Annotated in this window: 57 protein-coding genes and 1 pseudogene (1 of these 58 cut by a window edge); 29 read left to right on the forward strand and 29 right to left on the reverse strand. The window is 58.1% G+C overall.

Features of this window, described 5'->3' with window-relative positions:
- Positions 1-187, forward strand: a pseudogene (locus tag ACXAIC_RS14650) (IS3 family transposase); the annotation flags it as partial.
- Between the two features lie 351 nt (positions 188-538).
- On the opposite strand, the gene ACXAIC_RS14655 reads toward ACXAIC_RS14650, so the two are convergent.
- The 3 genes from ACXAIC_RS14655 to nth form a co-directional block, all read right to left on the reverse strand.
- Positions 539-886 (reverse strand): FAD-dependent monooxygenase, encoded by a 348-nt coding sequence (locus ACXAIC_RS14655; RefSeq protein ID WP_475181078.1) that lies wholly within the window; start codon positions 884-886, stop codon positions 539-541.
- Between the two features lie 148 nt (positions 887-1,034).
- On the reverse strand, positions 1,035-1,580 hold the full coding sequence (locus ACXAIC_RS14660) for a GNAT family N-acetyltransferase (protein WP_475180576.1): 546 nt from the start codon (positions 1,578-1,580) through the stop codon (positions 1,035-1,037).
- Positions 1,577-2,392: an endonuclease III gene (gene nth / locus ACXAIC_RS14665; RefSeq protein ID WP_475180580.1), complete on the reverse strand. Its 816-nt coding sequence runs from the start codon at positions 2,390-2,392 to the stop codon at positions 1,577-1,579. Before nth ends, ACXAIC_RS14660 begins: the two co-directional genes overlap by 4 nt.
- Before the next feature lie 22 nt (positions 2,393-2,414).
- Here nth and ACXAIC_RS14670 point away from each other — a divergent pair, with 22 nt between their 5' ends.
- The gene (locus ACXAIC_RS14670) at positions 2,415-2,936 is read left to right on the forward strand and encodes a DUF2244 domain-containing protein (protein WP_475180585.1); all 522 of its coding nucleotides are present in this window, start codon (positions 2,415-2,417) and stop codon (positions 2,934-2,936) included.
- Between the two features lie 105 nt (positions 2,937-3,041).
- Here ACXAIC_RS14670 and ACXAIC_RS14675 read toward each other — a convergent pair whose 3' ends face one another.
- Complete coding sequence (locus ACXAIC_RS14675) at positions 3,042-4,238, reverse strand: MFS transporter (protein WP_475180588.1); 1,197 nt, start codon at positions 4,236-4,238, stop codon at positions 3,042-3,044.
- 509 nt (positions 4,239-4,747) lie between these two features.
- On the reverse strand, positions 4,748-5,245 hold the full coding sequence (locus ACXAIC_RS14680) for an SH3 domain-containing protein (RefSeq protein WP_475181081.1): 498 nt from the start codon (positions 5,243-5,245) through the stop codon (positions 4,748-4,750).
- Between the two features lie 289 nt (positions 5,246-5,534).
- On the opposite strand from ACXAIC_RS14680, the gene ACXAIC_RS14685 reads away from it, so the two are divergent.
- Both ACXAIC_RS14685 and ACXAIC_RS14690 read left to right on the forward strand, forming a co-directional pair.
- Positions 5,535-6,521: a 2-hydroxyacid dehydrogenase gene (locus ACXAIC_RS14685; protein WP_475180592.1), complete on the forward strand. Its 987-nt coding sequence runs from the start codon at positions 5,535-5,537 to the stop codon at positions 6,519-6,521.
- 41 nt (positions 6,522-6,562) lie between these two features.
- Positions 6,563-7,447 carry an aminoglycoside phosphotransferase family protein gene (locus ACXAIC_RS14690; RefSeq protein WP_475180596.1) on the forward strand — a complete coding sequence of 295 codons (885 nt, stop codon included), beginning with the start codon at positions 6,563-6,565 and terminating at the stop codon, positions 7,445-7,447.
- Positions 7,448-7,454: 7 nt separating this feature from the next.
- Here the strand turns inward: ACXAIC_RS14690 and ACXAIC_RS14695 are convergent, their stop codons facing one another.
- The 7 genes from ACXAIC_RS14695 to ACXAIC_RS14725 form a co-directional block, all read right to left on the reverse strand.
- A complete protein-coding gene (locus ACXAIC_RS14695) occupies positions 7,455-8,135 on the reverse strand; it encodes a DUF2161 domain-containing phosphodiesterase (RefSeq protein WP_475180598.1) in 681 nt (226 codons plus the stop codon).
- Between the two features lie 128 nt (positions 8,136-8,263).
- On the reverse strand, positions 8,264-8,857 hold the full coding sequence (locus ACXAIC_RS14700) for a class I SAM-dependent DNA methyltransferase (RefSeq protein ID WP_475180602.1): 594 nt from the start codon (positions 8,855-8,857) through the stop codon (positions 8,264-8,266).
- Positions 8,858-8,922: 65 nt separating this feature from the next.
- Positions 8,923-9,636 carry a DNA polymerase III subunit epsilon gene (gene dnaQ, locus ACXAIC_RS14705; protein WP_475180608.1) on the reverse strand — a complete coding sequence of 238 codons (714 nt, stop codon included), beginning with the start codon at positions 9,634-9,636 and terminating at the stop codon, positions 8,923-8,925.
- A gap of 93 nt (positions 9,637-9,729) precedes the next feature.
- Positions 9,730-10,317 (reverse strand): dephospho-CoA kinase, encoded by a 588-nt coding sequence (gene coaE / locus ACXAIC_RS14710; protein WP_475180613.1) that lies wholly within the window; start codon positions 10,315-10,317, stop codon positions 9,730-9,732.
- The gene (locus tag ACXAIC_RS14715) at positions 10,314-11,162 is read right to left on the reverse strand and encodes a shikimate dehydrogenase (RefSeq protein WP_475180618.1); all 849 of its coding nucleotides are present in this window, start codon (positions 11,160-11,162) and stop codon (positions 10,314-10,316) included. The genes coaE and ACXAIC_RS14715 overlap by 4 nt, the downstream gene beginning before the upstream one ends.
- Complete coding sequence (locus tag ACXAIC_RS14720; protein ID WP_475181085.1) at positions 11,159-11,758, reverse strand: Maf-like protein; 600 nt, start codon at positions 11,756-11,758, stop codon at positions 11,159-11,161. Before ACXAIC_RS14720 ends, ACXAIC_RS14715 begins: the two co-directional genes overlap by 4 nt.
- 34 nt (positions 11,759-11,792) lie before the next feature.
- Positions 11,793-12,644 carry a pyruvate, water dikinase regulatory protein gene (locus ACXAIC_RS14725; protein WP_475180624.1) on the reverse strand — a complete coding sequence of 284 codons (852 nt, stop codon included), beginning with the start codon at positions 12,642-12,644 and terminating at the stop codon, positions 11,793-11,795.
- A gap of 450 nt (positions 12,645-13,094) precedes the next feature.
- Between ACXAIC_RS14725 and hemE the strand changes: the two genes are divergently transcribed.
- The 9 genes from hemE to ACXAIC_RS14770 all read left to right on the forward strand — a co-directional run bounded on the left by hemE (position 13,095) and on the right by ACXAIC_RS14770 (position 23,535).
- The gene (gene hemE / locus ACXAIC_RS14730; RefSeq protein WP_475181088.1) at positions 13,095-14,099 is read left to right on the forward strand and encodes a uroporphyrinogen decarboxylase; all 1,005 of its coding nucleotides are present in this window, start codon (positions 13,095-13,097) and stop codon (positions 14,097-14,099) included.
- Between the two features lie 3 nt (positions 14,100-14,102).
- Positions 14,103-14,531 carry a protoporphyrinogen oxidase HemJ gene (gene hemJ, locus ACXAIC_RS14735; protein ID WP_475180628.1) on the forward strand — a complete coding sequence of 143 codons (429 nt, stop codon included), beginning with the start codon at positions 14,103-14,105 and terminating at the stop codon, positions 14,529-14,531.
- A gap of 292 nt (positions 14,532-14,823) precedes the next feature.
- Positions 14,824-16,089 (forward strand): transcription termination factor Rho, encoded by a 1,266-nt coding sequence (gene rho, locus ACXAIC_RS14740; RefSeq protein ID WP_475180633.1) that lies wholly within the window; start codon positions 14,824-14,826, stop codon positions 16,087-16,089.
- A gap of 165 nt (positions 16,090-16,254) precedes the next feature.
- Positions 16,255-16,827, forward strand: coding sequence for a GNAT family N-acetyltransferase (locus ACXAIC_RS14745; protein ID WP_475180637.1), 573 nt, complete (start codon positions 16,255-16,257; stop codon positions 16,825-16,827).
- A gap of 665 nt (positions 16,828-17,492) precedes the next feature.
- On the forward strand, positions 17,493-18,842 hold the full coding sequence (gene mnmE / locus ACXAIC_RS14750) for a tRNA uridine-5-carboxymethylaminomethyl(34) synthesis GTPase MnmE (protein WP_475180641.1): 1,350 nt from the start codon (positions 17,493-17,495) through the stop codon (positions 18,840-18,842).
- A gap of 294 nt (positions 18,843-19,136) precedes the next feature.
- Positions 19,137-21,023 carry a tRNA uridine-5-carboxymethylaminomethyl(34) synthesis enzyme MnmG gene (gene mnmG, locus ACXAIC_RS14755; protein ID WP_475180645.1) on the forward strand — a complete coding sequence of 629 codons (1,887 nt, stop codon included), beginning with the start codon at positions 19,137-19,139 and terminating at the stop codon, positions 21,021-21,023.
- Positions 21,023-21,679 (forward strand): 16S rRNA (guanine(527)-N(7))-methyltransferase RsmG, encoded by a 657-nt coding sequence (gene rsmG, locus ACXAIC_RS14760; protein WP_475180648.1) that lies wholly within the window; start codon positions 21,023-21,025, stop codon positions 21,677-21,679. The genes mnmG and rsmG overlap by 1 nt, the downstream gene beginning before the upstream one ends.
- 20 nt (positions 21,680-21,699) lie before the next feature.
- Positions 21,700-22,524, forward strand: coding sequence for a ParA family protein (locus tag ACXAIC_RS14765; protein WP_475180652.1), 825 nt, complete (start codon positions 21,700-21,702; stop codon positions 22,522-22,524).
- Between the two features lie 108 nt (positions 22,525-22,632).
- On the forward strand, positions 22,633-23,535 hold the full coding sequence (locus ACXAIC_RS14770) for a ParB/RepB/Spo0J family partition protein (RefSeq protein WP_475180658.1): 903 nt from the start codon (positions 22,633-22,635) through the stop codon (positions 23,533-23,535).
- 161 nt (positions 23,536-23,696) lie between these two features.
- Here ACXAIC_RS14770 and holA read toward each other — a convergent pair whose 3' ends face one another.
- The 4 genes from holA to ACXAIC_RS14790 all read right to left on the reverse strand — a co-directional run bounded on the left by holA (position 23,697) and on the right by ACXAIC_RS14790 (position 28,681).
- Positions 23,697-24,737, reverse strand: coding sequence for a DNA polymerase III subunit delta (holA, locus tag ACXAIC_RS14775; RefSeq protein WP_475180663.1), 1,041 nt, complete (start codon positions 24,735-24,737; stop codon positions 23,697-23,699).
- Positions 24,738-24,761: 24 nt separating this feature from the next.
- Positions 24,762-25,340 carry an LPS assembly lipoprotein LptE gene (gene lptE, locus ACXAIC_RS14780; RefSeq protein ID WP_475180668.1) on the reverse strand — a complete coding sequence of 193 codons (579 nt, stop codon included), beginning with the start codon at positions 25,338-25,340 and terminating at the stop codon, positions 24,762-24,764.
- On the reverse strand, positions 25,327-27,948 hold the full coding sequence (gene leuS / locus ACXAIC_RS14785) for a leucine--tRNA ligase (RefSeq protein ID WP_475180672.1): 2,622 nt from the start codon (positions 27,946-27,948) through the stop codon (positions 25,327-25,329). Before leuS ends, lptE begins: the two co-directional genes overlap by 14 nt.
- Before the next feature lie 154 nt (positions 27,949-28,102).
- Positions 28,103-28,681, reverse strand: coding sequence for a substrate-binding periplasmic protein (locus ACXAIC_RS14790; protein ID WP_475180677.1), 579 nt, complete (start codon positions 28,679-28,681; stop codon positions 28,103-28,105).
- Between the two features lie 552 nt (positions 28,682-29,233).
- On the opposite strand from ACXAIC_RS14790, the gene ACXAIC_RS14795 reads away from it, so the two are divergent.
- The 3 genes from ACXAIC_RS14795 to ACXAIC_RS14805 all read left to right on the forward strand — a co-directional run bounded on the left by ACXAIC_RS14795 (position 29,234) and on the right by ACXAIC_RS14805 (position 31,899).
- Positions 29,234-29,905: a YggS family pyridoxal phosphate-dependent enzyme gene (locus tag ACXAIC_RS14795; RefSeq protein ID WP_475180683.1), complete on the forward strand. Its 672-nt coding sequence runs from the start codon at positions 29,234-29,236 to the stop codon at positions 29,903-29,905.
- 359 nt (positions 29,906-30,264) lie between these two features.
- Positions 30,265-30,495, forward strand: a complete 231-nt coding sequence (locus ACXAIC_RS14800; protein ID WP_475180687.1) for a hypothetical protein — start codon at positions 30,265-30,267, stop codon at positions 30,493-30,495.
- Positions 30,496-31,479: 984 nt separating this feature from the next.
- Complete coding sequence (locus tag ACXAIC_RS14805; protein ID WP_475180690.1) at positions 31,480-31,899, forward strand: hypothetical protein; 420 nt, start codon at positions 31,480-31,482, stop codon at positions 31,897-31,899.
- Between the two features lie 253 nt (positions 31,900-32,152).
- On the opposite strand, the gene ACXAIC_RS14810 is transcribed toward ACXAIC_RS14805, so the two are convergent.
- Positions 32,153-33,592 carry a TrkH family potassium uptake protein gene (locus tag ACXAIC_RS14810; RefSeq protein WP_475180694.1) on the reverse strand — a complete coding sequence of 480 codons (1,440 nt, stop codon included), beginning with the start codon at positions 33,590-33,592 and terminating at the stop codon, positions 32,153-32,155.
- A 258-nt stretch (positions 33,593-33,850) separates the two neighbouring features.
- On the opposite strand from ACXAIC_RS14810, the gene ACXAIC_RS14815 reads away from it, so the two are divergent.
- The 8 genes from ACXAIC_RS14815 (at position 33,851) to rimM (ending at position 40,843) form a co-directional block, all read left to right on the forward strand.
- On the forward strand, positions 33,851-34,843 hold the full coding sequence (locus tag ACXAIC_RS14815; protein WP_475180699.1) for a TRAP transporter substrate-binding protein: 993 nt from the start codon (positions 33,851-33,853) through the stop codon (positions 34,841-34,843).
- A gap of 164 nt (positions 34,844-35,007) precedes the next feature.
- Complete coding sequence (locus tag ACXAIC_RS14820; protein WP_475180703.1) at positions 35,008-35,502, forward strand: TRAP transporter small permease; 495 nt, start codon at positions 35,008-35,010, stop codon at positions 35,500-35,502.
- Complete coding sequence (locus ACXAIC_RS14825; protein ID WP_475180706.1) at positions 35,499-36,773, forward strand: TRAP transporter large permease; 1,275 nt, start codon at positions 35,499-35,501, stop codon at positions 36,771-36,773. Before ACXAIC_RS14820 ends, ACXAIC_RS14825 begins: the two co-directional genes overlap by 4 nt.
- Positions 36,774-36,798: 25 nt before the next feature.
- Positions 36,799-37,674 carry an isocitrate lyase/PEP mutase family protein gene (locus ACXAIC_RS14830; protein WP_475180709.1) on the forward strand — a complete coding sequence of 292 codons (876 nt, stop codon included), beginning with the start codon at positions 36,799-36,801 and terminating at the stop codon, positions 37,672-37,674.
- Positions 37,675-37,953: 279 nt separating this feature from the next.
- On the forward strand, positions 37,954-39,501 hold the full coding sequence (ffh, locus tag ACXAIC_RS14835; RefSeq protein WP_475180712.1) for a signal recognition particle protein: 1,548 nt from the start codon (positions 37,954-37,956) through the stop codon (positions 39,499-39,501).
- Entirely contained in the window at positions 39,498-39,821 is a 324-nt protein-coding gene (locus tag ACXAIC_RS14840) for a chorismate mutase (RefSeq protein WP_475180715.1), read from the forward strand. The genes ffh and ACXAIC_RS14840 overlap by 4 nt, the downstream gene beginning before the upstream one ends.
- A gap of 17 nt (positions 39,822-39,838) precedes the next feature.
- The gene (gene rpsP / locus ACXAIC_RS14845) at positions 39,839-40,240 is read left to right on the forward strand and encodes a 30S ribosomal protein S16 (RefSeq protein WP_475180721.1); all 402 of its coding nucleotides are present in this window, start codon (positions 39,839-39,841) and stop codon (positions 40,238-40,240) included.
- A 45-nt stretch (positions 40,241-40,285) separates the two neighbouring features.
- The gene (gene rimM, locus ACXAIC_RS14850; protein ID WP_475180727.1) at positions 40,286-40,843 is read left to right on the forward strand and encodes a ribosome maturation factor RimM; all 558 of its coding nucleotides are present in this window, start codon (positions 40,286-40,288) and stop codon (positions 40,841-40,843) included.
- On the opposite strand, the gene ACXAIC_RS14855 is transcribed toward rimM, so the two are convergent.
- Entirely contained in the window at positions 40,789-41,310 is a 522-nt protein-coding gene (locus ACXAIC_RS14855) for a VanZ family protein (protein WP_475180731.1), read from the reverse strand. The genes rimM and ACXAIC_RS14855 overlap by 55 nt on opposite strands.
- A 229-nt stretch (positions 41,311-41,539) precedes the next feature.
- Between ACXAIC_RS14855 and trmD the strand changes: the two genes are divergently transcribed.
- Entirely contained in the window at positions 41,540-42,238 is a 699-nt protein-coding gene (gene trmD, locus ACXAIC_RS14860) for a tRNA (guanosine(37)-N1)-methyltransferase TrmD (protein ID WP_475180734.1), read from the forward strand.
- A gap of 98 nt (positions 42,239-42,336) precedes the next feature.
- Here the strand turns inward: trmD and ACXAIC_RS14865 are convergent, their stop codons facing one another.
- Entirely contained in the window at positions 42,337-43,485 is a 1,149-nt protein-coding gene (locus ACXAIC_RS14865; protein WP_475180737.1) for a helix-turn-helix transcriptional regulator, read from the reverse strand.
- 509 nt (positions 43,486-43,994) lie between these two features.
- Between ACXAIC_RS14865 and rplS the strand changes: the two genes are divergently transcribed.
- The 4 genes from rplS (at position 43,995) to ACXAIC_RS14885 (ending at position 48,736) form a co-directional block, all read left to right on the forward strand.
- Positions 43,995-44,465, forward strand: a complete 471-nt coding sequence (gene rplS / locus ACXAIC_RS14870) for a 50S ribosomal protein L19 (protein WP_475180740.1) — start codon at positions 43,995-43,997, stop codon at positions 44,463-44,465.
- Between the two features lie 367 nt (positions 44,466-44,832).
- Positions 44,833-46,245: a 3-isopropylmalate dehydratase large subunit gene (leuC, locus tag ACXAIC_RS14875; protein WP_475180743.1), complete on the forward strand. Its 1,413-nt coding sequence runs from the start codon at positions 44,833-44,835 to the stop codon at positions 46,243-46,245.
- A gap of 304 nt (positions 46,246-46,549) precedes the next feature.
- Positions 46,550-47,107: an HNH endonuclease gene (locus tag ACXAIC_RS14880; protein WP_475180747.1), complete on the forward strand. Its 558-nt coding sequence runs from the start codon at positions 46,550-46,552 to the stop codon at positions 47,105-47,107.
- 267 nt (positions 47,108-47,374) lie between these two features.
- Positions 47,375-48,736: a pilus assembly protein TadG-related protein gene (locus tag ACXAIC_RS14885; RefSeq protein ID WP_475180752.1), complete on the forward strand. Its 1,362-nt coding sequence runs from the start codon at positions 47,375-47,377 to the stop codon at positions 48,734-48,736.
- 111 nt (positions 48,737-48,847) lie between these two features.
- Here ACXAIC_RS14885 and acs read toward each other — a convergent pair whose 3' ends face one another.
- The 10 genes from acs to ACXAIC_RS14935 form a co-directional block, all read right to left on the reverse strand.
- Complete coding sequence (gene acs / locus ACXAIC_RS14890) at positions 48,848-50,785, reverse strand: acetate--CoA ligase (RefSeq protein WP_475180756.1); 1,938 nt, start codon at positions 50,783-50,785, stop codon at positions 48,848-48,850.
- Positions 50,786-50,961: 176 nt separating this feature from the next.
- A complete protein-coding gene (locus tag ACXAIC_RS14895) occupies positions 50,962-51,360 on the reverse strand; it encodes a DUF1761 domain-containing protein (protein ID WP_475180761.1) in 399 nt (132 codons plus the stop codon).
- 80 nt (positions 51,361-51,440) lie between these two features.
- Entirely contained in the window at positions 51,441-52,058 is a 618-nt protein-coding gene (ureG, locus tag ACXAIC_RS14900; RefSeq protein WP_475180764.1) for an urease accessory protein UreG, read from the reverse strand.
- Positions 52,055-52,831, reverse strand: coding sequence for an urease accessory protein UreF (locus ACXAIC_RS14905; protein ID WP_475180767.1), 777 nt, complete (start codon positions 52,829-52,831; stop codon positions 52,055-52,057). Before ACXAIC_RS14905 ends, ureG begins: the two co-directional genes overlap by 4 nt.
- Positions 52,764-53,282, reverse strand: a complete 519-nt coding sequence (locus ACXAIC_RS14910; protein WP_475180772.1) for an urease accessory protein UreE — start codon at positions 53,280-53,282, stop codon at positions 52,764-52,766. The genes ACXAIC_RS14905 and ACXAIC_RS14910 overlap by 68 nt, the downstream gene beginning before the upstream one ends.
- Positions 53,279-53,884, reverse strand: a complete 606-nt coding sequence (locus ACXAIC_RS14915; RefSeq protein ID WP_475180777.1) for a glutathione S-transferase family protein — start codon at positions 53,882-53,884, stop codon at positions 53,279-53,281. Before ACXAIC_RS14915 ends, ACXAIC_RS14910 begins: the two co-directional genes overlap by 4 nt.
- A 30-nt stretch (positions 53,885-53,914) precedes the next feature.
- Positions 53,915-55,627: an urease subunit alpha gene (gene ureC, locus ACXAIC_RS14920; RefSeq protein ID WP_475180781.1), complete on the reverse strand. Its 1,713-nt coding sequence runs from the start codon at positions 55,625-55,627 to the stop codon at positions 53,915-53,917.
- An 18-nt stretch (positions 55,628-55,645) separates the two neighbouring features.
- The gene (locus tag ACXAIC_RS14925) at positions 55,646-56,077 is read right to left on the reverse strand and encodes a lysozyme inhibitor LprI family protein (protein ID WP_475180787.1); all 432 of its coding nucleotides are present in this window, start codon (positions 56,075-56,077) and stop codon (positions 55,646-55,648) included.
- A complete protein-coding gene (locus ACXAIC_RS14930; protein WP_475180793.1) occupies positions 56,074-56,469 on the reverse strand; it encodes a lysozyme inhibitor LprI family protein in 396 nt (131 codons plus the stop codon). The genes ACXAIC_RS14925 and ACXAIC_RS14930 overlap by 4 nt, the downstream gene beginning before the upstream one ends.
- Before the next feature lie 17 nt (positions 56,470-56,486).
- Positions 56,487-56,599: the 3' portion of an urease subunit beta gene (locus ACXAIC_RS14935; protein WP_475180800.1), read on the reverse strand. 193 nt of this gene lie beyond the right edge of the window; only the last 113 of its 306 coding nucleotides appear in the window; its start codon lies beyond the right edge, outside the window; its stop codon occupies positions 56,487-56,489.

Here is a 56,599-nt window from a genome sequence, read left to right on the forward strand (position 1 = left end):
GCCTGCCGTGAAGCGCGAGGCGGTCGCGCACCTGGGGTCCCTGCTCGGGCTCTCGGAACGGCGGGCGTGCCGGATTGCCGGGGCGGATCGTGAAATGGTCCGCTACGAGGCGCAGCGTGCACCAGACACGGCGCTGCGTGGCCGCCTGCGCGAACTGGCCAATGAACGAAGGAACTCCAATTACAGGAGCGCTCTTTCAACAGCCAAATCTCAAGACGCGCTGAACACGACAATCTTCGCGGCTGGTCCCCTGGACCTGGCCCGGTCGGACGTGTCAATGAAATCGCGCCTCATGCGCTGGAAATTGACAGCGATCTGGACAGACCTGCCAGCAAAGAGGGCTTTCTGAAGGTGATTGAAACAGAAAAACGCGGCTGTTTCATCGAGCAGACCCTATCTGAAAAAACGTCATCAGGCTCCGGTTCCGGTCAGGCGATGACTGGACCGAGGCGTAACGAAGTGCCGAGCCCGTATTCTGGGCAGCGGCAACTAGGTTCCCTAGGGGCGGCGTCAGCATCCTCAGGCTTCTTTGAAGAGGTCAATACGGACTGGCGATGGCTTGGGTCGAAGCCTGCATCAATCCGCCTTGCTCTTCCAGCGGCGCTCCTTGCATTTCAAGCTCACCCAATTTGAGCGAGTTGCTGACGACCAGTTTGGCACGCTCCTGGCGTCGCTTCTGGAATGCTTCGAATGCGGTTGCAAGCGTTTCGTTGCGTTTTAGCTCCTGGACCAAAACGATGGCATCCTCTACAGCCAGACCGGCACCGGCTGCAAGGTGCGGTGTGGTTGCGTGAACAGCATCACCGATCAACACCGTCCGGTTCTTGTACCAAGGCCCTTCGACAAGAACGCTCTCGAACGATCTGCTGGCGGTGTTCTTTGGAATTGAAAAAGGTTATGAAGCCTGAAAGGCGCTCCCAGAACGGGAGAAAGCTGTCCGTCAGCGAAAGTTGCGGCAGGCCCTCTTTTCACGCCGGCTTCCTGCGCCATGGGTCCGCATCCTCTTGCGGGGTGCAAGACAGCCCCCGTCCGGTTTATGCAGAGGCCGGGTCCCGGGCCGCGTGCCAGAGGAAAAAATCAGCAACAGCGCCGATTTCTTTCAGATCCCGCTGACCTTCATGCTGGAACCCGAGCTTTTTCAGCGTATGGGCCGATCTGGTGTTTTCCGGGGCAGTGATGGCACACAAACGGTCGAGTTTCAGGTGCTGTTGCGCAAACTGCTGTACCGCGCGGCCCGCTTCGCTGGCCAGACCCTGACCGCGAAACGTCTCCAGAAGCGCATATCCCAGATCCGGGCAGGGCAGCTCCTCACGCACAACCAGACCGCAAATGCCGACAGGCACGCTGGTTTCCTTCAGCTCGATGATCCAGAGCCCGGCCCCGAAATCCTCAAAGCGCTTCAGAACCTTATCGCGGATATAGGCTTGCGCGTCCTCTTTCGTTTTAAGCCCGGCATCGGAAATGAAGCGGATGTAGTCCGCAGACTGCGTGAGCGATAGATAGAACGCCGTATCCGTGATCAGCGGCAGACGGAACCGCAGGCGGGCGCTATCTGGCAAAAAGCGGCTGTCAAATCTCAAGCCGTTTCCCCCCGCTGCGCCAAGGCCCGCGTCTTGACGGCGACTTCGGGCAGGGTATCGAACGGTTCCCTTTCCGGGCTCTTGCACAGATCATAAATGACACAGCGCCTGCACTCCGGCTTGCGGGCCTTGCAGATATAGCGGCCATGCAGGATCAGCCAGTGGTGGGCATGAAGGGAGAATTCCTGCGGCACCGCCTTTTCCATGGCCTTTTCCACGTCGAGAGGTGTCTTGCCAGGGGCGATGCCAAGGCGGTTGCCTAGCCGGAACAGATGGGTGTCCACCGCAATTGTCGGGTGGCCAAAGAAGATGTTCAGCACCACATTGGCGGTCTTGCGCCCGACACCGGGCAGCTTCTCCAGCGCTTCCCGGTCCTCCGGCACCTCGCCGCCATGATCCCTGAGGAGCTGCTCGGACAGGAGAATGACGTTTTTGGCCTTGGTTTTGAAAAGACCGATGGTGCGGATTTCCTCACGCACCTTGTCTTCGCCAAGCGCCACCATCTTTTCCGGCGTGTCCGCGATCTGGAAGAGATGCTTCGTCGCCCGGTTGACGCCAACATCGGTCGCCTGGGCGGACAGAACCACCGCAACAAGGAGCGTATAGGCATTCACATAGTCCAGCTCGCCTTCCGGTTCCGGATTGTCCGCATGGAAGCGCTGAAAAATCGCATAGGTCTCCGCCTTGGTGTAGCGGGACCGTTTCAGCACCTTGCCGGGATTGTCAACGGACGGGGCTTTTCTGGCGGGCTTTTTCGATTTCGCCGTGCGGGTCGCGGCCTTGGCGGTGGCTGGGCTCTTTGCTTGGGTCATGATCCCTCTATAATCAATCCGCATGAGCAAGAACACTCCGAAACCTGAGGAAAGCGCACAGCATGACGGGGCAGACACGCCCTTCTTTTCAGCTGTGCTGACCCCCTACCGGTCCCTGGGGCCGGATGGGTTCTTGATCCTGATGATCTGTTTTGGCGCGGTCAGTTTTGTGGCGGGCATTTTGTTCTGGCGCCTTGGCGCCTGGCCGGTTTTCGGCTTTTTCGGCCTGGACGTTGCTCTTCTATGGGCCGCCTTCCGGCTGAATTACCGCTCGGCCCGGATCTTTGAGGAGATTATTGTCTCCCGCAATGCGCTGACCGTGCGCAAGGTCGGGCCCGGCAAACGGTTTCAGGAATACAGGTTCAATCCGGTCTGGGTCCGCCTTTCGATAGAGCGGGTTGAGGATGAAGGGGTTGTGAAAATCCAGGTGACAAGCCGTGGAGAAACTGTGGATCTTGGTGCCTTCCTCAATCCGGACGACCGGACCAGTTTTGCCGGTGCCATGGTCAATGCACTCTCCGTAGCGCGGGCCGGTGGGGTTTAAGGCCTTATTTTGAGGGCCAGTCCTGGAAGCCTCTTGCTGAGGAAATTGACCGGGTAAGCGACGCGACGATGTCCGTTGGCCGGAAATGGGTCACCGGAGGCCGCACTAGGTATCTGCAGCAGGCTCTTCTTCCACAGGCGGCTGAACCTTGAGCGTTGCGATCAGAACCAAAAGGGCCACCACAGAGCTTGCCGCTGCCACATAGAGCACCGCTTTGAAATCCAACGCGCTTGCAATCAGGCCCATGGAGATACTGCCGATCATGCCTCCCAGAAACAGGCTGTTCATATAGACGGCCGTGCCCCGGCCAGGCCTGCTGGGAGCAAAGCTCTGCACGAAACTGATCGAGACCCCGGCAAAAAGACCATAATAGGTGCCTTCCAGCGCCGAAATGAAAATTACCTGCCAAATCTGCGTGACTTCCGAATATAACAGCATGCTCAGAACCGCGAGACCTGCCGCCACCAGCAGCACCTGCCGCAGACCGATCCGCTCCGCCAGCTTGACCGAGGCGAAAATCACAAACACTTCCAGAAGACATTTCACCGACAGCGCCAGCCCCGGTGCGTATCCGGGCAAGCCTGCCTCTTTGACAAAAAAGAGCGGCATCGCGCTGAGAAAGAGGGAATTGGTGACGACAAAGCCGAGACAGATGGCCCCCGCAACCAGCAAGCCCCAATTGACCGGATCCTTGTCTGTTCCACCGCCCCTGGGCCGGTTGGATCGGAAACCGTCCGGCACCAGTGTCCACCCAAGGGTCAGATAAACAAGACCGATGCCAAAGGCAGTCAAAAACGCGGCTGTAAAGCCAAACAGGTCCACCAGCAAATAAGCCAGAGCGGGCCCGATCATCCAGGCCAGTGACACGGTCATGCGCAGCCAGGAATTGATTTTTACACTGTCCAGCGCATTGCGCTCCGCATAAAGGCGGCAAAAAGTGAAGATGGTTCCTGTGCCGGTATTGGACAAGGCCATTAGCGGCGGAATGGTCAGCACCAGCATCAGAAGGCTGGAGATCTGCGTCAGCAGCGCGGTCAGCCCCAAAAAGGCACAGATGGAAATCAGCAGCAGACGTTTGACCGGAAACCCACCATCCAGGCGTTCCCCCGAAATCCGGTTGGCGGCGAGGGTGAGCGGCATCACCAGACCGGAGTAAAGCCCCACCTGCCACGGGGCAGAACCAAGGCCCTCCACGATGAAGAAGCTCATCAGCGGCACCAGAGACGAGACGCCGAGACTGTTCGTGAACTGCAACAGCAAGATGAGCACCACCTGACGCGGCAGGTGTGGCAAAGAGATCATGGACGGCCTGACGGGTTTGATAGCGGACTGAAGAGGCAACTCTATAGACCGGCGCGCCGAAAAGGTCACGCAAAAAGAAACCCCGCGTTTTTCCCGAAACCGGTTTTGGCGCAGGCCTTCCCTTTCCGCCCAAGAAAAACCGCCGGAAGCGAACATTCAGAGGTTTTTCTTCTCTTGTGCCCCTGTCTGCTGCACTCTTTCGATAAAAGGCAGAGCTTCGGGCACACACCTAGGAGACCCAGCCCACCGTTTCTGCGGGGTACTGGGTCCCGGATCTCCGCTGCGCTGCGCCCGGGATGGCAAAAGCGGCAGGGCCCGTTGAAAGGTTTGAATCAGCCAGAACTCCGATGCCGTCCCGGCCTCGAGCCGGGACCCTATTGGCCTTTGATGAGGTAAAATCCAGCGTTCGGCTTCACCGGCAGTGCTCCCGGCTCAGGGCCGGGAGCGCACAGCGAGGGATGCTCGCAAAGCCTCTCTGCCGACTTCCCGCAAAACCGGATGTGAAGTCCTTATTCGCCGATGACTTCGTCCGGATAGACACCAAAAAGACGGGTTTGGTCGAGCCAGCCGTCATACTCCTTGCCGCTGACGCGGCACCAGCCGCCGGCGCATTCGGAGACGGTGGTCAGCACAAAGGGCTCCAGTTCGGCAACAATATCGGCATCGGACCTTGAGCGGGCCCGCAGCGGGGTACGGCTGTCTTTTTCCCAAGGGGTGACCAGCGCAGTGCGGCGTCCGGACAGGAGGGAGTGGAACACCCAGCCGACTTTGCCCTCCCAATCGCGGATACGGCGCCAGTTCTCGAACTCCTGGATGATTTCCACCGGCAGGCCGGATTTCACGAAGGTCCAGGCAACCGCATGTTCCCGGGACGGCCCGACGCGCACATTGACCCGGTCGGATTTCAGGCTGACAAACCGGGGGATCGGCAACCCGGACGCCCCGGTCGTGGTTCCCTGCGCAAACGCCGCTCCCTCCGGCCAGCTGAAGGCACAGAGAAGGGCCATCATGCACAAAAGAAAACGGGCGGCTGGAATCGAACGGGTCATCGTGTCCGGTTGTCCAATTGTTTCGAGGCGTTGAGGTACGTCAAACCTGTACCGAAAAAAATGCGTGAAAACCACCATGCAAGCCCCGGCTCGTGGGGATTAAGCTGCGAATGACACCCATCACTTGTTTCTGCCGAACCATCTGGTAAGGAAAAGGGAGAGGTCTCGGGCGCTCGCGCAACGCGCAGCATCAAGTTGGAACCGTTTGGGTTAACAGAACCTCAACGAAGCGCGAAAGGCAGTAGGTATGGGGAAAAAGAAGCCTGTCGTTGTCGTCACCCGGAAACTTCCGGATGTGGTCGAGACCCGCATGCGCGAGCTTTTTGAAACGCGTCTGAATGAACATGACAGGCCTTTCAGCCAGGCCGAACTGGTTGAAGCGGTGCGCAGCGCCGATGTGCTGGTGCCCACGGTGACGGACCGGATCGATTCAGCGGTTCTTTCCCAGGCTGGGGAAAACCTGAAACTGATCGCCAATTTCGGAAATGGCGTCGACAATATCGATGTGGTCACGGCGAACAACCGGGGCATCAATGTCACCAACACGCCGGGCGTGCTCACCGAAGACACGGCCGACATGACCATGGCACTGATGCTGTCCGTGCCGCGCCGGCTGGCCAGCGGCATTCAGGCGATCGAAGCTGGCGACTGGGCCGGCTGGTCGCCCACCTGGATGCTGGGCCACCGGATCTGGGGCAAGCGCCTTGGCATCATCGGCATGGGCCGGATCGGGCAGGCCGTTGCCCGGCGGGCAAAAGCCTTCGGCATGTCGATCCATTATCATAACCGCCGCCGGGTCGCCGAAGAAATCGAGGAAGATCTGGAGGCCACCTATTGGGACAGCCTTGACCAGATGCTGGCGCGTATGGATGTGGTCTCCGTACATTGCCCGCATACTCCGGCAACCTTCCATCTTCTGTCCGCCCGCCGGTTGAAACTCCTGAAACAGGGGGCCTATGTGGTCAACACCGCCCGCGGGGAAGTTATTGATGAAAACGCCTTGATCCGGATGCTGGAAGCAGGAGATCTGGCTGGCGCCGGTCTCGATGTTTTTGAACACGAGCCTGCGGTCAATCCCAAGCTGGTCAAGCTTGAGAATGTGGTGCTGCTGCCGCATATGGGATCAGCCACCCTGGAAGGGCGGATTGAAATGGGCGAGAAAGTCATCATCAATATCAAGACCTTCATGGATGGTCACCGGCCGCCCGACCGGGTCCTGCCGTCCATGCTTTGAGGCGGATGTTCCCTTAATACGCACACTGCACTGGAGCCCGAGTGCCAGACCTGACCCCGCCCGTTTCCCCACCGGACAGTCTCACCTGGCTGGAAGGAAAAGCGGATGGGGCGTCCTGGCTAAAAGCCTTGCCACATCTGCTCAATCAGGCCCGGGACCGGTTTCAACTAGACAGCATCGGGGCGCCCTATTCCGGCGGCTGCGTGTCTTATGTGGTGCCCGCCCGCCGGGACGGCGGGGACGTTGTTTTGAAACTGCAATTCGTTGACCGCTCGACCCGCCATGAAGCGGACGCGCTGCGCCACTGGAACGGGCAAGGCGTAATCTGTCTGCTGGACCATGCCCCGGATCTCGGCGCCCTGCTGCTGGAACCCTGCAGACCGGGGCGGTTTCTGGCAGATGACCAAGCAGCGGATGCGATCGCCATCTTATCAGACCTGTTGTGGCAGTTGCTGGTTCCGGCCGCAGCGCCCTTCCTATCCCTGAAAGAAGAAGCCGCCCTTTGGCGGGCAAATCTTCAGAAGGACTGGCTGAGGGCGGGACAACCTTGCGGCACATATCTGGTGGATCTTGCTCTTGGGGCCTTGAAGGATCTTCAGGCTGAACCTTCTGAACAGGTGCTTTTGCATCAGGACCTTCATGGCCACAACATCCTGTCGGCGGAGCGGGCTCCCTGGCTGGCGATTGATCCAAAACCCCTGGTGGGCGATCCGGCTTTTGCGCTGAGCCCGATTGTCCGCAGTTTTGAATTCGGCCATTCGAAACAGGCCGCCCTTTACCGGCTGGACCGTCTGTCGGAAGAGCTGGATCTGGACCGGGAGCGGGCCCGGCTCTGGACCATTGGCCAAACCATGGCTTGGGCCTTTGATGGCTCAACCACGTATTCCAGCCGGCACCTGGAAACTGTCAGCTGGCTGGCGGACTGATCGTCTTCTACTTGGCTGTGTCCGCTGCGGTTTGCTCTTCGTGCTCCCTCTGGCCCTTGGGCGACAGGCCGTAAATCCCCCGCTCCACCCGTTCAAACCAGCCATAATGGTCATCGGCCATCATTCTGGTGGCGCGCTTCACACCGGTTGCCTTGGCCACTGCCGCGCCCCGGCTGGGACCCTTGGCGCCCAGATGCGCCAGACAGCGCATGGCATCCTGCCGGTAGGCGGTCACAAGCGCGACCCGTGTGGAGCCGCCGGTGTTCGGGTCACCCTCCCGGCGGGCAAATTCCCTCAGCAGGCGGTCCTTGCGGGGCTTTGATTTGCGCGGGGTGAAGGGCGCCGGATCGCAGTGCACCTCAACCAAATTGTCGGAAAGCCGCACGGTGATCAGGCCGAGCCCAAGCCGGCGGGCCAGCTTGAGATTGCTTTTCAGCGCAGCCAGAAACCGCCGTCCACTGCCTCGCGCCACCGCCACATAAACCGCATCGGTCACCGCCTGCCGATCAATCGCCTGATGAAACAGGGTGAGGGTGAATCCGGTTTTCAGCTCCACAATCACCGGGTCCTCATCGCCCCGGCAGGCCACAAGATCGGCGGCCCCGATTTCCGCCTTCACCTCATAGCCCTGGCCGGTGAGGAAGTCTTTGACGGGCTGATAAAGATCGGTTTCCAGAAGTCGAGTCATTTGGGAAAGCTACGCGGGCCGGCCCAAAGCGGCAATCGGGAAACCTCTGTTCTGGCCGGACGAGCGTGCTCTTTTGTCTTCGAGGATGCTGCGCCACAACTGGACCGGCCATTTCATCCAATTGCCGGTCACGGTTTTCGGGACAGGATCAACACAAAAGGTTCAATATTTCCGGCCAGTCCGGCTCCTTCGCCCTCATAATACTCGATCATCACAAACCCGGCTGTTTCCAAAAGCCGGATCAGTTCTTCGGTCTGGAAATAGGTGTAGTAGCGGCCAAACTTGTCGCGATGCGCGCCGGTCCCCCGCTTCATGCCAATGTGAAACAGGCCGCCCGGCGCAAGTGCGCCGAAAAGGCACTGCAAATGACCCGGCATGGCGTCGCGGGGGGCATGGAGCAGACTGAAATTCACCCAGGCGCCCTGATAGGCCTCATCAGGAAGGGGATCTTGAAATGTGCCCAGCCGGGCGGGCAGAGCAAACCGGTCCCGCGCAAGGGCAACCATTTCTGTAGATGCATCTACCGGATCGGGCACAAACCCGGCCGCTTTCATGTGGAAAGAAGCATCTCCCGGTCCGCAGCCCCAGTCCAGGACATGAGCCCCTTCCGGCAAGTACGACATGAATTTTTTCAGATGTCCGCTGGGGCCTTTGCCCGAAAAATTCCTGACATAATCCCCGGCCTTGGCGTCATAGACGCGAATGGTCTTTTTATCGGTCACGTTGATCGCGTTCCGGATCGTTCATCTGCGTCCGAAGGCGATGGTAGCAAAGGATCTTTAGAAGTTCATCCGCCGTATTTCCCCCAAAGAGCATTCTCTCCCATCCCTTCAATGAAGGCTTTGTGCGCCGCATATTCGTCCTGTGACAAACGGGAGGCAAGCGGGGTGGGGCGCGGGGCGGCATTGAAGGTGCCCAATTCGCCTGAGACCACAGACGCCCCGCCGGAGGTGGTTTCCTCCTCTTCCGGCATGAGGCCGAGGGCGGTCTGACGGCCGCCGATCATTTCCAGATAGACTTCAGCCAGAATTTCCGCGTCGAGCAAGGCCCCGTGCTTTACGCGTTTGGAATTGTCGATGCCGTAACGCGAACACAGGGCGTCGAGAGAATTCGGCCCGGTCGGGTGTTTGCGGCGAGCGATTTCCAGCGTGTCCAGAACCTGATCGTTGCCAATGGTCCGCCGCCCGGCGCGCTCCAGCTCCATATTGATGAAGCCCATGTCAAAGGCCGCGTTGTGGATGACCAGCGTGGCATCACCGACAAACTCCAGAAATTCATCCGCAACCTGCGCAAATAACGGCTTGTCAGACAGGAACTCTTCAGACAGCCCATGCACGCGGAAAGCTTCTTCAGGCATGTCCCGCTGAGGGTTGATATAGACGTGGTAGGAATTTCCCGTCGGAATATGGTTCCAGAGCTCAACCCCGCCGATTTCCACCAGCCGGTCCCCGCCCCGGGGGCTCAGACCTGTTGTTTCCGTATCGAAGGAGATCTCGCGCATTTTGCTCCACCTTTCCAATTTGCTCCCACTGTGCAGCCACATGACGCTCTGGCAAGCCTGAGCAAGGGTTTTCCCAAGGAGTTCTAAGAAGGGTCAAGCCTTTTGGGCGAGCGCTTCCAAAATTTCGTCCACCCGATCCTCCACCGCTGCCAGCCCCAGGCCGGTATCGATCAGAAAATCGGCCCGCTCGCGTTTTTTGGCATCCGGTACCTGTTTGGCCAGGATCGCCTGAAAACGCTCTTCGCTCATGCCGGGCCGGGCCAGCACCCGCTCCCGCTGGATTTCAGCTTTGGCGGTCACAACGACAATCACATCCACCCGGTCCTCCGCCCCTGTTTCAAACAAAAGCGGAATGTCCATCAGGACCACGGGCTGGCCATCAAGTCTGGCCAGTTCCAGAAAGGTCTGTTCTTCTTCCTGTACCAGGGGGTGAACGATCTCTTCCAGCCGCTTGAGAGCTGCCGGGTCGCCCAGCACCTTTTTGGACAAGAGAGCCCGATCGACCTTGCCATCGGCAACGGTTCCGGGGAAGGCCTCGGCGACAAGCGGCGCCGCCCGGCCTTCATAAAGCGCATGAACACAGGCATCGGCATCATGAACCGGCACGCCGCGGGCTGCGAACATCTTCGCGGTGGTCGATTTGCCCATGCCGATGGACCCGGTCAGCCCGATGCGGATCACGCGGTCCCCCCCAGGTCTTTCAACACGAGCGCGCGCAACTCTTCGGTTACCTCCGGCCGGATGCCGAACCAGCGTTCAAAGCCGGGCACAGCCTGATGCAAGAGCATGCCGATCCCGTCCACCTTGGGATTTCCCCGGCCGGCGGCCTGTTTCAAGAGATCCGTCTCCAGCGGTGCATAGACAATATCATTGACGAGAGCTGTTTCCGGCAAAGACGCAAGATCGATTTCAAGCGGCGGTTTGCCGGTCATGCCAAGGGACGTGGTGTTGACCAGAAGATCGGCTTCTTCAAGTACTGTCCCCAGCTTATCCCAGCCATGGGCAATCGTTTTGGTGCCAAATTCTTCAGCGAGTTGCCTGGCTTTTTCTTCCGTCCGGTTGACGATATGCACTTGTGTGAAATTCCGGGACAAAAGCGCCCATACGATCGCCCGCGCCGCGCCGCCCGCGCCCAGCACAACGGCTTTGCCGCCCGTCCTGTCCCAACCGGGAGCCCGCTGATCGAGATTTCCCAAAAAGCCCAGACCATCCGTATTGGCCCCGCAGAGCTTTCCGTCTTCGTCCAGCCAGAGCGTGTTGGCAGCCCCCATGGCCCTGGCCGCGGCGTCCAGCCAGTGACAGGCTTTGGCTGCAGTTTCCTTGTTCGGCACGGTGACATTGGCGCCGATGAGGCCGGAGGCGGCAAAGGAACGGTAAAAATCCACCGCTTCGTCTGCCGGGACATCAACCCGGCCATAATCGCCGGAAAGGCCGTGCGCTTTCAGCCAATAGCCATGGATGAGGGGAGAGCGGGAATGGCTGACCGGGTGGCCGGTGATGGCCGCTTTCTTCAAAGGACCGCTCATTCCTCAATTACCTTCAAGTTCCGCAATTCGCCCAGAAGGGGCAGAAGCGGCAGGCCCAAAATGGTGAAATAGTCGCCTTCAATCTTCTCAAACAGCTGAACTCCTAAACTTTCCAGCTGATAGGCTCCGACACTGGACAGAACCTTGTCGCCTGCATGGGCCAGATAGTGACCGATAAATTCCGGCGTCAGCGAGCGCATGGTCAGGCGGGCCGTGGACACATGCCGCCAGATGGCTTCGCCATTCCTGGAGATAACGACAGCCGAATGCAGCTCATGGGATTTGCCGGAAAACGCCAGAAGCTGGCGCCGGGCCGTCTCCATATCTTCAGGCTTTGTGCGGCGTTTGCCTTCAAAGGCCAGGATCTGGTCGGCTCCGACGACCAGATCTCCGCCGCGCCGGGCGCTGACATCATTGGCTTTTGCTTCCGCCAGAACGCTGGCCAGATCTTCCGGCGGAAATCCCGCCTCCAGAAGCGGGGCTTCCACGGCCCGTTCGTCAACATCTGACCGATCGACCGTGACCGTCAGACCCGCATTTGTCATCAGTTCCGCCCGGATTCTGCTTCCGCTCGCCAATACGAGTGCCATTCCTATCCTCTCTGCCGTCCCGGCCGTCTCACCAAGCGCGCTAAACGCCCGGGACCGGATGTTTTTTGTTTGATTTGTAATCCTTGAACAGGGTCAGAATTTCCGCCGCTGTTTCTTCCACCGACCGGCGTGTCACGTCAATCAGAGGCCAGCTGTTTTCCGAACAAAGACGCCGGGTCATGTTGATTTCCTGGGAAATTTCCTTTCGGTCGATATAGGTGTCGTTGTACCCGTCAGAATTCAGCGACAAGACCCGGTTGCGCCGGATCTGCTGGATGCGCTCCGCGGAGGCAATCAGACCGACGATCATCGGCTCCTTCAGGGTTTTCACGTGGTCCGGCAGGGGAATGCCCGGAACCAGCGGAACATTTGCAGCCTTGATACCCCGGTTGGCCAGATAAATGCAGGTTGGCGTCTTGGAGGTACGCGAAATTCCGATCAGCACGATATCGGCGGATTCCAGGTCCTCCCAGACCTGACCGTCATCATGCAGCATTGTGTAGTTGAGCGCTTCCATCCGCTGGAAATATTCCGCATCCAGTTCATGCTGCCCCCCGACCCGGTGGGTCTGCGTGACATTGAGATAAGACTGGAAGACGGCAAAAACGGGATCGAGAATGTTGACGAATGGAACGCCGAGTTCCCGGCATTTGTATTCCAGCCGGCTGGAAATCTCGTCATCGACCAATGTGTAGAGCACGATGCCCGGGGCATTCTCGATTTCCGAAATGACCCGGTCCAGCTGTTTCGACGAGCGCACCAGCGGATAGACATGCTCGATTTCCTGCACATTTTCATACTGAACCGTTGCCGCGCGGGCCACGGTCATCAAGGTCTCGCCGGTGGAGTCGGACACAAGATGCAAATGAAAATAGTGTCTCGACTTGTTCACGATATCATCCCCAGGGCTGTTGACGGATTGGGTGTAAGCGCACCAACCGGACATATGGCACGCAGTTTATGCCCGGTCGCCCGATTTTGTTAACAGGGCTTCAAGACGCGGAAACTGTTTCCGAAACGGTTGTGCATTGGTGTGGATTCACAGAGGGCCTGTGACATATCGACAAAGTTTCCACCTGCGCCTAAAGTGTTAACACTTGGTAAACAAACTTATAAATTTATGATTTTAAATAGGTTTTTCTTCTTATCGACTCCTGGGGAGGGATTCTGAATGAAATCAGCGCTGGTTTATCCCGGCAAGAAAATTGAGCCAACGCATTGTGGATGAAAAATGATCCCGGTAATCCACTCACAAATAGAAAAAACAGATAAAATTAAGAATCTTATTTGATCTGGAATGTGGGAAAGGCGCGACCTAATGAAGTCTCAGGACAGAACCGTGATGCGGGTACTCTCTGGAGAAAAAATCTGGCCACCTCCCATTTGGATGATGCGTCAGGCAGGACGCTACCTGCCGGAATACCGGAAAGTCCGGTCCCAGGCCTCTAACTTCCTGGAATTCTGCTATACTCCGGACCTGGCAACAGAGGTCACTCTCCAGCCGATCCGCCGGTATGGTTTTGATGCAAGCATTCTCTTTTCCGATATCTTTGTCGTTCCTGACGCAATCGGATATCCGGTCCGGTTTGAAGAAGGACGGGGTCCAGTTCTGGAACCACTATCTGCCGATCTTCTTGACCGTCTGGAACAGGATCGTGCGGAGGATCATCTCAAACCGGTCATAGAGACGGTTTCACGCCTTCGCTCTGAACTGCCTTCAGAAACAACGCTGCTGGGCTTCTGCGGCGCTCCCTGGACCGTTGCCTGCTATTCTGTGGCCGGACACACTACTCAGGATCAGGTGGCCGCCCGTGTGGGCGCCTACCGGGATCCGGATCTAATGCAGCAGTTCATTGATCAGCTTGTGACCGCGTCGATCCGTTATCTGGTCCGCCAGCTGGATGCGGGCGCAGATGCGGTCCAGATTTTTGACACCTGGGCAGGGGTTCTGGACGATGCCGGCTTCCGGCGCTGGTCGATCGGCCCAACCCGGCGGATTGTTGACGGGGTCAAGGCGGCGCGGCCAGCGGCAAAGATCATTGGTTTTCCCAAAGCCTCATCAGCACGGATTGCCGCCTATATCGAAGGAACCGGTGTGGATGCGGTCGGTTTTGACTGGACGGCGCCGGATCACTTGGCCCTGGAGATCCAGAAAAAGGTTCCGGTCCAGGGGAATCTTGATCCCATGCGGCTGGTCGCCGGGGGCAAGGCGCTGGAAGAGGGTGTCGCCCATATCCTGAACACCTTCGACAAGGGCCCGCTGATTTTCAATCTTGGCCACGGGGTGACTCCGGATGCAGATCCGGACAATGTGGCACGCATGGTCGATCAGGTGCGGAGGGGCTGAGGCGTGGACCTATATCTTTGGATCAAGTCCCTCCATGTGATTTCGATTATCGCGTGGATGGCCGGGATGCTCTATCTGCCGCGGCTCTTCGTTTACCATGTAGATGCGGAACCCGGGTCCCAGCAGTCGGAAACCTTCAAGGTCATGGAACGCCGCCTGCTGAAGGCGATCATGAATCCGGCAATGATTGCTTCCTGGATCTTCGGCCTGTGGCTGGCCTATGACCTTGCTGCCTGGCAGGACGGCTGGTTCCACGCCAAATTCACGCTTGTTTTCATCATGTCCGGCGTTCACGGATATTTGAGCAAATGTGTAAAGGCCTTTGCCCGGGACGAAAACACAAAGACGGCCCGTTTTTACCGGATCCTCAATGAGGTTCCGACCCTTCTCATGATCGTCATTGTGATCCTCGTGATCGGCAAACCATTCTGATCGAAGATGTTTTTGAACGGAGGAGCCGTCCGGCGGATGGCTCTTCCGGCAGAAGGTTTTCCAGCATTCGAAAGCTTGAAACCGTCAGATTTGCGCTCTTGCGATTCCGATCGAAACAACGTATGTTCCCGCCACTTCCATTCGGCGTGGGTTTGTTTCAACTCGATACGTTCCGCCGATCCATCTGAACACGTCTAAAAGTTTCTCAGATATCTTCTGACCGTCTCTCTGCTTATCCGGTTCAGATCGACCTTCCAAACCAAATCTCAATAACAATCCAAACCCCAACTCGATGCGGGAAATGAAACTCAAAGATCTAAAAGAAAAAACGCCGACAGAGCTGCTTCAGGTTGCTGAGGAGCTCGAAGTCGAAAATGCCAGCACCATGCGTAAGCAGGAGCTGATGTTCGCCATTCTCAAGAACCTGGCTGCTCAGGATGTTGAGATTATTGGCGAGGGTGTTGTCGAGGTTCTGCAGGATGGCTTCGGCTTCCTCAGATCCCCGGATGCGAACTACCTTCCCGGCCCGGATGACATTTATGTCTCCCCGTCCCAGATCCGGCGCTTTTCGCTGCGCACTGGAGACACGGTTGAAGGCCAGATCCGCAGCCCGAAGGAAGGCGAACGGTATTTCGCGCTTCTGAAGGTCAACACGATCAATTTTGAAGATCCGGAAAAGGCCAGGCACAAGGTCCATTTTGACAATCTGACGCCGCTTTATCCCGATGAACGGTTCCGGATGGAAATCGAAGATCCGACCATCAAGGATCTGTCCTCACGGGTGATCGATCTTGTGGCCCCGCTCGGCAAAGGCCAGCGGGCACTGATCACCGCACCGCCGCGCACGGGTAAAACGGTCTTTCTGCAGAACATTGCCAAGTCAATCACGAAGAACCATCCGGAATGCTATTTGATCGTTCTTCTGATTGATGAGCGACCGGAAGAAGTGACTGACATGCAGCGTACAGTGAACGGCGAAGTCGTTTCGTCCACATTCGACGAGCCGGCTTCGCGTCACGTTCAGGTCGCTGAGATGGTGATCGAAAAGGCCAAGCGTCTGACTGAACATGGACGTGACGTTGTCATCCTCCTGGATTCCATCACCCGCCTCGGCCGGGCCTACAACACGGTGGTGCCATCCTCGGGCAAGGTTCTGACCGGGGGTGTGGATGCCAACGCGCTGCAGCGTCCAAAGCGCTTCTTCGGTGCAGCCCGGAACATTGAGGAGGGCGGATCCCTGACGATCATCGCAACGGCGCTGATCGACACGGGCAGCCGCATGGACGAAGTCATCTTCGAAGAGTTCAAGGGAACGGGCAACTCGGAGATCATTCTCGACCGCAAAATTTCCGACAAGCGTGTTTATCCGGCCATCGACATTCAGCGCTCCGGAACCCGTAAGGAAGAACTGCTTGTGCCGCATGAACGGCTCAAGAAGACGTTTGTCCTGCGCCGTATTCTCAATCCGATGGGAACGGTCGATGCGGTGGAATTCCTGCTCGACAAGCTGAAGCAGACCAAGTCCAACGACGAGTTCTTCGACAGCATGAACACTTGATCTGGCACAGAATGCTGGTTTAGAGACAAAGGCGCGAACCTTCCGGTTCGCGTCTTTTCTTTTTTGAATCCCATTATGCTTCCTGATGTTCCTGCCCGCAGTAGCTCGCGTTACAGAGTTGATCGGGTGCAGGACACGTATGGGAGAGGTTCGGAGCCGAATGATATGACACGGACAGTTTTTCTTGAAACGGAACGGCTCACTCTCAGGGCGTGGGAGGCGGCGGATACGGATCCTTTTGCCGCCCTGTGTGCCGACCCGCAGGTCATGCGGTATTTTCCTGAACCGCTGACCCGGGAAAAATCCGAGCTGTTGATTTCCAGATGCATTGAAAAACAGGTCACGGATGGCTTTTCAATGGCGCCTGTCGAGGTGACGGCGACCGGAGAGTTTCTCGGATTTGTCGGTCTCAGCCGGCCAAGCTATGCGGCACCACTTCCTTTTGATCCGTGCGTGGAGATCGGCTGGCGGCTCAAACAATCTGCTTGGGGCAAGGGCTATGCAAGTGAGGCGGCAACGGCCTGGCTTCGATTCGGTTTTGAAACCATTGATCTTGAGGAGATTGTGGCCTTTACCATTCCGGACAATCTTCCCTCTCAGAAGGTGATGGAACGCATCGGCATGCGCCGCGATCCGGAGGGAGACTTTCTGCATCCCTCCCTTCCAGCCGATCATCCGGTTGCGCCGCATGTTCTTTACCGGTTGCGCAAGACGGAGTGGCAGGGCGCTGGCACCTGATGCAGTCCCGATCTCCCGGACAGGCGCAGTCTTTCAGATTCACGTGAAACAGAAGCCCATCCCATCGTTTCGGGTGAGGCCCGGTGAGGGCGGTGACATGGTCAAGATCCACATGTGTGCTGCATTCAAGGTGATCGCTGGCATTGGCGGTTTCATGTGGCTCCGCATTTTTTTGAATCGGTGCCGTGTTAAAGGGCTTCAAGGGTGTGTGCCAAAAGATCCCTTGGCAGAGGATCATCTATGCACATCTTTTCCAAAGTTGATTCACGTGAAACAGGGTTTGCCCGGAGCGGCACAATCGAGTCGTTTGCGCAACGATCCGGCTTACCGACCAGGCGCGCCGCGTTCATCCGGATTCAAACTGCTTTGTCTTTGGCATTGGCCTCTTTGGTGTCAGGCAAGGAAAGGCAAATGAGATGCCACGCGGTTTTGCGCCAGGCGGGAAATTGCGAAGATATCGACGGCAGGAAGGCTTCCGGTCTGGAAGACTTGCTGCTAGGAAGCTGCCCCTGGTCCCGGTGATCAGATCCAGCCGGGATGTGGTCATCCGGAGCCAAGTTTTCTCTCCTGCATTGAGATCCGTGAGGTCAGGCAGGGCGGCGAACTCTATAATGCGACATGGCTTGTTTCAAAAGCCAAAGCCCGAAGACAGTAAAAGAGGCCCCATGCGCGATACGATTTATGCCTTGTCCAGCGGTGCTGTTCCCTCGGGTGTTGCTGTTCTGCGGGTGTCCGGCAACAAGGCCGCAGAGATCGTGACCTCTCTGTGTGGCCGCTTGCCTGATCCCCGCAAAACAATGCTTAGCAAGTTGCGAGATCCCGGGACCGGCGATGTTCTGGATGAGGCTCTGGTGCTGTTCTTCAAAGGACCAAACAGCTTTACCGGTGAAGACGTCGCTGAATTCCAGTGCCATGGTGGCCGGGCTGTTGTCACGCGTATGCTCTCTGTTCTGGCAGCGTTTCAGACCTGCCGTCCTGCGGAGGCGGGGGAATTCACCCGCAGGGCCTTTGACCATGGCCGGATGGATCTGACCGAGGTTGAGGGCCTTGCGGATCTCATTGCAGCGGAGACCGAAAGCCAGCGCAAGCAGGCCCTGCGCCAGATGGGCGGCGCTCTGGGGGCGCTCTATGAAGGCTGGCGGAAAAGGCTCATACATATGCGGGCCATGATCGAAGCGGATTTCGATTTTGCCGATGAAGAAGATGTGCCCGGATCTGTTGCCGACGAGGTTTGGCGTGAAGCTGCGACCCTCCACGGGGAGATAGCGGATCACCTGGACCGCTCGCGCAGCGGGGAGAGGCTGCGCTCCGGTTTGCAGGTTGTTCTGATGGGTGCGCCGAATGCGGGCAAGTCCAGTCTCTTAAATGCCATTGCCGGGCGGGATGTGGCAATTGTCACCGAAGAGGCCGGGACGACGCGCGACGTGATTGAGGTTCACCTGGACCTGGGTGGCTATCCGGTGACGCTGGTCGATACAGCCGGATTGCGTAAGACGGATGGTGTCGTTGAGAAAGAGGGGATCCGCAGGGCCCAGGCGCGCGGGGAACAGGCAGATCTGATCTTGTGGGCGCAAGAGCCGGAGGGCATTCCTCATGATGCTCCGGGCAGTGGCCTGCCGGACAGTCTTAAGGGATCTGTGCCGCTGTGGGTGGTCCGTACTAAGAGCGATCTTGAGACTCTTCCGGAACAAGACTCTTCCGGAACGATTGTTGAAATCCCGACATCGAATGTCTTGCCCGAGGGTATGACCAGCCTGTTTGACAGCCTTACCCGTTTTGCGGAGGAAACAATTTCTCTCTGCGAAGCCCCACTTGCGACCCGTGAACGGCACCGGTTCTTTCTCGGAGAATGCTTAACTGGCCTCAGGACTGCCGTTGACGCGGTGCATCTGCCAGCCGAATTGCGGGCGGAGGACCTGCGGCGGGCGGCGGACGCGCTTGGCCGGATCACGGGGCGGATCGATGTGGAAGATCTACTCGATGTGATCTTCCGGGATTTTTGCATCGGTAAATGATGTTTCACGTGAATCATTGATGGTCCGCCTGGATCGGTTCTGGGCCGGAATATGTTTCACGTGAATCATTTTGCGGTCTTGATAGGGAGGTCTTGCAGTAGATCGGGTTGCCGGTCTGTCTGCTCTGGGGGATTCTGCTTTGACCAGGACAGGTTCTCGCCTTATAAGATCTCTCATGAAAGAGCCGGGTTTTCGGCTTATGATGATCCGGCGGGTGCCGGAAACCGATCCCGAAAATTGATCTGGATGAAGCCGGGCGCAGGAAGTCACAGCGTCCGTGTGAACGGTGAAACTATGAGCGACCAGGAATTGACTGTCGATGTCGTGGTAATTGGAGGTGGCCATGCGGGCTGTGAAGCCGCTGCCGCGTCTGCCCGGGCCGGTGCCCGCACGGCTTTGGTGACCCACAGGTTCGAGACGATTGGAGTGATGTCCTGCAATCCGGCAATTGGCGGTTTGGGAAAGGGGCATCTCGTCCGTGAGATTGATGCGCTGGATGGTCTGATGGGCAGGGTCGCAGATCAGGGCGGCATCCAGTTCCGGATGCTCAACCGGCGTAAGGGACCGGCCGTTCGTGGGCCCAGAGCTCAGGCAGATCGGAAGCTGTACCGCGAAGCGATGCAGAAAGAGATCGCCGCTGTTAAGGGTCTGCAGGTGGTGGAAGGGGAAGCCCATCAGATCCTGTTTGGGGAAGAGGCTGGCCAGCGGGTCGTGACAGGCCTGGTGCTGGCCGACGGCCGGGTGGTCTCTTGTGCAGCGATCGTGCTCACCAGTGGCACCTTCCTGCGTGGGCTGATCCATATAGGCGACAGGAAGATCCCGGCGGGACGTTCTGGCGAAGCACCTGCTCTGGGCCTGTCGGAGTCTTTGGAGGAGATCGGATTTGATCTGGGCCGGCTGAAGACCGGGACACCTGCGCGTCTCGATGGGCGGACGATCCATTGGGATCGGCTGGAAGAACAGCCGGGGGACGCGGAGCCGATCCCGTTTTCCACACTGACAGAGCGGATCAAGACGCCCCAAATCCCCTGCCATATCACACGGACCACCCCGGAGACCCATCGTATTATCCGGGAAAATCTCTCCCGGTCGGCGATGTATTCTGGCGAGATCAAGGGGCGGGGACCGCGCTATTGCCCCTCTATTGAAGACAAGATCGTTCGCTTTGGTGACCGGGATGGGCACCAGATCTTCCTGGAACCGGAAGGTCTTGATGACTACACGGTCTATCCGAATGGTATTTCCACCTCCTTGCCGGAGGATGCTCAGCTGGCTTTTCTGAAGACTATTCCGGGCCTGGAAGACGTGACAGTCATTCAACCGGGTTATGCGATTGAGTATGATCATGTAGACCCGCGGGAGCTGCGCCCAACACTGGAAGCCAAGCGGTGCGGCGGACTTTATCTGGCGGGCCAGATCAATGGGACCACAGGCTATGAAGAGGCCGGGGCGCAGGGTCTTGTGGCAGGGGCCAATGCGGCCTTCAAAGTGGCCGGGAAAGAGCCCTTCGTGATCGACCGGTCTGAAGGTTATATCGGCGTGATGATCGATGACCTGATCACCCGGGGGATTACCGAGCCCTACCGGATGTTCACCTCCCGCGCAGAGTATCGCCTGTCCTTGAGGGCAGATAATGCGGACCAGCGGCTGACGCCCCTGGGCATTGGGCGTGGCCTCGTTTCGGCGCTGCGCCAGGCCGCTTTTCAAGACAAGATGCGCCGGATTGCCGACGCGCGGGATCTGTTGAAGAGCTTGACGGTGACCCCGTCGGAGGCCCAGAAGAAAGGTCTGCCTGTCAACCAGGACGGCATCCGCCGGACCGCCTTTGACCTTCTGTCCTATCCCAATGTGACCTATGAAATCCTGACCCGGATCTGGCCGGAGCTTGAAGAGGTGGACCAGATGGTTGCCGAGCAGGTGGCGACCGATGCGCTTTACGCGGTGTATCTCGATCGGCAGCTTGCGGATATTGAAGCCTTGAAGCGGGATGAGGCCTTGCAGATCCCGGATGGTTTCGACTACGAAGCAATCACTGGCTTGTCAAATGAGGTGAAGCAAAAACTCATGGATGGGCGACCAGCGACCCTTGGACAAGCATCCCGTATGGATGGCATGACCCCTGCAGCCTTGACCTTGATCTTGTCCCATTTGAAGCGGCAGAGCCAGAAAGGGGCCGCATAATGGGCCGTCCCATCTTGTTGAATGCCACTGGACAGGTTGTGCATAAGTTTGGGGATGTTTCACGTGAAACGTCTGAGCGGCTCCAGATCTATGTGGATCTGGTTTTGAAGTGGCAACCGGCGCAGAACCTGATTGCTCCGTCCACTATCGCGGATATCTGGACACGGCACGTGGCCGACAGTCTTCAGACCCAGTGGAGTTATCCAGAGGCACGGACCTGGGTGGATATCGGCAGCGGTGGTGGTTTCCCGGGGATCGTGACGGCGATCCTCCTGGCGGATCAGGATGGGGCCCATGTTCACCTCATTGAGAGCAATCAGCGCAAGGCCGCATTCCTGCGCACGGTCCTGCGGGAAACCGGATCGACGGGTACTGTGCATCCGGGCCGGATCGAATCGGTTACGAAAGAGTGGACGGGGGGGCCGGTGGAAGCTGTGTCCGCCCGGGCTCTGGCCTCGTTGAAGCTGTTGTTCGAGCTGTCCGAGCCGTTCACAGCAACCGGAGCGAAGGCTGTTTTCCACAAAGGGCAGGATTTTCAAAGAGAAGTTGACGAAGCCTCTGACGCTTGGTCCTTTGATCTGGTAGAAAAGAAAAGTGTTGTTGATCCTATGAGCCGGATGCTTCTTTTCTCAAATATCTCCGCCCGGCCGGAATAGCCTAGGAAGGTGTTGTGGCAATGAGCATGCTTCCCGAAACGCCGCGCGTTCTCGCGCTTGCAAACCAAAAGGGTGGGGTGGGTAAAACCACGACTGCCATCAATCTCGGCACGGCGCTTGCGGCGATTGGAGAAAAGGTGCTCGTCATCGATCTCGATCCTCAGGGTAACGCCTCGACCGGCCTTGGTATCGAGCACCGGGACCGGGGCCTGTCGACTTATGAAATTCTGAGTGGGGATTGCTCGCTGGCCGAGGCAGTGCGCGAGACCGACGTGCAGCGCCTGTGGGTGGCGCCATCCACCATGGATCTTCTTGGTCTGGAGCTGGAAATCGCATCCACAAGTGACCGGGCCTTCCGGTTGCGCAACGCGATCGAGAACCTGGCCCATTCACGTCTGTTCCAGGAAATTGGCTTCACCTATGTGCTGGTGGATTGTCCGCCTTCGCTCAATCTACTGACGATCAATGCGCTGTCCGCGTCCCATTCCATCCTGGTGCCGCTGCAATGCGAGTTCTTCGCACTGGAAGGTTTGAGCCAGCTGCTCAGTACGGTTGAGCAGGTCAAGAGTGCCCTGAACCCTGAGCTTAGCATTCATGGGATCGTCTTGACCATGTATGACAGCCGCAACAATCTCTCCAGCCAGGTGGTTGCCGATGTGCGCGAGACCATGGGAGATGCGGTTTATGAAACGATCATTCCCCGGAATGTCCGTATTTCGGAAGCACCGTCCTATGGCAAGCCGGCGCTGCTTTATGACCTGAAATGTGCGGGCAGCCAGGCCTATCTGCGCCTTGCCTCTGAAATTATCCAGCGGGAACGCCAGTTGCGCCGGGTTGCGGCCTGATTTGAGCTGTATGAAAAGGCACTTGAGCGGTTTGCGTGCCGTGACGGCATGGGTTTCCATGCCGCTTTCGTCTTAAGCTATTGAATGATAAAAAGAAATAGGTGAGGTATGGCGGAGAAGGACGTCAAGAACAAACGTTTGGGCCGTGGTCTTGCGGCGCTTATCGGAGATTCGGCCCCAGAGGCAGCGGCGCCGGAAAAGATTGTTCGTGACAGCCGCAAGGTGCCGATTGAGCACTTGGAACCGAACCCGCGCAACCCGCGCAAAACCTTCACCGAGAAGGATCTGGCTGATCTTGCCGAGTCCTTGAAGGCGAAGGGGATTGTGCAGCCTATCCTGGTGCGTCCGGCGGCCGGAAAGGCCAACCGCTTCGAGATCATCGCCGGAGAGCGCCGCTGGCGGGCCGCACAACGGGCGGGTCTGCATGAAGCGCCAATCATCATCCGGGATGTGACGGATCAGGAAGCGCTTGAGCTTGCGATCATTGAAAACGTCCAGCGGGCAGACCTCAACCCGATTGAAGAAGCCATGGGCTATGAACAGCTGACGGCTGAATTCAAATACAGTCAGGGCGAATTGGCCAAGGTGATCGGCAAAAGCCGCAGCCATGTGGCCAACACCATGCGCCTGTTGAAACTGCCCAATTCGGTCAAAGACTATCTGGCAGAAGGCTTGCTGACCGCCGGGCACGCCCGCGCCCTGATCACGGTTGATGATCCGGCAGCTCTGGCCGAGCTGATCGTGGAGAAGGGGCTCACGGTCCGGGATGCGGAAAAGATTTCGCAGGACCCGGATGCGCTTGCCAAGATGAAAGGCGAAAAGGCACCGGGCGAGAAGCCGCAGAAGGATGCCGACACCAAGGCCCTGGAAAAACGCCTGACCGATACTCTGGGCCTCAAAGTGGTGGTTGGCCACAAGCCCGGCAAGGAATCGGGCGATCTCAAGATCAAGTACACGTCTCTCGAGCAGCTTGACGAAATCTGCAAGAAGCTGGGCGTCGAGACCCGGTAAGGCCTGCCGCTTTCGGGCATCTCCTTCCGTTCACTTTTTCCTCCAAATTTGCTGCAAAAAGTGGGTTCAGGCAGCACGAACGGGGGCTGAAAGCTCCATTTGAGGAAGGTTCGTTGGAGGAAGCTTCGTCCTCAGGTCTGCCGGCAAGGAAAGGCGACCTGTCAGCGCCGCTGGCTGCGCGCGCGCGCGACCCGGGCGAGCGTGAGCAAGGCTTCGGAGAGCACCGGAATGCCGAGGGCATCATTGAGACGGGAAACCCGCGTGGCCTCGCTCAGGATCTGCATGGCCCGTTCAAGGTCCTTCAAGGCCCAGATCCGGAGCTGCTGACTGAATTTGGGTTTGCGGTTGAAGAAGATCGGGGGCCGCTGGCCATCAATCACTGCCTGGGCCGGTTTGCCCTGATCAACGTCGATCCGCATGCGGTGAAGATGCTGAAAGTGTTTCAGCGCCTGGTTGGCAATCACCGAGGCTTTTGAGCCGGCCTCGGAGAGCCGCTCCAGCCCGTGATCGAGGATTGCGATGTTTCCTGACGCTGCTGCATCAATAAGTTCTGACATTTCAAAGGCAGAGGCATCGCCGATGATCGCTTCAATGTCATCGCTGTCGATCTGGCCTTTCCCCAAGGCATAGAGGCAGAGCTTTTTCAGCTCGCCCCGGCTGGCCATCCGGTCGCCGCCTAAAAGGCTGTGCAGGGCAGCTCGCGCCTCGCGGGTAATGGTCAGGCCGGCCTCCCGGGTTTCTTCATCGATCAACTGGTCGATGCCCCGGTCATTATCCGCATAACAGGGCAGGGCAAAGGCCCGTTTGTGTGGCTCAATCAGTTTGCGAAGGCCAACACCTTTTTTGATGTCGCCGCCCTCCAGAATTACCAGGGTCTGCCAGTCGTCGAGTTTCAAGACCGGATCAACGGCGGGCGCCATGTTCTTGCCGCTGACATCCTTCACCCAGACGATCCGGCGGCCGCCAAACAGGGGAACGGTCAGGACCTCATCTATCAGACGATTTGGATCCGAACTGAGGTCGCTGGCGTCGATCTTGATAAGATTGAATGGGTCGCTGTCGCCTTCGGAGGCTTTGGCCACCAGACGGCTGGCCCGTTCAGAAACCAGTCCGGTATCTGGGCCGAACACAAGCACCACTCCGCCGCCCTGCGGAGGATTGGCGACGAAACGGTCGATTTCGGCGGCCTTCAGAACGGTCACAGCCGGTGGACTTTCTGTGTTTGATCAGGACCGGCTGGCAAAATAACCGGCGAGCCGGGTTGCTATGTCATCGGCAACGGCCTTTGCAACCCGTTCCTGAGCGTCCCGGGAAGCACGCTGATTGGCGAAGCGCTGGTCGGAGAAATCGTAAGATGCGGAGCGGAACGTCCGCCCGGTCGTCAAGGTTTCCCCTGTCTCGATGTCACTGAGAACAAAGGTGGAATTCATGGTGGTTGTATAGGCGGACGGCACATCGGCGAACTGCTCAACAGCAACAGCGGATGTGTTGATGGAGGCTAGAATTTTGAGCCGGTATTTTTTGTCCGGGCTTCCAGCCCCCCGTTCCAGGCGGAATGTCAGTTCATTATAGAGCGCCCGGTCTGCCTCCCCACTAGAGGACTGGGACGAAATTGTGTCCAGATCAATGGCAGCGAGCTCAGCGGCGACTGCTGACGGCTGGGATCCGAAATCCCCTGTGGCGCTTGTGCCGTAGAGCGGGCGCACCTGACAGCCACTGACAAGGACAGCGGCGGCAAAAGACAGGCAGACGGCAGCGCGCCGGAGGGAACCTTCGCTCCGGAAGGTGCTGTTAAACAACGACATTCACAATCCTCTGAGGCACGACGATCAGCTTTTTAGGTGTGGCCCCGTTCAATGCCTTTTGAACGAAGTCGAGAGCCAAGGTAGCTGCTTCGACCTCCTCTTTGGAAGCCTCTTTTGCAATTTCCAGTTCACCGCGCCGTTTGCCGTTGATCTGGATCGGATAGGTCACCGAATCCTCGGTCAAAAGCGCAGGATCGGCCACGGGCCAGTCCGCTTCCGAAATCAGGTTGTCATGGCCGAGCGCCGACCAGCATTCTTCAGCTAGATGCGGCATCATTGGGGCCATCATCTGGATCAGATAGTCAGCCGCCTCGCGGACCGCATATCCGGTGGCGGTGTCGTTGATGCCATCGCTGACCGTCTTGCTGATCGTGTTGACGAATTCATAGAGCCGGGCGACTGCCCGGTTGAAGCCAAGACTTTCCAGATCACCGGACACTGCGGCCAGGGTCTTGTGGCTGGCCCGGCGCAGCTCAAGCGCCTTGCCGGACACGTCGGGTACAGTGCCGCCACGGGTCTCGCTATTATCCGTGATGTCGCCGATCAGACGCCAGACCCGCTGCACAAAGCGCCATGCGCCTTGCACCCCGTCTTCGGTCCAGATCACATCCCGCTCCGGGGGGCTGTCGGAGAGCATGAACCAGCGGGCCGTATCGGCGCCATACGTGTCGATAATGTCGGTCGGGTCAACTGTGTTGCGCTTTGACTTGGACATTTTTTCGATCGAGCCGATCGTGACCTCTTCCCCGGTTTCGATCAAGGTGGCGCGGCGGGTGCCCCCGGCTTCCTCGAATTTCAACTCGGCTGGGGCGATCCAGCGGCCGCTTGCACCCTCGCCGAGGCGGTAAGTCTCATGGGTCACCATGCCCTGGGTGAAGAGGCCCTTGAACGGCTCCTTCAGATCCAGCGCTCCCACCTTCTGCATCGCGCGGGTAAAGAAGCGGGAATAGAGCAGATGCAGGATCGCATGTTCGATCCCGCCGATATATTGGTCAACCGGCAGCCAGCCATTGGCCGCATCTGGATCGGTCGGCTGATCGCAATCGGGTGCGGTGAAGCGGGCAAAATACCAGGAACTGTCCACGAAGGTATCCATCGTGTCGGTTTCGCGCTTGGCCGGGTTGCCGCATTTGGGGCAGGTCGTGTCGCGCCAGGTCGGGTGCCGGTCCAGTGGATTGCCCGGTTTGTCGAAATTGATGTCGTCCGGCAGCTGCACCGGCAGGTTTTCATCCTTTTCGGGAACGACACCGCAGGTCTCGCAATGAACAACCGGGATTGGGCAGCCCCAATAGCGCTGTCGGGAAATACCCCAGTCGCGCAGACGGTAATTCACCTGGCGTTCCCCTTGCGAGGCACCTGCGATCCGGGCTTTCTCCAGCTTGCGGGCAACGGCCTCTTTGGCGTCCTTGATGGTCATCCCATCCAGGAAGCCGGAGTTGAAGATCGTGCCTTCATCCGTAAAGGCTTCGGCGCCAATCTCGAATGTGGCCGGATCGGCATCTTTCGGCAGCACGACAGGGCGGACCGGCAACCCGTATTTGCGGGCAAAGTCCAGGTCGCGCTGGTCATGGGCCGGACAGGCGAAGATGGCCCCGGTGCCATAGTCCATCAGAATGAAATTGGCGACATAGACCGGCAGCTCTATTGTTTCATCGAGCGGATGTTTGACGCGAAGGCCAGTGTCGATCCCTTTTTTCTCTGCCTTTTCAATGGCCTCTTCCGAGGTTCCGACCCGCTTGCACTCTTCGATAAAGGCTTTCAGCTCCGCATTGGTCTCTGAAAGTTTCGATGCAATCGGATGGTCCGGGGACAGCCCCATGAAGGACGCCCCGAACAGAGTGTCCGGCCGGGTGGTGAAGATCTCAAGGGCCGCGCCGCCGGCCGGGGCCTGGTCCACAAATGCAAAGCGGACCCGCAGCCCTTCGGAGCGGCCGATCCAGTTTTTCTGCATCAGACGCACCTTGTCCGGCCAGCGGTCCAGCGTGTCGATGGCCTCCAGCAGATCTTCGGAATAATCGGAGATCTTGAAGAACCATTGGGTCAGTTCGCGCTGTTCAACCAGGGCACCGGAGCGCCAGCCGCGCCCGTCAATCACCTGTTCATTGGCCAGAACCGTCATGTCGACCGGATCCCAGTTGACCTTGGCGTTCTTGCGGTAGACCAGCCCGGCCTCCAGAAATTTCAGGAACAGGCGCTGCTGCTGGGTGTAATAGGCCACGTCACAGGTGGCGAATTCCCGGCTCCAGTCAAGTGACAGGCCCATGATCTTGAGCTGGTCGCGCATGGTGGCGATGTTTTCATAGGTCCAGTCCTTGGGGTGAACCTTGTTCTGCATTGCCGCATTTTCGGCCGGCATGCCGAAGGCGTCCCAGCCCATCGGATGGAGAACATTGAAACCCTTGGCGCGTTTGTAGCGGGCAACCACGTCGCCCATGGCATAGTTGCGCACATGGCCCATGTGAATCCGGCCGGACGGGTAGGGGAACATTTCAAGGACATAATACTTGTCACGGGGGTCGTCATTTTGTGTGACGAAAACGTCCTTGTCGTTCCAGACTTTCTGCCAGCGCGCTTCAACCTCGCGCGCGTTGTACCGTTCCGTTGCCATTAAATGTGCCGTTTGTTCTTGCCGCCGGGATCTGGCGGAATTCCTGAATGTTTGGTTGCCGGACTGTCACCAGAAATCCGGTTCCGGGTCAACAGGTCAGATGCGAAAGACCCGCAGGAACCCTGTTTATGTTGCAATGCTGTTTTCGTAAAGCTTATCGCGGGGCTTGCCGGGATGCGCTTTGGCGGCCAGGGGTGGCACTCGCTTCCCAGATTTTCAGCATACGGGGGCCATCAGGGTGGTGGCGGCTGAACATAATATAGACCGGTTCGGTGCGGATCGGGTCGGTCATGGCAATCTGGCGGGCTTGGCCGCCAAGCAGGGCGTGGCTCAGCTGCCGGCCGACAATGTTGTTCTCAATATAAAGGTCGGCCCGTCCGTTGAGCAGCATCTGCCAGGCTTCTTCTTCCGTTGAGGCCATCTCAAAGGTCACTCCGGCGGCTTTCAAAGGATCCTCGTACCAATAGTCGCCAATGCCGACGACGGAGAGACCGCGGGTCCGGATCTCGTCAAATGTCAGGGCGGGCAAGGGGGTGGGAAACCGGTCGGACCGGTAGAAATAAACGTCCTTGAGTGTATCGACCGGGACGGCCGGGTAGAGCACATCCTCCGTGCGCGAGGCGACATATGACCAGGAAAAGGTCGCGGGAATGTGTCCGCGCCGGACGAGTTCCAGGGAGCGCCGCCAGGGCAGGAAGGTCAACGCAATCTCGTGACCCTGAGAGGCAAACACTCTTTCGATCAGTTGGGAATGGTACCCGAATCCGGGGGATTGCTGGGTGATGAAAGGTGGCCATTCTCCAACAGCAATTTTGAAAGTGTCCGCGCGAGCTTTGGTCAGACCAAAGAAAACAAGGAATGTTAAACACCATGCACAAGACCGTACAAACGTCATCTTTGGTTCCTGCGCCGCCATGAACATTCGATCTTTATGGATAAAAAGAATAACCAAAATATAAATTATAAATATGATGTTTTAGAAAAGAGTTATTTTACATTTTTTACGGTTCTTTGGATTAGATTTTTAGTTTTGTCTCACTATCTGAAAAAATACTTAATTTCGGAGTTCGAAAAATCTAAAGACAAGTGTTGTACGTCGTGCGATTCCGGCGGTCACTTGGGCAGACCGCGTCAAGCCGACCCGTGAAGGGCAGGAGCGGCAGATGCTGTCCGCCTCTCAAGCGCTCTCTTCGGAAAATCCCGGGGGGAGGCCTTGAGAAATCCGTCCGGCCCGTCCTATGACTGACCGAGACTGTTCAAGACCCTGCTCCGGGAAGGAAACCAGATGACCTCCGCTGCCGACCGCCTATTCAAGGTTCAAACCGATATCCGGGAGGCCGAGGCAGAGTCTGGCCGGCCGCAAGGGGTTGTTTCGCTGATTGCCGTGTCCAAGACATTTGAGGCGGCCGGGATTCGCCCGGTTCTGGAAGCAGGTCAACGCGTCTTTGGAGAAAACCGTGTCCAGGAGGCCATGGGAAAGTGGCCAGGCCTGAGGGAGGATTTTGACGGGGTGGAGCTTCACCTGATCGGTCCGCTGCAATCGAACAAGGCCAGGGAAGCGATTACCACGTTTGATGTCATTCACACCATCGACAGGCCGAAAATTGCCCGGGCCCTTCACGCGGAAATGGACAAGCAGGGGCGAAATTTGCCCTGTTTCATTCAGGTGAATACGGGCGAAGAACCGCAAAAGGCCGGGATTGCACCGCAGGATGTTGATGCCTTCGTGGCAGACTGCCGGGACGGGATCGGTCTGACCATCCTGGGTCTGATGTGCATTCCCCCGGTTGATGAGGCCCCGGGGGAGCATTTTGCCTTGCTTGAAAAGATGGCTGCCCGCAATGGACTGGAGCAGCTGTCCATGGGCATGTCATCGGACTACCGCACCGCAGTCGGCTTTGGTGCAACCCATGTGCGGGTTGGGTCGGCGATTTTTGGCGCCAGGGACTATATTTGATTGGAAAAGTATTTCAAATTTCCTTTTAAATTATATTTGGTTTCCGGTGTCTATTTTATGTATAAATTGAAAGTACAATTCGTTTAATTATCTGATTTATATAACTTTTTACTGTGAAAAACTGCATAACTTGACCTGAATATGACTGACCTGTGGCTGAACACGATGAGAAGCCACAACATTGTCGCGAAGGTTCCCAAGAGCAGCCTTTTGCCGGTCGTGTTCCCCCATCAAAGTCCCCCCTGTTCCGGTTCGGCGGGTCGCAGGGGCCGGTTGAATGGACGGAACGCAAAAAAGGCTTCCCTTTACGCTCAAGACAGCGGGAGGCCCGGACAAAACCAACATTTGGAGGTTACATCATGTCCAAACGTATTATCGCTGCTCTCTTCGTCGGTGCTGTCACCATGTCGTCCGCAGCGCTTGCTGAGGGCGTGTCGTTTGAAGCCATCGACAGCGATCAGGACGGCTTTGTGAGCTTCGAAGAAGTCACTGCTGCACTTCCGACTGTAACGGAAGATGTTTTCAAGGCTGCCGATGCCAATCAGGACAACCTGCTTGATCCGGCCGAATTCGCAGCTGTACAGCCGTAATCAGGCTTCGGGCGATCCTCCCCCCGTATACTGCCATCCGCAGTGAGGTTGCCTGATAGGAACCACCGCCGGTACGGTCACGCCGGCGGTGGTTCTATTTTTGAAAGCGCATTGCGTTTCCTGGGGCCCTGTCGCAAAGCTTTCATTTTGACCCTGTCTTGAGATTTCGGTGCTGAAAAGGGTTAACGAAGCATGAAAATGGAGCCATTTGCAGGAAAGCTGTGGCCGCAGAAAACCTTTGCGACGCGCCCCGTTTATGTTGGGACACGCTCCCCAGGCAACACCGCATTGTTCAGACTTGATCACCGTTATCGTTCAGTCAGGTGATCAAAAAAGGTCGTTCCTGAATAGTCTTTGCGGAAAAGACCAAGATCGGTGAGCGCTGGAACCACCTGCTCCAGGAACAGACCGACTGCACCGACAGAACCACCTGGAAAAGCAACAAACCCATCGATTGCGCCAGCTGACGACCATTCTTGTCAACGGCGGCGTAAAATCAGGCCAATGGGCGGAGTAAAAGTCGGCCATTGGCCTGATTTTACGCCGCCGTTGACAGCCCGGATTGATGTAGCTACGGCTTTCCATCTGGCAACTCGGGGAGAGGCTTTGGCGGCAGGATTGGAAACAGGGGCCTTCGAGCCGGGTCAGAAATTCGATGCTCTAGCCCGGACGACATACCCGTCTGGCTATTGGAAAAATTCTCTACGGCGCTACCAAGGCGAACATCACAAGGGTTTGGACAGACGGCATTCAGCGGGTTTGACGGCGGCTTGGGCCGTTGTTGGTTCACTTTCTGTCAAGGCCGGGCCGGTAAGGAACAGGGCAGGCGGTGCGGTCAACGGATGTTGGACTGGCTGTGCTTCAGCATCGGAGCGTTGATAGAGCCCAAGATAGTGGGTACTAACGCGCGGCCGATACGCTTTATGCGAGGGTCAAATGGAGAGCGGAACACAAACAGGTCCTGAAGCGAAACCGAAGCCCTCCTTGGTGAAATCGGCTCTGTCGGTAGGGGCGCGGGCCGCAGTGACCCGGCTTGTCTTTGCACTTGTGGGCGGAGTGATTTCCGTGGGAATTGGCCTGTTGGCCGTCTGGGAGTTCAGCGTCCTGCCTCTTGGCAACCGGTATGATGCGGTTGAAGACAGTACCAAAAGCCTCAGCGTTCAGATTGGAGCTCTCACCAAAGAAACGGCCGGGCTCAGGCCGGAAGTGGTTTTGATCGGCGAGCAGACCAGCCGGACGGCTGATCTGCTGCTGGAATTGAGAGCGCAAAATGCCAAGATGGAAAAAGCACTTGCTACTCTTGCCGCTCAAAACGTGCGTCTGCTTGAAAGGGTCTCTGACCTGGAAGCTGCGCTTGAAGATACCCACAAGCGCGCAGAGCAACCGTTGGGGCTTGTTCAATAGTGTGAATTTGCCTCTCTTATTATCCCCATAGCCGGAAAACAAAACCTCGCATTCCACCATCTACCGAACCAAAATCGGGTCCTGCGAGATGCGCCTTTCTGAACGCTCTCATCTCGGGGACTTCGGTGGCTTTTTCAGGCCTGCCGGGCTGCGTCACGCCGCTTGCCCGGCCCAACCAGGCTGGCGTGCGCGCCTTCGCTTGCCGGCCCACCTGAAAAACCATCCGATCGGGTCTTGTGTGTTGAGCTTGGTATCAGTCGCGCCAGAAATCCGCCGTCACCAGAAGAACGCCCGCCAGAATTTCCAGCCGGCCCAGGATCATCTCGATGGCCAGCAGCCATTTGGCGAGGTCAGGCAGGGATTGAAAGGTTCCGGAAGGGCCGATTGTGTCTCCAACCCCGGGGCCTACATTGGCAAGGGCGGTGATGGACGCGCTCAAGGCGGTCTGCAGATCCATGCCAAGGAACAGATAGATAATGGCAAAGCCCGCATAGGTGCCCGTATAGAGCACTGCAAAAACGAACACGCCTTCCAGAACCCCGTTGGAGACCGGATGTCCCTGATAGCGCAGCCGCATGATCCGGTGCGGCCGGACCAGATTGCGAAAAACATTGATGATCATGTTCACCAGGATGGCGATCCGGAACATCTTGAAGCCGCCGGCGGTTGAGCCGCTGCAGCCGCCGAAAAACGTCAGCATAAAGAAAATCGCAATTACGGCAGGGCCGAATTGCAGATAGTCATTGGCCGCATATCCGGTGGTGCTGACTACCGAGACCACGTTGAAGACTGCCAGCGTGAACATGTGAAATGGTGAGTCGTGAACAATGTAACGTTCGAAATAGAAGACACCGAAGGAGGCACACAGAACCAGAAGGAGCAGAATGCCGATCTGGACATCCTTTTCGAACCGCCAGCCTTCAATAGAGCGGATCAGATAGAGAAACGGAAAGCTCGACAGCAGCATGAACAGGATCGCAACCCAATAGGCGGCGGTTCCCGGAAACTGTCCGAAAGACTGGTCGGATGTTGAAAAGCCGCCGGTGGAAACGGTCGTCATGGCATGGACAACTGCATTGAAGAAGCTCATGCCGCACAGAAGATAGAGTGTGATGCAGGCAGCGGTCAGCCCGCCGTAAAGGGTTAGCAGCCGGTAGACAAAGGGCCAGTTGCGGCCATAGGGCTTCACTGTTGTCTCCGACGTTTCCAGCGCAAACAGCTGGCTGCCGCCGACGCGCAAGCCCGGCAGAAGCCAGATACCAATCGCGACCACGCCGATGCCGCCGATCCATTGCAGCAAAGCCCGCCACATCAAAATCCCGGGGGGCATGTCGTCCAGGCCGGTCAAGACCGTGGACCCCGTGGTGGTCAGGCCGGAGGCGGTTTCAAAAAACGCGTCGGTAAAGCTGATCTGCAGGTCGCTGAAATAGAATGGTACTGCACCGGCGAAGGAAAACGCGAACCAGGCGGCGTTGACGAAGACAATCGCCTCGCGGAACTTGCCCGGAGGCTCCTGGCCCCGAAAGGCAAGGATAATCAGCACACCCGTCGTGCCGAGCAAGAGGGAAGACACCAGAAAGACTTGCCAGTCGATATCGGAAGAGACCATGTCGACGATTGCCGGAATGGTCATCATCATGGAAATGAGGATGAGCAGACGTCCGATCGGCAACGCAATGGCGCGAAAATTCATGGATTGAACATCCGGGACGGTCGCCTGTCACAAGCCAGTCGATAAATTGAGCTGTTTTTTTACCTGCGAGTGCTGCCAGAATGCAAGCGCTGCGCTGCAACGGTGCCGTCCGCTCTTACAGGCCGCGCTCTCTCCGCAAAGGCTCACTTTCTACTAAGTCTCCGCTGGCAATACGTTTTTCGTATCTGATCAAGGCAGCACGTGTTGACGCTTGAGCCGTCCTTTGCAAAAGTGGCGGCCTAAATTTGGGAGGATAACATGAAATCACTTGCCTGGGCTCTGGGCGCTGCTGTCGCACTCGGCCTCACCACTGGTGTTGCCGCCGCTGCTGATACAACCTTGCGTATTTCTCTGCAGCTGCCGCTGAAGAGTCACCTGGGGCAGAACCTTGCTCTGTTCAAGGAAGAGGTCGAAAAGACGTCAAACGGCGACATCGCCGTTGAAATCTACGATTCCGCTCAGCTTTACAAAGACAAGGAAGTGCCCGCAGCCGTTGGCTCCGGCGCCATTGAAATGGGGGTCGCCTCTCTCACGCGTTATGTGGGGGATATTCCGGCCGTGGACATTTTCTATCAGCCGTTCCTGTTTGACACGGAAGCCAAAGTGCGCACGGCTGTTGCCCCGGGCTCTCCTGTGCGTGGCCCGCTGGATGAGGCCATCAAGGATACCGGATCAACAGTGCTGTGGTGGCAGGCCTATGGCGGAGCGATCATGCTGTCCAATGGTGGTCCGCTGAAGACTCCTGAGGATATGAAAGGCAAGAAGGTCCGTGTTTTCGGCAAGACTTTGGGAGACTTCGTCAAGGCGGCCGGAGGCGCACCGACACTGATTTCGGGGTCGGAGCAATATCTGGCCTATCAGCGCGGCACGGTTGACATCGGTATGACCGGCGTGTCCGGGGTCCGGTCCAGAAAGCTCTGGGAGGTTATGGACACGATCACCGTGACCAACCATGCGGATATCGAGTTCATTGTTGTGGTGAACACCGACTTCTGGAATGGCTTGCCCGAAGAACACCGGGCGCTCATCCAGGCGGCCGCCTTGAAGGCGGAAGCAAATGTCCGTGACCGGATGTCCGATATTGAAGCGGCGGCCTATGCTGCAGCAGAAGAAAACGGCATGACGGTCTACAAGCCGACGGTGGAGGAAATCGAAGCCTGGAAGGCAGTGAGCCAGCCGGTCTATGACACCTACGCCGAAAAGGCTGGCGATCTGGGCAAAAAAGTCATGGATGCCGCCAAAGGCCTTTAAGGGCTGTGGGTTCTTGCCCCCCGGCCGGCGGATTCCGCCGGCCGTATTTCCTTTTCCTTTTCCAGAGCGTGTCCTGTCTGCTCTGGCCCTTTCCCGAACCACGCTGACCTGTGCCGTGCGCCACGGCTCCGGGTCTGTCCGGGTTTTAATTTTTCGGTGCGGTGATGAAAGCGTTTCATCTTGTTCTTCAGGCGCTTGCCTGGGTTGCGGCGGTCCTGTTCGCTCTGGCCGGATGTATGCTGACCTATGAGGTCGGGGCCCGGTACCTGTTCGTGGCCCCTACTATCTGGGCGGCAGAGCTGTCTCAGCTTTGCCTGATCTGGGGCAGCATGCTGGGCATGCCCTGGCTTTTGAAAACCAACCAGCATATTGCCGTTGATGCGGTCACCGACCGATTGGGAGCCGGGGCAAAACGGGTGTGCCAGGCGCTGTCCATGACCGTGATTGCGCTTTTCGGCGGGTTTGTGGCCTTCAAAGGCTGGGAAATATTTCTGGACTCTTTCCTCAGGGGGCGGACCACCGGGTCCATGCTGGACCTGCCGACATGGGTGTCCGAGCTTGCCATTCCCATCGGATTTGCGCTGCTGGCCGTGCAGGCCGTGGCCGGATTGCTGGCCGGTGTGCCGACAGCGCGGGATCATGAAGGAGCGTCTTCATGACCACGCTTTTGATTCTGGCCGCCCTGTTCACACTTTTGCTCATCCGGGTGCCGGTGGCCTTCACCCTGGGCGGGCTTGGCCTGGCGCTGCTGATTTTTGGCGGGTTCTCGCCCTTGATGGCGCCCCAGGCGGTTCTCTCTACCCTGGACGGGTTCATTCTCCTGGCTGTGCCGCTGTTTCTGCTCATGTCCAACATCCTGCTGAAAGGCGGGGTTGGTCGGGATCTGTTTGCCGCCGTGCATGCCTGGGTGGGGCATTGGCCCGGCGGGCTGGCGGTCGCCACCATCCTGTCCTGCGGGATCTTCGCCGCGATTTCCGGCTCGTCGGTCGCGACAGCGGCCACCATCGGCACTGTTGCCATTCCCGAAATGATCAGCCGTGGCTATGAGCACCGCTTTGTCTACGGCCTTCTGGCCGCAGGCGGCACGCTCGGCATTCTCATTCCTCCGTCCATTCCGATGATTGTCTATGGCTTTGTGACCGAACAATCGGTGATCGCGCTGTTTCTGGCCGGGGTCGGGCCGGGCCTGCTGCTGATTGTCTTTTTCATTGCCTTTGCCATGGTCTATGCCCGCTGGTTCGGCGGCTACAAGCCGGAACCGGCTGCGAGCGGGCAAGAACGGCTGCGGGCAACCCTGCGGGCCTTGCCGTCCATGATCCTGGCCGGTTTTGTGATCGGTGTGATCTATACGGGCGTCGCCACCCCCACGGAGGCGGCCGCTATCGGTTTTGCTGTTGCCCTCGTGATCACCGGGGTTGGGCTGCGCACACTCACCTGGCAGGGTCTGAAGGAAGCTGCCTATGATTCCATGGTCACAACTGTTGCGATCCTTCTGATCGTGGCGGGGGCAAAGGTCTTCGGCAAGGCGATCACGCTCTACCGGATCCCCCAGGATATCTCCATGTTCATCGGCCAGAACATCGACACGCCCCTGGCCTTTATTCTGGTGGTTTCCCTGGTGCTGCTGATCATGGGGCTGGTGTTTGAGGCTCTCTCAATGGTTCTGATCATGACGCCGGTGCTCTTGCCGGCTGCCATGGCGCTGGGCTTCGATCCGGTCTGGTTCGGGGTCTATATGGTGGTGATGGTGGAATGTGCGCTGATCACGCCGCCGGTCGGGCTCAATCTTTACGTAATCCAATCGGTCGCCAAAGCGAAACTGTCTGATGTGTCGCGTGGAGTTCTGCCCTTTCTGGCCCTGATGCTGCTGTCGGTCGCGATCCTTTATATGTGGACGGATCTGGCGCTCTATCTGCCCTTCAAATTCTAGGTTTCTTATGATTTCAGAGGTGATCATGCCGTCTCAGGCCGACAAACTCAGAACCCTGCTTGCCCAGGATAAGCTGCATGTGATGCCTTGCTGTTTTGATGCCCTGTCGGCCAAGTTGATTGACCAGGCGGGCTTTGGCCTGACCTTCATGTCCGGCTTTGCCACATCTGCCTCCCGCATTGGCCAGCCGGATCTCGGCCTGATGTCCTATGGCGAGGTTCTGAACCAGCTGGCAAATATCACGGAAGCCGTGTCCCTGCCGGTGATTGGCGATGGGGACACGGGCTATGGCAATGCCATGAATGTGCGCCGCACCGTGGCAGGCTTTGCCCGGGCCGGGGCCGCCGCCGTCATGATCGAGGATCAGGTTGCGCCGAAGAGATGCGGGCACACGCCCGGAAAGGCGGTGGTGTTCCGGGAGGAAGCGTTTGACCGGATCAAGGCCGCGCAGGATGCCAGGGACGCGGGCGCTGATATCCTGATCCTGGCCCGCACCGACGCCCGCCACGAACATGGGCTGTCCGAGGCCATCGACCGGGCCGCGCGTTTCAAGGAGCTGGGCGCCGACATTCTCTTTGTCGAAGCGCCCAGGACGGTTGCGGAAATGGAAACCGTGTGCCGGGAGCTGCCGGGTCCGAAAATGGCCAATATCGTTGAAGGCGGGGAGACGCCGGATCTGTCCCATGCCGAGCTGCGGGACATCGGGTTTTCGATTGCCGCCTATCCGCTGACCCTGATGGCCAGCGCCATGAAGGCCATGGTCACAACGCTTCAGCAGTTGAAAGACGATCGGCCAAGGGGCGGGGATCTGATGAACTTCGCCGAGCTGCGCCAGCGGATCGGATTTGATGAGTATTATGATCTGTCTTCCCGCTATGAGACGTCCAGGCGGGATGTGTGAGCCGTTCGGGGCTGGACAGGAGGATTAAGACCGTCCCTTTCCTTGACTCTTGGGCTTGTTTCAGGCATAGACCCGCGAACTCCATATGAGTGACTGACAATCTGATCCGCCGACCGGGACCCGCACAGGTATAAAGAGCGCCCGGAGGTCACCACCCGACAGCGCGATGCGCCCTCGGGTGCCAAACTGCTTTGTGTGTCTCAAAGCGGTTGGATCAGAGACGCGGGCGCCCATATGGTTCGGGAGTACTCCCGAACATGATGACCTAAGGACCCTTTGATGTTTGAAAGCCTGTCCGATCGCCTAAGCGGAATTTTCGACAAGCTCACTGGCCGTGGTGCGCTGTCGGAAAACGACGTCAATGAAGCGCTGCGGGAAATCCGCCGGGCGCTGATCGAGGCGGACGTGGCCCTTCCGATCGTGCGGTCCTTCACTGACAAGGTGCGCAACCGGTCGGTCGGGGCCGAGGTGGTCAAATCCGTAACCCCGGGCCAGATGGTCGTCAAGATTGTCCATGACCAGCTGATCGAGATGCTGGGGGCCGAAGCCCGGCCGGTGGATCTGAATGCCCCGGCGCCGGTGGCCATCATGATGGTTGGCCTGCAGGGGTCCGGTAAGACGACAACCACGGCCAAGCTGGCGCGGCGCCTCAGCCACCGCGACAAGCTGAAAGTTCTGATGGCCTCGCTCGACACCCGCCGTCCGGCGGCCCAGGAGCAGCTGAAGGTGCTGGGCGAGCAGAACGATATTGACACCCTGCCGATTATTGAAGGGCAGGGGCCGGTCGACATTGCCAAGCGGGCCATGTCTGCGGCCAGGCTTGGCGGTTTTGATGTGGTGCTGCTGGATACGGCGGGCCGTATTCACATCGACGAGCCGCTGATGGTGGAAATGGCGGAGGTCAAAACCGCTGCCGAGCCCCATGAAATCCTGCTGGTGGCCGATTCCCTGACCGGTCAGGATGCGGTCAATCTGGCCAAGAGTTTTGATGAGAGGGTCGGTATCAGCGGTATCGTCCTGACCCGTATGGATGGGGATGGCCGCGGCGGTGCGGCCCTGTCCATGCAGGCGGTCACCGGTAAACCGGTGAAGCTGATCGGCACGGGTGAAAAATCCGACGCTCTGGAAGACTTCCACCCCAAGCGGATCGCCGACCGTATTCTCGGCATGGGCGATATCGTCTCCCTGGTGGAAAAGGCTGCAGAGGCCATCGACGCGGAACAGGCCGCCAGGATGGCGAAGAAGATGCAGAAGGGTCACTTCGACCTGGAAGATCTCGCCGAGCAGCTGCGCCAGATGGAAAAGCTTGGCGGCATGTCCGGCATGATGGGCATGCTTCCCGGTGTGGGCAAGATGAAGAAGCAGATCGAGGCGGCGAATATCGATGACAAGATGTTCAAGCGCCAGATCGCCATCATCCAGTCCATGACCCCGATCGAGCGCAAGAAGCCGGATCTTTTGAAAGCCAGCCGCAAGAAGCGGATCGCGGCCGGGTCCGGTGTGCAGGTGGCCGAGGTCAACAAGCTTTTGAAGATGCACCGCCAGATGGCGGACATGATGAAAAAGATGGGCAAGGGCAAAGGCATGCTGGGCAAGCTGATGGGCGGCCTGGGGGGCGGTATGCCCGATGTCGATCCCAAGCAACTGGAAGAAATGGCCAAGTCCGGCCAGCTGCCGGGGGGCATGGATCTGCCCAAGGGCCTGCCGGGCGGATTGCCCGGTGGTTTGGGCGGGGCTGGTCTGCCGCCCGGCATGCCCGGTCTTCCGGGCCTTGGCGGACCGAAGCTGCCCGGCCTTCCGGGCATGGGCAAAGGGAAAAAACGATGAGCGATGCGGAGACCCGTCTGGGCGAAAGCGCGGCTTTGGCCGAACTCAAGGTCCTCAGGGCCTCGATCGACAATATCGATGCGGCGCTTATTCACATGCTCGCTGAACGGTTCAAATGCACCCAGAAAGTGGGTGTCTTGAAAGCGACCAATGACCTGCCGCCGGCCGATCCGGCGCGGGAAAAACTTCAGATCGAAAGACTGCGCCAGCTTGCAAGCGACGCCAATCTCGATCCTGACTTTGCCGAGACCTTTCTGAACTTCATCGTTCGGGAAGTGATCCGGCACCATGAAGCCATTGCCGCCAAAGCCGGCAACTGAAAAACTGGAGATTAAAAATGGCTACGAAAATTCGCCTGGCACGTGGCGGTTCCAAGAAACGCCCGTATTACCGCATTGTTGTTGCTGACATCCGCTCGCCGCGCGATGGCCGCTTCATCGAGAAGATCGGTTCTTATGACCCGATGCTGCCGAAGGATTCCGAAGACCGCGTGAAGCTGGACGTTGAGCGCGTTCAGTACTGGCTCGGCACCGGCGCCAAGCCGACCGACCGCGTGCACCGTTTCCTGGATGCAGCTGGCCTGTTGAAGCGCGAGCCGCGCAACAACCCGAAAAAGGCGGAACTGGGCGCCAAGGCGAAAGAACGCCTTGAAGCCAAGCGTCAGGCTGAAGAAGAAGCCGCCGCTGCTGCAGCTGAAGCTGCCAATGCAGGGGCCGGTGAAGAAGCTGCAGCGGAATAAGCTGCTTGCTGACGCGGCACGTGTCTTTTCAAAAGGGCTCCTGACATGAGTTCACCGGACAGTCAGAAAGTCCTGATGGCCAGGATTGGTGCCGCGCATGGCATTCGCGGGGACGTGCGGGTCAAGCCGTTTGGCGGCGACCCGCTCTCCTTTGCCGATTATGGTGTTTTGACCACGAAGGACGGGACCCGGAGCTTCGAGGTTGAGAAGGCGCGGGTGCAGAAAACGGTTGTCATCACCAAATTCAAGGGGGTGAGCGACCGGAACCAGGCTGAAGAACTGAACGGGCTCGAGCTCTTTATCGGCCGGGATCAGTTGCCGGAGCCTGAAGAAGACGAATTCTATTATTCCGATCTGACGGGTCTGACGATTGTCGATCCGGCTGGAGAACCGCTCGGCAAGATCGTTGCCGTTCAGGATTTTGGTGCCGGGGATCTTCTGGAGATCCGCCCGAGCCGGGGCAGAACCTTCTATATTCCGTTCACCCGGGACTTCGTTCCGGAGGTTTCCTTGAGCGAAGGGCTGGTGAAAGTGGACCTGCCGGAGGATTATTTCTCCGAAGAGGCTCCAGATCCCTCTGAGGGCGTGTCTCCGGAAAAATAGCGGATCGGGACCGGTTCCAGACCCATCTGGTTCAGATTAAGGTCTTCCTCTGCGTCCCGCACCGCCTGCGTGACTTCCGAGCGCAACAAGGCGATCAGGGCGACAACCAGCGCCACGCCGATGCCATTTGCGACCGTGTCAGGGAGCGACATTTCGTGGTGGGGCAGAAAGCCCTGGGCCAGTTCCCCGGCCACACCCATGCCGAAGGCAACCACGGCAGAAATGCGCAGCCGGCAGCAGAACAGGGCGTGAATAGACAGGGTCAGCAAGGCATAAAAGCCGATATGGATTACCTTGTCATAAGGGTGGCCGACCCCTGTGTTGAAGACCAGGCCCACCAGAATGCCGAACGTCATCAGAACCGCCAGCGGCAGGACGCGGCTCAGGGACACGTCGAGATAATGCTGGTCGACCCGTTTTTGGACGAAAGCCGGAAGTTTCAAACGTAGAACTGGAAAGTGGATCACGGCGGAACAACCTATTGAAAACTCTCTTGTCAGAATGACCGGTGAGCCTTAATCAGTTCTTGCCATGTCGGAATTGACTGGTGGATAGGGAAAGATTTCGAGTTTCAGGGTTAATGTTCTCTTTTGAGAAAGAAGAGGATTCTTCTCTTTCTGTTCTCTGAAGGGGGTTGACCACTTCCAGCCCGCTGCCCCAGCTCTTTTACGCTGTAAACCTTTAGAAGATCTTCAGATGTCTTTCAAAGCAACCATCCTGACACTTTACCCGGACATGTTTCCAGGACCTCTGGGTCATAGCCTGTCGGGACGGGCGCTGGAAAAGGCGTTGTGGCAGTTCGAAACCTGTCAGATCCGGGACTTTGCAACCGACAAGCACCGCAGTGTGGATGACACGCCGGCTGGGGGCGGGGCGGGCATGGTGCTCAGGGCTGACATTCTGGCCAAGGCAATCGATGCGGCAGCGCCGGCCGGCGACCCGCGCCCCAGATTGCTCATGAGCCCGCGGGGCACGCCGCTGACCCAGGCGCGCGCCCACGAATTGGCCGAAGGACCGGGGGCTGTCATCATCTGCGGCCGGTTCGAGGGCGTTGATCAGCGGGTGATCGAGGCGCGGGATCTGGAAGAGGTGTCGATCGGTGATTACATCCTGTCCGGCGGTGAAATCGGTGCGATCACGCTTCTGGATGCGGTGATCCGGCTGCTCCCCGGGGTGATGGGGAATATGGAAAGTGCGGATACGGAGAGTTTTGAGACCGGTCTACTGGAGCACCCGCACTATACCCGTCCAGCTGATTTTGAGGGCCGTGCCATCCCGCAGGTGTTGACCTCGGGAAATCACGGCAAAATCGATGCATGGCGTCAGCAGGAAGCAGAACGCCTCACTCGGGAGCGCCGCCCGGATCTATGGACAGCCTATCTGCAGGATGACTAGGGGGCTGACCCTGAAAAATCATCCAATAGGGTTTTATTTGGGAATACCAAGCGCGGTCAAATAGGTCATGAGCAACTGCGCTTGTTATAAGGCTGGTATCAGAGGCGGGAGGTGCCTTCACCCAGACGGGCCAGAATCTGTGATCCCCGCCGGATCACGTCTCCTTGAGAACGGGACCCCGTCTTTGAGGTGATATTGGCCAGGTGATTGCGGGCGGTGTTGTAGGAAATGTCCAGGTTTTCAGCGGCTTCCTTCAAGGATGAGCCAAGAATGAGTTCCTGAACCAGAAGACCCTCGCGGCCGGTCAGCCCAAAGGCTGTCGACAGAATTTTTGAAGATTGCGCCGGGGCGTCCTCCGGGTCGAACCAGGTGACCAGCAAGGGTAGACCGGGAACAATGAAAGGCGCCAGTCCCGGATGGATGCGGTCCCGCTTGTCCAGGGGCAGGACAAAAACGAAGGCGCCGCCCCGGTTCTTGTCCGACAGTGGGACGGGTCCAACAGGCAACGCGGTTTGCGCGGCCTTGTCCAGGGCATGTGTCAAAGCGGCGCGTCCGTGGGGAGTGCAGGCGGTCAGGCGCACCATCTTGTCGATTTGCAGGAGACTGCGGCCACTTAATTTGCGCTCTGCCTGCCGGTTGAGATGTTTGACTTTGCCGTCCGGCGCGACAATCAGCGCAGAGGTGGGGATCTGGTCGAGCCAGAATGCCGGATTTGCGGGCTCTGTCTGTCGTTTGGCGGTTTCCAAGAGCAGGCCAAATGCTCCTTGCAGGTGCGGTCTCAAGAATCCGAACAACTGGCGGACATGCTCTTCTTCCCGCTCAGCCATGGTGCGGGGCAGATTGGCTGCAACAAAGGCAGAATCATCGCCCTGCCGATGCAAGATCACCCCGAAAGCCCGGTTGATTTCTCGATGGTCTTTCAGGAATTCATCAAAAAAATCTAATTTTTCAACGTCTTCCGGCGAAATATGATCTCCGGTGAAGACCACGTCGGAGACGTCGCATTTTAGGGCGATCGGTGGAAAAGGATTGCGGGAGCTACACGTTCTGAGCCGCCGTTCAGCGTCGCGGCCATGGTTGAATATGGCGCAGTCATAGAACTTGTTCTCGTAGACACACTGGGCCTGGTAGGAAATCGGCAGATCAGGATAGCAAGAGGCTAGATCGGACAGGACGCTGGTGAGCCCGCCATCGAATAAAGCAGATGTATAGAGTTTTGTCAGTAAGATGGAATGATCTGGGGCCATTTGGTTCAATCTTGAAATATCTCTATTGCTCTTATTGATTGGTAAGGAATTTTATAATCTAAATGCCGTAACTGTCATCGTGACAAATCCTTATTTTTATGTTAATCATCCACTATTACAACTAAAAAAGGCTCGCAGGTTGTAAAGATCTGACGAGGCTAAAAATAAATTACTTTAGGCAATGCTAGACATTGGCAGCGGCACTTGTGCCGCTGCTTTTGCAAGGTTCATCAGGGCGAGGACGCACTTGATCACAGGCTGCGCGTGAGGGGCTGTGTGCCGGTCGAAGAATCCGCATGACAAGCCGGTGAATATGCTGTATACGCCCGCGAAAGCTGGGCGAAGATGTCTCAAAACTATTGAAGTCTTTCTCCAGGGGTCTGCCGCAAGGGGCAGATGTCCTCTGGAAAGCCTGGCCGATATGCAACATGGCCCAAGGCTGGTGAACCCGTTTCCGCCTGTGACGGACAACGCTCTGACCACCTTGTAATTGAAAAGGGAAAAATGCCATGAATATCATCGAGCAGCTCAACGCTGAAGAAATGGCGAAAATCGAGGCACAGCGCAAGCTGCCTGAATTTTCTCCCGGTGACACGGTGCGCGTCAACGTTAAGGTGACGGAAGGCAACCGGACCCGTACGCAGGCTTATGAAGGTGTCTGCATTGCCCGCTCCGGTGGCGGCATCAACGAAAGTTTCACTGTTCGTAAGATCTCCTATGGTGAAGGCGTCGAACGTGTCTTCCCGGTCTATTCCCCGATGCTGGAAGGTGTGGAAGTGGTCCGGCGCGGTAAAGTGCGCCGTGCGAAGCTTTACTACCTGCGTGACCGTCGTGGTAAGTCCGCCCGTATCACCGAAAACACCAACGTCCGCTCCAAGCGCCTCAACGAGGAAGCCCGCGCGGCAGCTGCTGCTGCCAAGGCTGCCAAGGCCGAAGCCAAAAAGGCTGAGCAGGAAGCTGCGGAAACCGCCGCTGAATAAGCCGGTTCAGGTGACTGAAGAGTTTCATTTTGAAAGGCGGTCCTGCCGGGGCCGCCTTTTTGCTGTCAGGCCTGATGTGACGGGCGCTGGTCAATCTCAGTTGAATTCAGCTCAACCGGCTGGAGCTTGACCTTCCGCCGGAGCTGGGTCATTCACATACCATGAGGGACAGGTGTCTGACGCAGGCGCGCTGTCCGGAAAAACAACCAATATGGCCCCCTAGAAACACGGTCTGCTGGACCCTCCGGCAGGCTCCGGGCGGCATTCGCAGATGTCCAGGCTGTTTTGTGCAGAATAGGACAAGGAGGCCGGAGGCGCGCCGGGACGCAGGCGCTGCCGGACCGACGGCCGGAATGAGGAGAGACCCATGGCAAAGCCGCGCACGCTTTATGACAAGATTTGGGACGACCACGTCGTCGACATGCAGCCCGACGGCACGGGCCTGCTTTATATTGACCGGCATCTGGTCCATGAAGTGACCAGTCCGCAGGCTTTTGAGGGTCTGCGTATGAATGGCCGCAAGGTCCGCCAGCCGCAAAAGACACTCGCAGTGGTGGACCATAATGTGCCGACCACGGACCGCCGCGACGGGATTGACGATCCGGAATCGGCGCTTCAGGTGGAAACACTGGCCAAGAATGCGGCCGAGTTCGGTGTCGAATATTATTCGGAACTGGATATGCGCCAGGGTGTGGTTCATATCGTCGGACCGGAACAGGGCTTTACCCTGCCGGGCATGACGATTGTCTGCGGCGACAGTCATACCTCCACCCACGGGGCTTTCGGTTCGCTCGCCCACGGCATTGGTACATCCGAAGTGGAGCACGTTCTGGCCACCCAGACGTTGATCCAGAAAAAAGCCAAGAACATGCTGGTCAAGGTCAATGGCGAGGTGCCTGAAGGGGTGACTGCGAAGGACATTGTCCTGGCGATCATCGGCAAGATCGGCACCGCCGGCGGTACGGGCTATGTGATTGAATATGCAGGGGATGCGATCCGGTCCTTGACCATGGAAGGCCGCATGACCGTGTGCAACATGTCCATTGAAGCCGGTGCGCGTGCTGGTCTGATTGCCCCGGACGAAACCACATTCAACTATGTGCAGGGCCGTCCGAAAGCTCCGAAAGGCGAAGCCTGGGAGATGGCGCAGGCCTATTGGCGCACGCTGCACTCCGATGCGGACGCCTATTTCGACAAGGTGATCGAGCTGGATGCGGCCAATCTGCCGCCAATCGTTTCCTGGGGATCTTCTCCGGAAGATGTCGTCTCCGTGGAAGGCGTTGTGCCCAATCCGCAGGAGATCGACGACGAAAACCGGCGTGAATCCAAGAAGCGCGCTCTGGACTATATGGGTCTGGAACCGGGCACGAAGATCACCGATATCAAGATCGATCGGGCTTTTATCGGCTCTTGCACCAATGGCCGGATCGAAGATCTGCGGGCCGCAGCCGCTGTCATCGGCAATCACAAGGTGGCTGAGCACGTGAGCGCGATGGTCGTGCCGGGCTCGGGTCTTGTGAAGGAACAGGCCGAGGAAGAAGGCCTGGATCTGATCTTCAAGGAGGCCGGGTTCGAATGGCGCGAGCCGGGCTGTTCCATGTGCCTTGCCATGAATGCGGACAAGCTGAAGCCGGGCGAGCGCTGCGCGTCAACGTCGAACCGGAACTTTGAAGGCCGCCAGGGACACAAGGGCCGCACGCATCTGGTTTCGCCGGCCATGGCCGCAGCGGCTGCCATTGCCGGTCATTTTGTTGACATTCGCGACTGGACCGCGAACTGATTCGATTTGGGATCCGGTGACAGATCCCGGTCAAATGAAGGGCGCTATAAAGGCGCCCTTTTTTCTTGCGCTGTGCAAAATTGCCACAGCCGTCCAGATGTTATTCAGTTTTGGCAAATGATTCATAGATTTAGGGAAAATCCTTTGCCGGTGAACACCTGTCAACATACCCCTTCAGAAATGAATTTGACGGGCTTCACAAGACTGTCACCTCGGCACTACAATACTCCCGTCACAAAAGGACAAGTTCCGCTGTCCGTTTGACCGGGCACCGGACGATCTGAGTAGGTGTGAGGAGCGGAAGGTGACGATAGCGGTCTCGTCGGGAGCCCATCCGGCGTTGGTGCTCAATGCGGATTACCGGCCTTTGAGTTACTATCCCTTGTCTTTGTGGTCGTGGCAGGACACGATCAAGGCGGTGTTTCTGGATCGGGTCAATATCGTTGCAGAATATGATGCGGCGGTCCGAAGTCCGAGCTTCGAGTTCCGATTACCGAGCGTTGTCTCGCTCAAGACCTTTGTGAAACCCAGCCGTTATCCTGCCTTTACCCGTTTCAACGTCTTTCTCCGCGACAAATTTCAGTGTCAGTATTGCGGCTCGAAAGAAGAATTGACCTTTGATCATCTCATTCCCCGCTCCAAGGGTGGTTTGACCACCTGGGATAATGTGATTACTGCCTGCTCCCCCTGCAATCTGCGCAAGTCCAACAAGTCCTGCCAGCAGCTGAACATGTGGCCCATGCACATGCCCTTTCAGCCGACCATTCAGGATCTGCACAACAATGGCCGCGCGTTCCCACCCAATTATCTTCACGATAGCTGGCTGGATTTCCTGTACTGGGATACGGAGCTGGAGCCATAGGATATGGCTCCAAAGATCCCCCTTTCCGGTCTGTGCAGCCATGTTCAAGCTGGTTGGACTGGTTGAGACAGCCGTCAATAAGTGTGTTCTGATTGCAGTAAAATAGCGGTGCCTCGAGCGCTGTGCTAAAATAAGACCAGAGCTCTATCGTGTAATTCGCAATTTTATTTAGTGATATTAAGCCTTATTTAACCTGCTTTGTAATCTTCATTTAAGACTTTAGGCACCTTTCTGTAATAACGGTATCATGAAAGCTGTGAGGCCGTCATGATCAAAGCACCTATTTCCTTCTTAAGGCATCTTGCTGTCCGGTTCCAAACTGACCGGCATGGATCCATTCTCCCGCTCTTCGGGATCATGCTTGTTTTCATCATCGTTGTGGCAGGAGCGTCCATGGATGTCTCCCGGGCGGTGAACGCCCGTGAAAAACTGTCCTATGCCCTTGATGCGGCAGCTCTGGCTGCGGCGACAAAACTGTCCACGTCGGTGCTGAGCGATGATGAGGTGACGGAAATTATCTCAGATTCATTCAAAGCCAACCTGGCAACGGCGGACTTCCTCGACGAAGCGATCGAGAACATGACCTTCACGGTGAACAGTGATGAAGGCAACGTCACGGTGAGCACCTCGGCCACGATGAACAATCTTTTCATCAATCTCGGCGGCTACGGGATTGATGCCTTCGGTCCGAAGGCTTTCACGTTCGGCACAGAAGCCCAGGTCGCCTATTCCCGCTTTGACGTTGAATTGGCGATGGTGGTCGACGTGACAGGATCCATGGGCTGGGCGATAGACGATTTGAAAGATGCCGCGCAATCGGTCGTGGATATTCTGATCCCGGACGGCACAGAAGACAGCAAAGTCAAGATCTCTCTCGTCCCTTATAGTGTTGGCGTAAATATGGACAGCTATGCTGCGACCGCGACGAATAATTATAGCAGCAGATGTGCGACAGAGCGCACAGGAGACGAAGAATATACAGACGCGAGTTATACGGTTGAGCCTCTTGGCAATGGCTCGGGAACCTATCGAGGATCTGCTTGCTCGGATTCTGTGCTTCAACCACTGTCTGATGACCGGTCGACTCTGACGTCTGCTATCAATGATCTGGAAACAAATGGCTATACGGCGGGGCATACGGGGATCGGGATTGGGTGGTATACTCTGTCTCCAAAATGGTCCGACCTTTGGCCATCCAGTTCTGCTCCGGCCGCCTATGATGATGACGATGTCCTCAAATTCGCTCTGATCATGACGGATGGTGCTTTCAACACCCAGTATGAGAAGAAAACCTGGACTAAAAAACAATGCAAAAAGTACAAATACAAAAAGAAAAGCTATGGTGGTACATGTCTAAGTGGGACCAATGACTATTGGGTCGAGCAAACCAGTGGTGGATTTAGCGGAGCATCGTCGAAGCGCGGCATGTCGCTTTGCGACGCGATGAAAAGTTCCGGTATTGAAATCTTTACGGTGTATTTCGGCAGTTCGTCGTCATCGAGCGGGGCCAGAGTGATGCAGGATTGTGCGGACACCGGGAATTATTATATGGCGACGTCCTCGGACGAACTTATCGGTGCCTTTTCCAACATCGCCAAGAAAATCCAGCAGATCTACCTGTCGAAATAAGTGATTTTCAGGGAATTTCATTGAAAGGGCCCGCCTACTGGCGGGCCTTTTTGACTTTTCGGGTATTTTCGAAAAAGGTCAATCGGATCCTGTCGAAGCGCAGCGGCTTCTTCAGGCCCGGTTTTGACGGTTGTCGATCAGATCATCGACCACGGCCGGATCGGCCAGGGTCGAGGTGTCCCCCAGGCTGTCGAAACTGTCTTCAGCGATCTTGCGCAGGATACGGCGCATGATCTTGCCGGAGCGGGTCTTGGGCAGACCGGGAGCAAACTGGATCAGGTCCGGAGAGGCAATCGGGCCGATTTCAGCCCGGACATGCTTGACCAGTTCTTTCTTGAGGTCATCCGTTGGTTCTTCCCCTTCCATCAAGGTGACATAGGCATAAATGCCCTGCCCCTTGATGTCGTGGGGATAGCCGACAACGGCAGCCTCCGACACCTTGGTATGGGCAACCAGCGCGCTTTCCACTTCCGCGGTGCCCATCCGGTGGCCGGACACGTTGATGACGTCATCCACGCGGCCGGTGATCCAGTAATAGCCGTCTTCGTCCCTGCGGCAGCCGTCTCCGGTGAAATATAGGCCCTTATAGGTGGCGAAATAGGTCTGGACGAAGCGCTCATGGTCGCCATAGACCGTGCGCATCTGGCCGGGCCAGCTGTCCTTGATGACCAGATTGCCTTCCGTTGCCCCGTCCAGGAACTTGCCTTCGGCGTCGACTACCGCGGGCTGGACGCCGAAGAATGGCCGGGTGGCCGATCCGGGTTTCAAGGCGGTGGCGCCAGGCAGCGGGGTGATCAGAATGCCGCCGGTTTCCGTCTGCCACCAGGTGTCGACAATCGGACAACGCCCTTCGCCAACCACGTTGTGATACCAGCTCCAGGCTTCCGGGTTGATCGGTTCGCCGACGGAGCCCAGCAGGCGCAAGGACTTGCGTGAAGTTGCGGTCACGTGCTCATCACCAGCGCCCATCAGCGCGCGGATCGCAGTCGGGGCCGTGTAGAAGATGTTGACATTGTGCTTGTCACACACTTCCCAGAAACGGCCCGGGCCCGGATAGGTCGGCACGCCTTCAAACATCAGCGTGGTCGCGCCATTGGCCAGCGGCCCATAGACAATATAGCTGTGGCCGGTCACCCAGCCCACATCTGCCGTGCACCAATAGACATCGCCTTCATGGTAGTCGAAGACATATTCATGGGTCATGGAGGCATAGACCAGATAGCCGCCGGTCGTGTGCATCACGCCCTTCGGCTTGCCGGTTGAGCCCGACGTATAGAGAATGAATAGCGGGTCTTCGGCGTTCATTTCGGCCGGTTCGCACTGGTCGGACACCCGCGAGGCTTCGTCATGATACCAGACGTCGCGCCCGGTCTGCATGCGGATGTCGCCACCGGTGCGCTTGACCACGATCACGCTTCTGACCGGCGCTTTTTCTGCTGCCTTGTCCACATTGGCTTTCAGTGGAACCTTGCGGCCGCCACGCAGACCCTCATCGGCGGTGATGACACATTCCGATTGGCAGTCCTCGATGCGCTGCGCAAGGCTGTCCGGGGAAAAGCCGCCAAAGACAATGGAATGGATCGCGCCGATGCGGGCGCAGGCCAGCATGGCATAGGCGGCTTCCGGGATCATCGGCAGATAGATGGTCACCCGGTCGCCCTTCTTCACGCCCTGGCCATGCAGGACATTGGCGAATTTGTTCACCTCCCGGGAGAGTTCCTTGTAGGTGATGACCTTGTGTTCGCTGGGGTCATCCCCTTCCCAGATGATGGCCGGCTGATCGCCGCGCGTTTCAAGATGCCGGTCGACGCAATTGGCCGCGACGTTCAAGGTGCCGTCCTCGAACCACTTGATGGAAACATTGTGGTAGTCGTAGGAGGTGTTTTTCACCTTGGTGTAGGGCTTGATCCAGTCAACGCGCTTGCCATGTTCTCCCCAAAAACCGTCCGGGTCCTCCACCGAGCGCTGGTACATTTCAAGATATTTGGCATTGTCGACATGCGCCCGCGCGGCAACCTCCGCTGGAACGGGAAAAACAGAGTCAGACATTTGAAAACCTCCCGGAACCGATAATGGCCGGTGTTGGACGTTATGTCCCTGGCACCGGCTTTTTTTCCGGGCGCCATTATGCTTATGGCCCCCGGAAGCGTCCAGAACCAAAGGATAGTCCTTTAGTCGGCGAGTCGTTGGTACATGAGTTCAAATACGTAGGGACAAAGGCAAATTCAACTCAGCCAGCCAATCACACAGCCCTGAAGCACAAGAACCCCAAGCCAATGGCCACCGTCAATCAGGGTCAGGCTCCAGGGCTGGCTCTGAAACCGGTGATTGACGATCTGTGTTGTCATGACAATGCCCGTCCAGACCATAAAGGCGGAGATCAGGCCCGTGCGGGGGGTGGTGTCACCGGTGTGGTAGATAATCCCGGCAAAGATGAACGCCATAACGCACTGGCAGACAAAGGCGAGAGCCAGGGTCAGCGGGCTGGGCTTGGTTTGGTCCTCGCTCAAACTGGCGGCCCGCATCCAGGCTTTGCCAAGAACGCCATACCAGATCGAGCCGAATAGGAAGGAGGCTATCGCGGCGGCAGCGACCGCCACCAGATTGATCCCGTCAAACATCATCTCACCATACTCCCTGTCTGGAGCACACCGTGTGAACTCCATAGCTCTGGCCGGAAAGGTGAAAGGAAACGGGGCAAAGATCAAGCGGCGAGACCGCCCTTTTGAATGATGAAATCGACGATGGGCTCCAGCCCTTTTCCGGCCTTTGTGTTGGCAAAGACAAACGGCCGGGCCTTGCGCATATGTTTTGCATCCCGGTCCATCACCTCAAGATCTGCGCCCACATATGGAGCAAGGTCGGTCTTGTTGATGATCAGAAGGTCAGAGCGGGTAATGCCCGGCCCGCCCTTGCGGGGAATTTCCTCGCCTGCGGCAACATCAATGACATAGAGCGTCAGATCCGCCAGATCCGGAGAAAAGGTGGCTGCCAGATTGTCGCCGCCCGATTCGATCAGGATCAGGTCGAGATCCGGAATGGTGCGGGTCAGATCTTCCACCGCCGCCAGATTGATGGAGGCGTCTTCGCGGATGGCCGTATGGGGGCAGCCGCCGGTCTCCACACCGCGAATCCGGTCGCTGGTGAGCGCCTGGGAACGGACCAGCGCGTCAGCGTCTTCGCTTGTGTAGATGTCATTGGTGATCACGGCGAGCGAATAGCGCGCGCGCATGGCCTTGCACAGGCGGTCGGTCAGGGTGGTCTTGCCGGCGCCCACCGGGCCGCCAATGCCAACACGCAACGGACCGTTTGGGGATGTCATGATCGGAACAGCCTCGAATACTGGGTTTCATGTGCCATGGAGGCGATATCTGCGAGAAAGGCGGCGCTGCCCAGGTCATCCAGCCCGGCGCTGGCCGCCTCACTGGCAACGGCAAAGACGGTGGGCTCCAGAAGGGCAATTACCGTCTGGCCATCGGTCTGGCCAAGGGGCACAGTGCGGATGGCGGCGGAGACCAGATTGGCGGCAAAGGCGTTCAGGAAACTGGCCACCGCGGCGTCTTCCGGAATGCCGTGGGCCGCGCAGACGAGACCGAGCGCGGCCGGATAGGGCCAGGAGGCCCGGTCCGTTTGGACCGCAAGACCACGCAGAAGATCAGCCGCCGGTGTTCCTGCGTCCGGCAGCCAGCTTTTCGCAATCGCGTCAAACAGGGCCGTTCCCTGGGCGCTGGTTTCCAGATACCGCTCACCGCTGGGCTGAAGCGCAAGGCCAAGCGCGCGCAGGTCCTGAACGGCCTGGCTGTCTCCTGCCCGGGCGGCCCGCAAGGCCTGGGTCAGCAGGATCGCATCGTTGCGCCCAGCGCCAAAGCGCAGGATATCGCCAAGCCAGGCTTCCAGGTCCGTGCGGCACGTCACTGTGCCGTCCTCGACCGCCTGTTCCAGGCCGTGACTATAGGTGAAGGCGCCCACGGGAAAGGCTGGCGACAGGAACGTCATCAGCCGGTAGAGCGCGGAGGATGGGACCGGATCAGCCATGGCTGTGACCATGCGTGTGGCTGTGATCATGCGTGTGGTCATGGGAATGGTCATGTCCATGCCCATGTCCGTGGGTGCGGCCATGGCCATAGGCGCCGCCTTCCGGATCGAAGGGGGCGGACAGGACCGTTATCCGTCCGCCAAGCTGGTGCACCATGTCCTCAATCACGTGGTCCCGCCGGATGCGCAGGGTTGTCCCCATCAGCTGGGTGGGCAGGTGCCGGTTGCCCAGGTGCCAGGCAATCCGCACCAGATGGGCCGTATTGTCGGCTTCGATTTCCACCAGGTCTTCCGGTTCGGCCAGAACTTCCACGACACGGCCATCTTCCAGCTCCAGCGCGTCGCCATGGTGCAGATGTACGGCCAGGGGTTCGTCCAGCAGGAAGGTCAGTCCCCCTGCTCCGGTTAGCACCGCCCGGCGCCGGTAGCGCTCGTCCAGATCGAGGGTGACCCGGTCGGCCGGGGTGCCTTGCCACTCTGCAGCACGGTAAATTTTCTGTACCCGGATCATTGTGCGGCGTCGATCCTTGCTTTGGTGGCCTGATAGGCCGGCCGGTCCCGCAGGCGTTTGAAATAGGCATGGACCGGGCCGTCCTTGGGCAGGTCGAATTTGGCAACCACGGCCCATCCGGAACAATGGCCCAGGATGATGTCGGCAATGGTGAAGGTCTCGCCCATCACATAGGGCCCCTCGCCCAGCCAGCGCGCAAGCGTGTCCAGCCCCTTGGCGAATTCGTACCGGCACACGTCCTTGATTGCAGGAAGACGCAGGTCTTCCGGCAGGATGAACGTGTTTTTGGCGGCGGTCCAAAGGGCGCCCTCCAGCACGTCGACTGCAAACTGGGTGATGCTGTCCTGCCGGGCGCGGTCCAGCGTGCCTGCGGGAAAGGTACAACCGTCATGCTTGTCGGCCAGATAGGTGCAGATCGCAACGGACTCGGTGATCGCAGTGCCGTCCTCAAGCAGGACCGGCACTTTGCCGCCCTGATTGGCAGCCCGGGCTTCGTCCGATTGCGGCAGCGCCGGAATGAGCTCATAGGCCAGTCCCAGCTCCTCCAGAAGCCAGATGACGCGCATTGCGCGGGTGCGGGGAAATCCCACAACTGTATACATTTTTGCCTCCCTGACCGTGCTGTCTGCACCTTAAAACAGGAAGTAGCGCTGCGCCATCGGCAGCACCTCGGCCGGTTCGCAGGTCAGCAGCTCGCCATCGGCGCGCACTTCATAGGTCTCCGGGTGCACCTCGATTTGCGGCGTGGCGTCGTTCAGCACCATGGATTTCTTGGAAATGCCGCCGCGCACGTTCTTGACCGGCAGGACCAGGCTGTCGAGACCGGCGGTTGCCTTCACATCCGCATCATAGGCCGCCTGGGAGACGAACGTGACGCGGCTCTGGGTCATGGCCTTGCCAAATGCGCCGAACATCGGCCGGTAATGGACCGGCTGCGGGGTTGGAATGGAGGCATTCGGATCGCCCATGGGCGCGGCTGCAATCGTGCCGAGCTTCAGCACCATGTCCGGCTTCACGCCGAAGAATTTCGGGTCCCAGAGCACCAGATCCGCCAGTTTGCCGATTTCCACGGAGCCGACATGCTGGTCGAGCCCGTGGGCAATGGCCGGGTTGATGGTGATCTTGGCCATGTAGCGTTTGACCCGCAGATTGTCGTTTTCGCCCGCTTCTTCGCTCAAGCGCCCGCGCTGGACTTTCATCTTGTGGGCGGTCTGCAGAGTGCGGATGATCACTTCACCGACCCGGCCCATGGCCTGGCTGTCGGAGGCGATGATCGAAAAGGCGCCCATGTCATGGAGAATGTCTTCGGCCGCGATCGTTTCCTTGCGGATGCGGCTTTCGGCAAAGGCAACATCTTCGGGAATGGAGCTGTCCAGATGGTGACAGACCATCAGCATGTCCAGATGCTCTTCCAGCGTGTTGACCGTATAGGGCCGGGTCGGGTTGGTCGAGGATGGCAGAACATTGGTTTCGCCGCAGACCTTGATGATGTCAGGGGCATGGCCGCCCCCGGCGCCTTCCGTGTGGAAGGCATGGATGGTGCGGTCCTTGAAAGCGGCGGTGGTGTTTTCAACAAAGCCGGATTCGTTCAGCGTGTCCGTGTGGATCATCACCTGGACATCATATTCATCGGCCACCGACAGGCAGGTGTCGATGGCTGCCGGGGTCGTGCCCCAGTCCTCATGCAGCTTCAATGCCGAGGCGCCCGCCAGGATCTGTTCTTCCAGAGCGGCAGGCAGCGAGGCATTGCCCTTGCCGGCAAAGGCCAGGTTCATGGGAAAACTGTCTGCCGACTGCAGCATCCTGGTGATGTGCCAGGGCCCGGGCGTGCAGGTCGTCGCATTTGTGCCCGTGGCCGGTCCGGTGCCGCCGCCCAGCATGGTGGTGACGCCGGACATGAGCGCATCATCGATCTGCTGCGGGCAGATAAAGTGAATATGCACATCCAGGGCTCCGGCGGTCAGGATCTTGCCCTCGCCGGCAATCGCTTCCGTTCCGGGCCCGACAACAATGTCGACACCGGGCTGTACATCCGGGTTGCCCGCCTTGCCAATGCCGACTATGCGGCCGTCCTTCAGACCGACATCCGCCTTGACGATGCCCCAGTGGTCCACGATCAACGCGTTCGTGATCACGGTGTCGACCGCTCCGGCGCTGCGCGGGGCCTGGGATTGGCCCATGCCGTCGCGGATCACCTTGCCGCCGCCGAATTTCACTTCCTCGCCATAGGTGGTGTAGTCCTTTTCCACCTCAATGATGAGATCGGTATCGGCGAGGCGCACCCTGTCGCCGGTGGTGGGTCCGAACATGTCCGCATAGGCGGCACGGGGCATCTTGTAGGCCATGGTTGCTCCTGTCGGCGATCAGTTGTCGTAGTCGTTGAGCGTTGCGCTCAGGTCATCGGTTCGCTGCATGGTCAGAACGATCATGCAGCTTGTGAAAAGGTCGTTGCCCCGCGCGCTGCCGCGAAACGGCAGGCTGTAGGCCTTGCAATCCTTGTTCCGGAAGGTGGTCCAGGCGGCCTGCGCATCTTCCAGGGCGGCCGGGCCGCCCTTTTGGGCTCCGCTCCGGGCCCTGTCCATCTCCACCAGCTTGGCATGGAGCTGGTCATAGGCGCCCTTCAGGCTGTCTTCGGCGTCTTTCAAGGCCTTGTCCGCGCAAAAACTGCGCTCCTCGTCATTCAGCGGATAGCCGCAATCAAGGGCCGCCTCTGCCGGGCGCTCCTGGGCAAAGCTTTGAGACGCAGACAGGACAGCGGCCGTGAGCACAGCAAGGCCGAGGGCACAGGATCTCAATTGCCCAGCCCCGCCGCCAGGGTTTCAAGATCGGCGGTCCGGTCCTGGGTAATCTTCAAAAGACATTCGTTCATCAAAAGCGGTGCGATTGTTCCATTGCCTGGATATTCATAGATATCGCAGGCGCGCTCCCGGTAGGCGATCCAGCTTTTCTGGGCGTCCTGCAGCTTTTTGGCTGACTCTGGCGACCAGTCTTTTACCGTGGCAAGGGCCTTTTGCAGAGCTGCCTTAACGTCCTTGTCGGCTTTTTCGTAGGCCTTGAAGGAACAGAAATTCAGTTCCGTCTGGGTCTGGGCATCACTGCACCCCTCCGGCAAGGCTTGCTGGGCGGCGCCAGGAACCGGAGCGCTCATCACCATTGCCAGAAAGATGGGTATCAGGGGGATCTTCAAAACACTCTCCCAAAAGGTCAAAGCGGGCCCATGACGTTCTGATTGAAGCCGTAAACCGTCCGGTTGCCCCGGTAGGGCACCAGCGTAACGGTGCGGGTCTGGCCCGGCTCGAAGCGCACGGCGGTTCCGG

It is taken from the genome of Roseibium sp. AWQ4_254, from assembly GCF_056161025.1.

Coding starts and splice junctions, on each gene's coding strand:
- nth (WP_475180580.1), bottom strand. CDS start 2,392: ATGACCCAAGCAAAGAGCCCAGCCACCGCCAAGGCCGCGACCCGCACG.
- ACXAIC_RS14670 (WP_475180585.1), top strand. CDS start 2,415: ATGAGCAAGAACACTCCGAAACCTGAGGAAAGCGCACAGCATGACGGG.
- ACXAIC_RS14675 (WP_475180588.1), bottom strand. CDS start 4,238: ATGATCTCTTTGCCACACCTGCCGCGTCAGGTGGTGCTCATCTTGCTG.
- ACXAIC_RS14680 (WP_475181081.1), bottom strand. CDS start 5,245: ATGGCCCTTCTCTGTGCCTTCAGCTGGCCGGAGGGAGCGGCGTTTGCG.
- ACXAIC_RS14685 (WP_475180592.1), top strand. CDS start 5,535: ATGGGGAAAAAGAAGCCTGTCGTTGTCGTCACCCGGAAACTTCCGGAT.
- ACXAIC_RS14695 (WP_475180598.1), bottom strand. CDS start 8,135: ATGACTCGACTTCTGGAAACCGATCTTTATCAGCCCGTCAAAGACTTC.
- dnaQ (WP_475180608.1), bottom strand. CDS start 9,636: ATGCGCGAGATCTCCTTCGATACGGAAACAACAGGTCTGAGCCCCCGG.
- ACXAIC_RS14715 (WP_475180618.1), bottom strand. CDS start 11,162: ATGAGCGGTCCTTTGAAGAAAGCGGCCATCACCGGCCACCCGGTCAGC.
- hemE (WP_475181088.1), top strand. CDS start 13,095: ATGCGGGTACTCTCTGGAGAAAAAATCTGGCCACCTCCCATTTGGATG.
- rho (WP_475180633.1), top strand. CDS start 14,824: ATGCGGGAAATGAAACTCAAAGATCTAAAAGAAAAAACGCCGACAGAG.
- ACXAIC_RS14745 (WP_475180637.1), top strand. CDS start 16,255: ATGACACGGACAGTTTTTCTTGAAACGGAACGGCTCACTCTCAGGGCG.
- mnmE (WP_475180641.1), top strand. CDS start 17,493: ATGCGCGATACGATTTATGCCTTGTCCAGCGGTGCTGTTCCCTCGGGT.
- mnmG (WP_475180645.1), top strand. CDS start 19,137: ATGAGCGACCAGGAATTGACTGTCGATGTCGTGGTAATTGGAGGTGGC.
- rsmG (WP_475180648.1), top strand. CDS start 21,023: ATGGGCCGTCCCATCTTGTTGAATGCCACTGGACAGGTTGTGCATAAG.
- ACXAIC_RS14765 (WP_475180652.1), top strand. CDS start 21,700: ATGAGCATGCTTCCCGAAACGCCGCGCGTTCTCGCGCTTGCAAACCAA.
- ACXAIC_RS14770 (WP_475180658.1), top strand. CDS start 22,633: ATGGCGGAGAAGGACGTCAAGAACAAACGTTTGGGCCGTGGTCTTGCG.
- lptE (WP_475180668.1), bottom strand. CDS start 25,340: ATGTCGTTGTTTAACAGCACCTTCCGGAGCGAAGGTTCCCTCCGGCGC.
- leuS (WP_475180672.1), bottom strand. CDS start 27,948: ATGGCAACGGAACGGTACAACGCGCGCGAGGTTGAAGCGCGCTGGCAG.
- ACXAIC_RS14795 (WP_475180683.1), top strand. CDS start 29,234: ATGACCTCCGCTGCCGACCGCCTATTCAAGGTTCAAACCGATATCCGG.
- ACXAIC_RS14800 (WP_475180687.1), top strand. CDS start 30,265: ATGTCCAAACGTATTATCGCTGCTCTCTTCGTCGGTGCTGTCACCATG.
- ACXAIC_RS14810 (WP_475180694.1), bottom strand. CDS start 33,592: ATGAATTTTCGCGCCATTGCGTTGCCGATCGGACGTCTGCTCATCCTC.
- ACXAIC_RS14815 (WP_475180699.1), top strand. CDS start 33,851: ATGAAATCACTTGCCTGGGCTCTGGGCGCTGCTGTCGCACTCGGCCTC.
- ACXAIC_RS14820 (WP_475180703.1), top strand. CDS start 35,008: ATGAAAGCGTTTCATCTTGTTCTTCAGGCGCTTGCCTGGGTTGCGGCG.
- ACXAIC_RS14825 (WP_475180706.1), top strand. CDS start 35,499: ATGACCACGCTTTTGATTCTGGCCGCCCTGTTCACACTTTTGCTCATC.
- ACXAIC_RS14830 (WP_475180709.1), top strand. CDS start 36,799: ATGCCGTCTCAGGCCGACAAACTCAGAACCCTGCTTGCCCAGGATAAG.
- ffh (WP_475180712.1), top strand. CDS start 37,954: ATGTTTGAAAGCCTGTCCGATCGCCTAAGCGGAATTTTCGACAAGCTC.
- ACXAIC_RS14840 (WP_475180715.1), top strand. CDS start 39,498: ATGAGCGATGCGGAGACCCGTCTGGGCGAAAGCGCGGCTTTGGCCGAA.
- rpsP (WP_475180721.1), top strand. CDS start 39,839: ATGGCTACGAAAATTCGCCTGGCACGTGGCGGTTCCAAGAAACGCCCG.
- rimM (WP_475180727.1), top strand. CDS start 40,286: ATGAGTTCACCGGACAGTCAGAAAGTCCTGATGGCCAGGATTGGTGCC.
- trmD (WP_475180734.1), top strand. CDS start 41,540: ATGTCTTTCAAAGCAACCATCCTGACACTTTACCCGGACATGTTTCCA.
- ACXAIC_RS14865 (WP_475180737.1), bottom strand. CDS start 43,485: ATGGCCCCAGATCATTCCATCTTACTGACAAAACTCTATACATCTGCT.
- rplS (WP_475180740.1), top strand. CDS start 43,995: ATGAATATCATCGAGCAGCTCAACGCTGAAGAAATGGCGAAAATCGAG.
- leuC (WP_475180743.1), top strand. CDS start 44,833: ATGGCAAAGCCGCGCACGCTTTATGACAAGATTTGGGACGACCACGTC.
- ACXAIC_RS14885 (WP_475180752.1), top strand. CDS start 47,375: ATGATCAAAGCACCTATTTCCTTCTTAAGGCATCTTGCTGTCCGGTTC.
- acs (WP_475180756.1), bottom strand. CDS start 50,785: ATGTCTGACTCTGTTTTTCCCGTTCCAGCGGAGGTTGCCGCGCGGGCG.
- ACXAIC_RS14895 (WP_475180761.1), bottom strand. CDS start 51,360: ATGATGTTTGACGGGATCAATCTGGTGGCGGTCGCTGCCGCCGCGATA.
- ureG (WP_475180764.1), bottom strand. CDS start 52,058: ATGACATCCCCAAACGGTCCGTTGCGTGTTGGCATTGGCGGCCCGGTG.
- ACXAIC_RS14905 (WP_475180767.1), bottom strand. CDS start 52,831: ATGGACATGACCATTCCCATGACCACACGCATGATCACAGCCACACGC.
- ACXAIC_RS14910 (WP_475180772.1), bottom strand. CDS start 53,282: ATGATCCGGGTACAGAAAATTTACCGTGCTGCAGAGTGGCAAGGCACC.
- ACXAIC_RS14915 (WP_475180777.1), bottom strand. CDS start 53,884: ATGTATACAGTTGTGGGATTTCCCCGCACCCGCGCAATGCGCGTCATC.
- ureC (WP_475180781.1), bottom strand. CDS start 55,627: ATGGCCTACAAGATGCCCCGTGCCGCCTATGCGGACATGTTCGGACCC.